This is a genomic window from Hungatella sp. L36 (genome assembly GCF_014288035.1).
In genome coordinates this window covers 1-55206 of sequence record NZ_JACOPC010000026.1, presented here as the reverse complement: position 1 = coordinate 55206, position 55206 = coordinate 1, and the positions used below count along the sequence as shown (strand labels likewise).

Here is a 55206-nt window from a genome sequence, read left to right as displayed (position 1 = left end):
TTTGAGTCAGATATTTTGTTTGCGGTGTATCCAAAATGAGTGATGGAAACTTATGGCCGAACTGGCCCTGACGGGATCGTCTGATCCCGTATGACGCCGTATGCTGTACAGATGACAGCTACGGACTTGATGAACGGTTCTGCGCACAGGAATGTGCGGCAGAGACTGCTTTTATTTTACCATATTTACGGTAGAAAGCCAGAGAAATCATCAAAAATCAGGAAATTTTTCTCCGGTTATATGACGCTGTTCCCAGCGGCAGCAATTCGATTCATGGCTTTACCAATCAGGGGGTTCGGTGACTGCGGCATTTCATATCCGTAATTCCCAGGTTATCCTTAGATGAAAGGCGTTTTCGCAGTTTTTAAACATCTGGAAAAATTTTCAAAAACACTCTTGACAGTATACCGGTATACTGGTATACTGAGTTCAACAAGGAAATGAACAGGCAGTAATCAGGAGGATATGAGATGTGTGTTTATGAAATGGGAAATTTAAGAATTGTGGATTTGACGAAGGAATTGGATCCGGCGACCGAGAGCCGGAGATGTCATCTGGTTCGTTATAATACCGGAGGCCCGATTCCGGACTACCATACGGTTATGGATTTGACGAGCCACCTGGGTACGCATTGTGAGTGCCCTTACCATCACAGCGACGACTGGCCGAGTGTCGCAGAGCTTCCTCTGACGAACTTCCTGGGAAGAGGCGTGTATCTGGACTTTGGAGAGACGGTAAAGCCGGGCAGCCATATTACCGCAGTTGATTTAGACCGCGCGTCCGGAGGCCGGGTACGGGAAGGCGATACGGTTATCATTGATTCCGCTTATAAATTAGAACCATTTACAGCAAAGACGAACACTGATGCGGATAAGAGGCTTCTGATCGGCGCGGAGAGCGCCCTTTGGTTCCGTGATAAAAAAGTAAAGTGCGTGGGATTTGGAGACGGCGTTTCCATAGAGAATAATAATGAGGATGTGAAGCCGTTTCATGATATACTTATGGCAGAGAATATCACCTTCCTGGAGGTGCTCAAGAATCTGGAACAGCTGAAAAAAGACGTATTCTTTATAAGCTTTTCTCCGCTTCCAATCAGAGGGCTGGATTCCTGCCCGGTCAGGGTATATGCGATGGAAGGTATGGCTGAATTTTCGTAAGCAATGGGTTTCGTAAACAGTAACTATAATCAAAGTATAGAAAAGGGAGAGTTCGTATGGATTACCAAAAAACAGCTTCGGAGATCTTAAAGCACATTGGCGGAGAGAAGAATGTAGTCAGCCTGGAGCATTGTTCCACAAGACTGAGATTTATCCTGGCAGACCGGTCCAAGGCCGATGCGGACGCGGTAAAAAAGATACCTGGAGTCATGGGTGTGGCGGATAAGGTGCAGTTCCAGATTATTATCGGAAACAGCGTAGTGGAAGTGTATGAAGCGATTTTGAAACAGGCCTCTTTTTCCGGCGACGCGAAAGCGGAAAAGAAGAGTGAGAAGAGTAACATCGGAAGGACGGTCATGGAATTTGTAATCGCCGTATTCCAGCCGATTATTCCGGCCATCGCCGGCGGCGGAATCTTAAAGGCCATGCTTTCCCTCTGTGTGCTGATCGGAATTCTGGATAATACGTCGACACTTTTTACGATCTTAAACCTGTTGGGAGATGCGCCGCTGTACTTTCTGCCGCTGATGGTTGCGGTTTCCGCTTCCAAGCGTTTGAAGGTCAATTCCTTCGTGGCCCTGTCTGTAGTGGGCGCTCTGCTTCTTCCCAATATGACGACACTCCTGTCAGCGGAGGGAGGTACGGTATTCCTCGGTTTTACGCTGCAGAAAATTGCCTACGCATACCAGATCTTCCCGGCGCTGCTGTCCATGTTTCTGCTGGCAGCCGTTGAACGGTTTTTCAACAAAATCGTGCCGAAGCCGGTCCGCATCCTGTTCGTCCCCATGCTCTGCCTGCTGATTGTAGTTCCCAGCACGCTGCTGGTATTAGGGCCGTTAGGTTACAACTTCGGTACACTGCTCACAAGCGCAATTTTGTTTTTGTATGATAAACTGGGATTTATCGCGGTTGGTCTTCTGGCTATGGTGCTTCCGTTTTGTACGGCGGCAGGCATGCATAAAGCATTCGTTCCCTATGCAATATCGTCTCTGGCGTCCATGGGCAGCGAGTTAGTCTATCTTCCGGCCAACTTAGCTCATAACATTTCCGAAAGCGGCGCCTGTTTCGGTGTTGTGCTGAGAACGAAGAATAAGGAACTCCGCACCACGGCTTTATCGGCGGGAATCTCCGCGCTGTTTGGAATTACGGAGCCGGCGCTGTACGGCGTTACCTTACAGAATAAGAGGGTGACTTTAGGTGTTATGGCGGGAGCGCTTCTCTCCGGTCTCAGCATCGGTTTTACCGTAGTAAGAGCATACACGATCGTGGGGCCGGGGCTTGCCTCCATGGCGACGTTTATTGATCCGGAAGGGATCAATACGATGAATATTGTCTGGGCGTTCGTCGGTTTTGCAATTGCGTTTCTCGTAGCGTTTGTGGTTACCCTGGTGATCTTTAAGGATGAGAATGAGACGGTGGAAGAGGCGTCGAAAATACCGGCAGAAGCCGCACCGGGAACTTCAGCCGCCGCCGCTTCAGAAACGGTATTATACTGTCCGACTGCCGGTAAAGTAATCCCGTTGACCGAGGTACCGGATGAGGTGTTTTCACAGAAAATACTGGGAGACGGAGCTGCCATCCTACCGGAGGAAGGAGTCGTGAGAGCGCCTGCTGACGGAACGATTGCTCTCGTAGCGGATACGGGTCATGCGATCGGCATGATTCTGGATAACGGCGCAGAGTTAATCATGCATGTCGGACTCGATACAGTGGAATTGGGCGGTAAGTTTTTTGATGTGAAGACAGAGAACGGCAAAAAGGTACGGCGGGGAGAGATACTTCTGCAGTACGATATTGAAGAGATTAAGAAAGCCGGTTACGATGTCACGATGCCTGTGATCGTCACATCAGGGGAGGCGTTTGAAGTGCTGGCGGCTTCCAGCGGAAGCAGGAGTGCGGCAGATGAATTTTACCATATCAGAAGGAGGACGGTTTAACTATGGCATTTCCGGAACATTTTTTATGGGGCGGGGCGATTGCCGCCAATCAGATCGAAGGCGCGTGGAAGGAAGGCGGAAAGGGGATTTCCGTTGCAGACGCAGCCTCCTATAAGCCCAATGTGGACAATAAGGAGTATAATAAGCACGTTGCGTTTTCCCTGGAGGGCGTAAAGCAGGCGGCGCTTGATCCCGACACCGTATACTATCCCAAACGAAGGGGAATCGATTTCTACCATCATTACAGAGAGGATCTGGCACTGTTCGCCGAGATGGGATTTAAGGTCCTGCGGCTGTCAATTGCCTGGACCAGGCTGTATCCCACTGGGGAGGAAGAGGAGCCGAACCGGGAGGGAATCGCCTTCTACAAAGCTGTGTTTGAAGAGATGAGAAGGTTGGGAATCGAGCCGCTGGTTACGCTTTCCCATTATGAAATGCCCCTTTCCTTAAGCGTTAAATACAACGGCTGGGCGGACCGGAGGGTCATCGATCTGTTTGTCAGATTCTGCCGCACGTGCTTTGAAGAATTTGGCCCGTATGTGAAGCGCTGGCTGACATTTAATGAGATCGACAGCATCATCCGCCATCCCTTTACAAGCGGCGGAATCCTGCCGGAGTTATCAGACGGGAATGAACGGAAGTGCTGTTATCAGGGGCTGCACCATCAGCTGGTCGCCTCTGCGATCGTGACGAAAATGTGTCATGAGATGGTAGAAGGCAGTCAGATGGGCTGTATGCTCACGAAGCTGACCACTTATCCCAGAACCTGTGCCCCTCAGGATGTGCTGGCGGCGCTTTACAAGAATCTGGATAATTACTTCTATGCGGATGTGATGGTATTTGGAGAGTATCCGGGATTAAAGCGGACAGAGCTGAAGAAGAAAGGGCTGCTTCCGGAGATGAGGGAGGAAGATGACCGCATTCTGAAAGAAGGCTGTGTGGATTTCATCTCATTCAGCTACTACATGAGCATGACGGAATCTGTCGATCCCGATGCGGAGAGGACGCCGGGAAATACGGTCCTGGGTGTAAAGAATCCGTATTTAAAGTCGAGTGACTGGGGCTGGCAGATCGATGATGTGGGGCTTAGGATTTCCCTGCTAGAGCTGTATGACCGTTACCGCAAACCGTTGTTTGTCGTGGAAAATGGATTCGGTGCGGTGGATGCCGTCACGGAAGACGGGGAGATCCACGACGATTACCGGATTGAATTCTTCCGGAAACATTTCATTCAGATGGAGAAGGCGGTCGAAGACGGAGTGGAGCTTCTGGGATATACCAGCTGGGCGCCCATTGATCTGATCAGTGCTTCCACATCACAGATGTCGAAACGCTATGGATTTATCTATGTAGACCAGGACGATATGGGAAACGGCACGTTAAAGCGTTATAAGAAAGACAGTTTCGCCTGGTATAAAAAAGTAATTGAAACGAATGGGGAAGTATTGTAGACAATAGATGGAAACGTGTGAATGTGCTGCATTTTTAAGATACTGCACATTTACACGTTTATCCTGCGTTATAAAAACACCATGGAAACACCATGAAACAGGAGGGGATACGATGGTCAACAAAAGTCCATTACAGATTCAGGCATATAATTACTTAAAAGAAATGATCTTATCCGGCCGGCTGGATCCGGAGGTGCTGTATTCGGAGACGCGCATGTCGGCGGAGATCGGGATATCCAGGACGCCCATGCGGGAGGCGATCCAGTGCTTAAGCCAGGACGGCTATATTACGGTAGTACCGAGTAAGGGATTTACCCTGAGAAAGCTCAATGAGGAGGATATGGAGGAGAGTATCCAGATTCGCTGCGCCATCGAGGGATTCTGCATCCATAAGGCCGCGGCGGAAGCCGGCACGAGGAAGGGGCAGAAGCTTCTCAGTGCCATGGAGAAGCTTTTGGACAAGCAGGAGAAGACACTGCTCAGCAAAAATGGCCCCAGCCGTGAAAATCTCGAGAGCGGGAACTTCAACAGTGCCGGTCTCGACCAGTTTACGGAGTATGACCACCAGTTCCATCTGGCGCTGGTCAATTACGTGGACAACCGGGAGTTCAATCAGATGTTTCAGCGTCTGACGTATTTAATCCATCTCACGACGAAGGGCGCGCTGTCTGTGCCCGGGAGAATGGAAGACACACTCGGGGAGCACAGACAGTTTTTCGCCTGTCTGAAGGCGGGAGACGGAGATATGGCGTACAAGTTGATGATGGAACACCTGATGATGCCGCTTACCATGCATATTGCGTGATGGCATTGTCCGGTTATAGGAGTGCGGCCATGGCGTTTGAGCTATGCAATATTACACGAAGTTCCCATCACGCACCGTAATGATCCTGCTGCTGCTTTTGGCCGCTTCCGGGGAGTGGGTGACCATAATGATGGTCTGCCCGGTGCTGCGGTTGATCTCCCGCAGAAGGCTCATGATATCGGCGCCGGCTTTCGTGTCGAGATTACCGGTGGGCTCGTCGGCGAAGAGAATTCCGGGATTGCCGATGAGCGCGCGGGCGATTGCCACACGCTGCTGCTGGCCGCCGGATAACTCCCGGGGCGTGTGTCTGCGCCGGTCTGACAGGCCCACCATATCCAGAATCCGGTCGAGACGGTCTTTGCAGCGCTCCATTTTCTGACCGTCCAAAAGAAGCGGGAGCATGATGTTTTCTTCCACATTCAAGTTGGGAATCAGGTTGTAAAACTGAAAGACGAACCCGATGCTCCGGCGGCGGAGACCGCTCATTTTTTCATCTCCGAAGCTGGAGATATCGGTTCCGTTCAGCAGCACGCGGCCGCCTGTCGGGGTGTCCAGACCGCCTAAAATATAGAGAAGCGTGCTTTTTCCGGAACCGGATGGTCCCATAATTGAGACGAATTCCCCCGGCATTACCCGCAGGGAGACATCCCTTAGCACCTCGGTCACGGTATCTCCGAGCCTGAAATTTTTAACGATATGCCGTCCTTCTACAGCGGCAGTTTCTATAATAGGTTTCATTTCTTATCCTCCAGTTCTGTAAGCTATTCAAATTTGATTTCTTCCACAAGCTTCATTTTCCGGCACTTGATGATGGGGACGACAGAGCCCAGCAGAGTGACCGCAATTCCCAGGATACCGGAAGTCAGAAACGTAAAAGCATCCAGCTCCGGCACGATCTGTATTTTGGGACCGGCCACAAGGAAGATTGTCTGGATTTCCATATAAGAGAGAAACACGGCAAGGACCGCGCTGATCAGGCCGGATGAAAAGCCTTCAATCACTGTGATCGACGCCATCTGGCGGTTGGAGAGCCCCACGGACTTATACATGGCGGTGGTACGGCGCTTCTGAATATGGCTGATCAAAAGGTTGTTGACGACGCCAACCGCGGCCAGCAGCAGAATAAACCAGGTCATGGTGCGCATGGGCTTCAAAAAGGTTCCGACCGTGGCGAGGGCGTCCGTGTTGAATTCTTCTACCGTCCGGCTCCAGTTGGAGGTTCCGTCGAACAGGCTGCGAAGCTGTACCATGATGGCATCCGGATCGGCGGCGGTATAGGCGAGAAAGTCGTAGGAGACGGCTCCAAAATCGGAAACCGCATATGCGGCGGGTATGACAGCTTCGACATCGGTGGCTCTCGATTTGAAGCTGCCGACGAGCAGATAGTCCTGCAGAACGGAGCCGTCAGAGAGGGACAGGGGGTCGCCGATGGAGGCGCCGGTCCGCTTCATGCAGTCTGTACTCAGGATGACAGCCCGCCCGGAGGCGAAGGCCGAAACTGCGGAAGCTTCCATGTCCTTTTCCGTATAATGGAGCGCCAGCATGGAGCCGTACCAGTCGAGGCGGTCGGTTGCCTCCAGCCGGCTGAGGGGGAGGCCGTCCGCTGTTATCTGATTCTTATAGACGTAAAGCGGCAGAATCTGCTCTATCCCATCCATTTCCTTTACCCTGTCAACAAATTCCGGTTCCATATGTCCATCCGCAAAGCCGTCAAGCTCCGCCCCATGAAAGACGTCACTGACATACGTTGTGACAAAATCACCGACAACCGTGATGGCGATCACGGCGGAGATACTGATGAATAGCAGCGTGATATTCTGCGCTGTAGTTTTATTGCCTTTCATGTTCCGGGCGGCCAGCCAGCCCTCATTTCCCAGGAGGGAGCGGTAAAGCGGTGTGAGTGCTGTGGAACAGAGGTTGGTGAGCATGGGAACGAGAAGCACGGCCGATGCAGTCATTCCCAGCAGAGAGAGGCCGCCGGCCAGGTACAGCATGGGCCCGGATACCAGGCGGGGCAGCAGCATGGAGATCAGAAACACGATTACACAGACGCTCGTAAGGAATCTGATGGAAGTGTGCGGTTCTTCTGCGGTGCCGAGTACGATGTCCTTCACCGGCAGGCGTCCCGCACGGCGGATCGGAAGCCAGGCGGAGAGAAATGCCACGGATACCGCCATGGTAAATGAGATCACCGCACTGAGCGGGGAGATCACTGCCGGGATTTCGATGCCCTGGGACAGAGACTGCCCCATGCCGTGAAGAATCAGCTTCAGCACCACAATACCTAATGGGATTCCCAGAAGGCCGCCTGCGCTTCCATACAGGAGGCTTTCCAGAAGGAAGATGCGGGTTACGGTCTTTTTCTCTGCACCGATGCTGCGAAAGGTTCCGATCACCGGAAGGCGGTCCAGGGTAATCACTTTGTAGCTGCTGTAAATAATGAACACGCTCATGGTCATGGAGAAAAAGCTGATGAGGAAAAACGGCATGGATTTCTGCCTTGCGTCGGCAGCGATCTGCGCCTCGTTGACCACCTCGGATACAATATAAGCGGGGGCGGGCAGAGCAGCGGAGATTTCGTTTTTCAGAACCGCAGTGTCAGCTCCGGCGGCGGGCTTTATCAGGATTTCGCTGTATCCGTCCGTCTGATCCAGAAGTCCGGCCATGGTGGAAAGAGGCAGAAGGGCTGTCGCTCCCCTCGTATGGCGGAGGAAGACTGTGTCATAGTTTGCAATATCTGCGGCCTGAAGCGGAACCGTGGCGCCATTGATCTGTAAATGTATGGTATCGCCTTTATTTATCCCGTATTTCAAAGTAAAACGGTCCGGCAGGATCACCAGGCTGCCGGTGAAATCAGTGATTTTCTCACCATTGGCCAGATGGGGCGGATTGATTTTATCCAGCTCCGTTAAATCGGCGGCAATTAAATCGATGGTCTCGTAGTAGCCGTTCTCATGATAGAGGGCTGTGCCCTTCAGCACGCCCACGCCTGCCTCGATGGACGAAAGCGGGGGAAGTTCGTCCGTTTTAATTGCCCCATTGGCCGCTTTTACAGAGAGAACTGCGCTGCCCGCCATGCCCCTGGCCATTTTTTGCTGTGCACTTTCATAGGAAGCACCGATGGAAAAGGATACGAACAGGAGCATGGAGGAGAGCAGAATGGACAGGAATATGACTGCGGTCCGCAGCTTTCGCTCTTTTATATTGGTGAGAATATATTTTAGTATGATCTTCATTGTGGCACCTGCTTTCCGTGGAATTGTCTGATTTCATAATTAAAATGGCTGACAGCTATCATAGAAATTATGATAAGCTGTCAGCCTTAATCTGACTTTCAGACAACCTTAATTAACCTTAAGAAACAGGAAATTCAATCGAAAACACAGTTCCTGCGCCGGGAGTGCCATAGGCGGAGATGGTTCCGCCGTGCAGCTCGATGATGCTTTTCGCTATTGCCAGGCCCAGGCCAGTCCCTTCCGGCTTCTCTCCTGTGCCGGAGCCGCGGTAGTAGCGGTCAAAGAGGTGTCCGGCCTCCTCCGGACCTATGCCCTTTCCATTGTCAGCCGCCTGGATCAGCAGCGCGCCGTCAATGCAGGATACCCGGAGTGTGACCTTTGCCGTTTCTCCTCCGTGTACAAAGGCGTTGATGATCAGATTGCGAAAGGCTCTCGTCAGCAGCTTTGAATCAAACGAATAGAAAATGGCGTCCTCCGTGCTGTCAAAACCGATGACGCGGTCTTCGTACTCGGGCGTATTTAAAATATCGATTGCCAGCTCTTTTAAGAAGCGGACCATATTTTGACGCTCCCGGTTGACGGGAAGCAGGCTGTTCTCCAATTGGTATGTCAGCTTCAGGTCGTCGATGAGCGCTTCCATGTAGGCGGCGTTTTTCAGTATGACCGCGGCGTACCGCCTGTAAGATTCCTCCTGCCCGGCGTCCCCGTTTTGTATGATCTCCGCATAGCCCTTAATCGGGGAGAGAGGCGTTTTCAGATCGTGAGTGATGTTGGAAATCCATTCCTCCCGCATCTTCTCCGTCTCTTCCCTCAGGCGGTCGCTGGCCCGGATCTCGGCATCTAATGCGTTCAGGCTGGCGTACAGATCCTCGAACGCGCCGCGGCTGTGATTGGAAAGGTAGCGGCGGAGGGAGATATCCTGAATAGAGGCTGTCAGCCGCTTTAACTGTCTGGAGGTCCAGAAGCCGTAGAGGGCTCCGGAGATGAGAACCACCAGAAACAGCACGCATAAAAGGGAAAGGATGAGCGGCCGGCCGCCAGAAAAACGATCCCCGTTGAGATACATGGTGATGGCGGAGATTTTCATGGGAAAATAGAGTATATAGACGCAGTCTTCCCCGGCGTTTTGAACGGTGCCGGTAAAGGCGGAATAAGAGCCGCCAACGGAATCCGGCTTCCTGTAGCTGTATGCCTCCCGGCCATCCGGAGCTAAGATCTGGAGGCCCACGCCGTTGTCCTGCAGCAGTTCGATTCCGGCCTGTGTAACCCGGGGCGTACCGTCCGTAAACTGGATCTGTCTGCCGAAACTCTCTGTAAAGGATTTTGGCCAGTCACTCCTGACGTAAGAACCGTCCGGTTTTCGAACCGTTATCAGCAGAAAAAAGAGAAGAATTGCCGACAGGATCGTGCCGATCAGCGTCAGCAGGAAGATAAAATATATGTGGAATGTGGTGCGGTAACCGGATTTCTTCATTTATTTGATCCTTTTCCTGAGCTTATAGCCCAGGCCTTTTACGGTGATGAGCTGCTGCGGCCTCGACGGGTCCGTCTCTGTTTTTTCCCGGATATGGCGGATGTGAACCATGATCGTGTTGTCACAGATACTGCTGGCTTCCCCCCAGACCTGTTCATAGAGACGCTCTTTGCTTATGATTTTGTCCGTATTTTCCATGAGATAGGAGAGCAGAAGGAATTCGCGCCCGGTCAGGGCGATCTCGCGTCCATCCTTATAGACCCGCCCGCTTTCCTTATCCAGCGAGAGGGGGCCGGCGGTTAAGACGGAGCCAGTGTCCTGGGCTGGGGATGTCTGATAGCGCTGGCGGCGGAGCTGTGCCTTGACGCGGAACACAACCTCGCGTGGGCTGAAGGGCTTGGTGATATAGTCGTCTCCGCCCGAGGCGAGACCGAGAATTTTATCCACATCATCATTTTTGGAAGACAGGAACAGGATGGAGCAATAGGAGAACTCCCGAATCTGCCTGCATACCTCAAGACCGTCTATATCCGGAAGCATGATATCGAGAATGACCGCGTCCGGCTGGAATTCACGGCAGATGTTCACCGCGTCCGCGCCGTTATACGCCTTTCGGATATCCCGGAAACCGTCCTGGAGCAGGACTTCTTCCATAAGGTCTGCAATATCTTTTTCGTCGTCTGCCAATAAAATCTTACCGTCTATGACCGCCACCTGCTTTCTGGTAAATGTTTCAATTTTGTGGTGAATGCTCCCATTGTTCCATGATAAATGATCTCGTCTCGTTCTCCTGCTGGCTTAAGAATTCACACCACTGATCGGTGAAGCCCTCCGTGTCACCGGCTTCCAGAGAAGTGACCGCCTGGAGGACAGCCGGATTGTATTCCTGGCCCAGACTGTCCTTTTTCAGTCTCATCAGGGTGACCGGATAGCCGCAGGCCAGAAGCTGTTTTAATTTGTCGTAGCACTCGCGTACCATGGCGGAGGAGCAGTGTTTAACGATAAAGCCCAGATAGATTTCGAGATAGAGATCCGTCCGGCTTTCCTTCCTGATGCACCTGAATTGCTCGGTTAAGACCTCCAGGGCCGCCTTGGAGACGGACTGAAATGTAAACAGGGAGACCGACCGGGAGGTATATACCAGCATCTGGAGACTTTCCAGATAGAGATCCAGCATCTCATGCACATCGGGACTGGAAAAATCGATGGCCTGCGGTGTCATACAGACAAGGATGCCCTTACCGTGCTGGGACGCTGCCACCCCCAGGTCATTGAGGAGCGAGACCGTACGGCGTATCGTCGACAGCGCCGTTCCATACTTTGCGGCCAGCTGCGGCAAAGAGGGGAGGTAGCTTCCGATGGGGTAAACTCCCGATACAATTCCACGGATGATGCTGGCGGCCAGGGAATAGCGTATCTGTGGACGCTGCCGGTAGAGGCTCCACTGGAAGGGGACCGGCTCCGGTTCGGTCGGCGCATATTGGGGACGTACTGTTTTCAGGAAAGAAAACAGGTCAACAGCTGTTTTGGTATAAACTTTAAAATACTCTGCCTTCAGATAGTGGATGAGCTCTTCGTTTGTCTGGATTCCCAGTTCTTCCAGAGAGAGCTTCCATGCCGCCTGGTCTTCGGACAGATAGGGGAAGCAGAGGTAGCGGACCATCTCCCAGTAAAGATTTAGCAGGAGCTTATTATCCAGCGCAGAAAGTGCCAGAATATAGAGTTCAATCGGCATAAACAGCGTGTCCGGAGAGGGATTGGTGAGCCATTCACGCAGCTGGTTCCACTGGTCCTCTTCCCAGCGCTGAAGTCCCCGTGTGAAAAGCGGTTCGATTAAAATCCGTCCGGCCACTCCGATGTCGTTTAATCCGTCCTCACGCGGCAGAAAGTAGTCGACAATATTTTTCATGATCCTGGCGGGAGCGGCCTTGTAAACCACGCGGGCTACTTTGGACGCTTCAACCTGTATGTATCCGTCCCGTTCCAGATAAGTAAATGCTGTCCGTACCGTCGGAACCGCCAGTCTGAATTGAACGCATATTTTGTGGATGGACGGCATCGCGTCCCCATAAGTATAAAAACCGAATAAGATTCTGGTTGCGTAATAGTCGTATACGAGTCTGTATAATTCATTGCTGCCTTTCATGTTTTCACCTCTGCCTTATTATACCATGCGCTTATGAAACGGTACAGTACCGTTTAAAAAGATAGAATCGATTGCACTCGTAGTCAGGTTGTGGTAGAATCCAATTAGTATGTGAACAGAGATGGAAATACCATGTATTACAAAAGACAGGAGAGAACTGCAATGTCAAGAAAAATCCCGGCACTGCTCCTGTTTCTTACCTTTACGATAGCGGCCCTCACAGGCTGCAGCGGCGGTAAGAACAGAGTGGTGAATGAAGATACCCTGGATAGCCAGGAAATTGTGACAATCACTTTTTTTGGAAACAAATATGAGCCGGACAATGTAACCGTGATCGAACAGATTATGTCGGAATTCATGAAGGAAAATCCATATATCCGTGTATCCTATGAGAGCCTGAAGGGAACCGCCTACTTCGATGCCCTGGAGAAACGTATGGAGAGCGGAAAGGGAGACGACATATTTATGGTGAAATATCAAAGCAAAAGTGAAATAACCCTGTGAAACAGCGCAAAAGCCCGCATTTCCCTCAGAAAAAAGACCCCAATTACTACGATTTTACTACCCAGGGATGAGCTTTGATACGAAGAAAAGCCGGGAAATGCAAAGTTACGGTGAAAACGCGAAGCCGTCTGCCCCACAGCAGGCGGCTCTCGAATATCCTCAAATCGCACATTTGCGGCACTGTTTCCTTACATATATAATAGAAGCACAAAGGAGGAGTGCCAAATGAGAAAGCGGAAATTAAAGATATTTCTTACCCCTACGGAAAACAGCATTGTAATCCAAAGCCTCAACCACCTGCGCAACGCCCTGCTCCGGGAAAACAGGGACACCGGCTGCCTGGACGAACTTCTGCTCAAAGTGATGTGCGCCCCGGTAAAGAAGATGTAAAATTACATATCGCTTCTTGATGAGCCGCTTATTCTTTTCAGAAAGAGTAAGCGGCTTTTTTCATGCCCACCTTTCGGATTTTCCGCATACATAGCCGTCCGTCCTGCCAACGGGCGGCTAAATCTATGAAGAAGGAGGACATGAAAATGCCGGAACAAAGAAGCCGCCCCAGGGATAGCCGCGTGATCGCGCTGGCCAACCAGAAAGGCGGCACGGGCAAGACCACCACGACGGTGAACCTGGGCATTGGCCTGGCGCGTCTGGGGAAAAAAGTCCTGCTCATCGACGCAGACCCCCAGGGCGACCTTACCACCTGCCTGGGCTGGCAAGACCAGGACAGCTTACAGACCACGCTTGCTACCGTCATGGGAAAGATCATCCGCGACGAGCCTTTTACCGCAGACGAGGGTATTTTGCACCACAGCGAAGGCGTAGACCTCATGCCTGCCAATATTGAATTGTCAGATTTGGAGGCCACTCTTGTCAACGCCATGAGCCGGGAGATCACTTTACGCACCTATGTCAATGAAGCAAAGAAAAATTACGACGTGGTGCTCATCGACTGTATGCCGTCCCTGGGTATGATTACGATCAACGCCCTGGCTGCGGCGGACAGCGTGATTATCCCGGTGCAGGCCCACTATCTGCCCGCCAAAGGCATGACCCAGCTTATCAAAAACATCACAAGGGTAAAAAAACGGATTAACCCGGCCCTGAAGGTGGACGGGGTGCTGCTCACTTTGGTAGACGGACGTACCAATCTGGCCCGCCAGACGGCGGAAATCCTGCGGCAGACCTACGGGAACGTATTAAAAATCTATCGTTCCGAGATTCCCGTAGCCATCAAAGCCGCAGAGACCAGCGCAGCGGGCAAGAGTATTTACGCCTACGACAAAGGAAGCAAAGCGGCCCAGGCTTACGCGGAGTTTTCAAAGGAGGTGTTGGCGGATGGCGAAAAGCAACGGGCTAAACTTCAATCTTCCCTCAGTCGATGACCTGTTTTCCACGGAGGAAGAACGGGCCGAGGCAAGGCTTGAAAAAGTCGTCAACCTTTCGCCCTCGGAAATCAGCGACTTCCCGAATCACCCGTTTAAGGTGCGGATGGACGCAGCCATGCAGGAAATGACGGAAAGCGTGAAGCAGTACGGCGTTTTGGTTCCTGCCCTGGTACGACCCAAGCCGGAGGGCGGCTATGAGATGGTGGCCGGGCACCGCAGGAAAACGGCGGCGGATTTGGCGGGGCTTGCGGAAATCCCCTGCATTGTGCGGCAGCTCACCGACGATGAAGCCACGATCATCATGGTGGATTCCAACTTGCAGCGGGAGCAGATCCTGCCCTCGGAGAAGGCGTTTGCCTATAAGATGAAGCTGGACGCGATGAAACGGCAGCAAGGCGAACGTACAGATTTAACTTGTGCAACGGTGTTGCACAAGTTGGATAGTAAAAGATCACGTCAGATACTTGCGGAACAGTCTGGCGAGAGCCATGAGCAAATACGCAAATATATCCGCCTTACCCACCTTATCCCGGAAATCCTGGAGCTGGTAGACAACTCGGTACTCAAAGACCCGGATATGCTGCAAATTGCCCTGCGCCCAGCGGTGGAGCTGTCTTACCTGCGAAAAGAAGAACAGGCCGACTTATTCGCTATCATGGACGAGATGGACTGCACCCCGTCCCACGCCCAGGCCATCAAAATGCGCCGGATGTCCGAGGCGAAAACCGGGGCGGAACAGCTGTCCAAGGACGCTATGGCGGTTATCATGGAGGAGGAAAAAGGCAATCAAAAAGAACAGTTCAAAATCCCAAAGGAAAAAATCAGCCGGTTTTTTGCGCCGGGGACGCCCACGCAGAAGATCGAGGACACCATTGTCAAGGCGCTGGAACTTTACCGCAAACGCCAGCGCAGTTTAGAGAGATAGCCCACTCACAAGGGGGAAGTGCGCCCATTTGCGGGGAAACGGCAGCTTGTGCCGGTTCCCCCTCTCCACACCTCACCCCTTCCAAACAACCTAAACAGCCTAAAAAAAGAAGATATTTGGGGAGCCTGGATGTTTATAGAAAGCTCCGGCCTCTTTTCCACAGGCAGACATCGGGCTGCGAGAAAAACCGGGCGGGTCTCTCTTTTTTAGACAGTAACCAACACAAGCCGCAGCACATCGGAAACGGTGTGCTTTTTTTGCGGCCATTTCAAGGAGGTAACACGATGAAAGCATTGAGAAAGCCCCTGTCCCTGTTCATGGCCATGCTCATGTGCCTGGGCATATTCGCAGGGACGGGAACCACAGCGTTTGCCGCAGGGGAAACCATGACGACGTATATGGTGGAGTTCCCCCGTGCCAGCGACCCCAACAAGGCAGGCTGGGGACATTCCGCTATGAATTTCCTGGGCGGATGGTCTACCGGCGAAAATAACGGTTTTACCATCCACACGCAGGATTACTTTAACGGGAAAGTCATCTACTGTATCGAACCCGGCGTCGGCGTTCATTCCGGCGACCAGTTTACTGGCCGGGGCGAGGACTTCTGGGATGATTACCCGTCCGATCTGAACCCCACTATTCCACCGGACACCATCAAGGAATATATCGGGCGGATTATGACCTATGGATGGCAGGGCAACGCCAGCACCTCATGGATGACCGATGACCCGGAGGATGCCAGCAAGATGGCCGGGGCAATCGCCACCCAGCTTCTTGTCTGGGAAACCGTCGTGGGTGAGCGCGACAGCCAGTTTAACCATGTGGACGCCAACGCCCAGGGCAAGAACAATATCGCGGAATATATCAGCCCGGAGAATCCCCTTTACAGCGAGATCTTCAGTCAGTATTCCGCCATTGAGAGCGCGGTAAAACGCCATACCATGCTGCCCAGCTTTTTCAGCAGCACCGCAGACGCCGGGGCCTACGAGCTGAAATGGGACGGCCAGCAGTATTCCCTCACTCTCACGGATACCAACGGTGTGCTGGGTGACTACACCTTCTCCAGCAGCACCACCGGGCTGAATTTCTCCGTGGACGGCAATCAGCTCACCATCACTTCCGCCCAGGCCATCAAAGGTTCTGTAACGGTGAAAGCAGAAAAAATCTCTGCCCAGCGCAGCGGCGTCGTGGTTTGGACGGATGGCATTACCGGCGGCGGCAAGCAGGACTTTGCCACCTATGGGGAAACCGTGTCCGATTCTATGGTGGGCTATCTGAACCTGGAAGTGAAAACCGGCAATATGAAGCTGATTAAGACTTCCGAGGACGGACAGGTAGCCGGGATCAACTTCACTATCACCGGCGAGGGGTACAGCGCCACCAAGACCACCAATGAGGCGGGCGAGATCGACATCTCCGATCTCAATCCCGGCGTTTATACCGTAACCGAGCAGTCGATTGATAAGTACGAACCCCAGGAAACCCAGCGCGTGACCATCGTCAGCGGCCAGACCGCCACCGTAACTTTCAATAACAAGCTGAAGCGCGGCAGCCTGGAAGTGACGAAAACCAGCGAGGACGGGCTGGTGGAGGGCATGACCTTCCACTTGTATGGCACATCCCTCTCCGGGCAGCCGGTGGATGAGTATGCTGTGACAGATGGAAACGGCGTGGCGCGTTTTGAAAACGTGCTCATCGGCACGGGCTATGTACTGGAGGAGGTGGATACCCCCATCCGTTATGTGGTGCCGGATTCCCAGACAGCCACCATCGAGTGGAACGAAGTTACTCACAAGAGCGTGAATAACGTGCTGAAGAAGTTCCGCGTCACCGTCACCAAGAGCGATGTGGAAACGGGCGCGCCCCAGGGCGACGGTTCTCTGGCCGGCGCTGTGTATGGGCTGTATAAGGGAGACACCCTTATCGACAGCTTCACCACGGACGAGAACGGCCAGTTCACCACCGGATATTACGTCTGCGATTCGGACTGGACAATCCGTGAAATCAGCCCCAGCGAGGGCTACCTGCTGGATTCCACCATCCACAAGGTAGGCGCGGAACCGGAGCTGTATGAGATTGAGCTGAACGATACCGCCAACGACGTGACGGAACAGGTCATCAAGGGCGACATCGCCATCATCAAGCATACCGACGACGGGGAAACCCAGATCGAAACCCCGGAATCCGGCGCGGAGTTCCAGGTGTTTTTGAAATCAGCCGGCAGCTATGAAAATGCCAGGGAATCTGAGCGTGATGTCCTCGTCTGCGATGAGAACGGCTTTGCACAGTCGAAGAAGTTGCCCTATGGCACCTATATCGTCCGCCAGACCAAGGGCTGGGAAGGCCGCGAGCTGATGGACGATTTTGAAGTGTATATCGCCCAGGACGGCCAGACCTACCGCTACCTTATCAACAACGCTAATTTTGAGAGCTTCATCAAGGTAGTTAAGGTGGACGCGGAAACCGGCGTGACCATCCCCTATGCGGGGGCCGGGTTCCAGATTTACCGTCCCGATGGCAGCAAGGTGGAAATGACCTTCACTTACCCGACGCCGACCACCATTGATACGTTCTACACCAATTCCGAGGGCTACCTTGTCACCCCGGAAAAGCTGGAGTATGGCTCCGGGTACTCTCTGGTTGAAGTCCAGGCCCCCTACGGCTATGTACTGGACAGCACCCCGGTTTACTTTGATGTGACCGAGGACAATTCCAGCGAAGAAGGCGGCGTGACGGTGATCGAAGTCACCAAGCCCAACATGGCCCAGAAAGGAATCATCAAGGTCAGCAAAACCGGCGAGGTGTTCTCCTCTGTGGCAGAAAGCGAGGGCGTTTACCAGCCGGTGTACGAGGTGCAGGGCCTGCCCGGCGCGGTGTTTGAAATTACTGCCCTGGAGGACGTCTACACCCTGGACGGCACCCTGCGCTACTCTGCGGGCGAGGTAGTGGACACCATTACCACCGGCGAGGACGGAACGGCCCAGAGCCAGCCCCTTTACCTGGGCAAATTCCAGGTGAAGGAAATCCAGTTCCCCCACGGCATGGTGGATACCGGCGAGAACATTACCAACGTGGAGCTGGTGTACGCAGGCCAAGAGGTAGAAGTCACCGAAACCTCTGCCAGCTTCTATAACCAGCGCCAGAAAGCCCTCGTGTCGCTTAACAAGGTGCTGGAGCAGGATGAAACCTTTGGCATTGGCATGAACGGCGAGATTTCCGCCGTGACCTTCGGCCTCTATGCTCAGGAGGACATCACCGCAGCAGACGGTTCCGTGATCCCGGCAGACGGGCTTCTGGAGATCGTTTCTGTGAATGAGAACGGCCAGGCCGTTTGCAGTACCGACCTGCCTTTCGGCAGCTTCTACCTGAAGGAGCTTTCCACTGACAGCCATTACCTGCTGAATGGCGAAACCTTCCCGTTCACCTTTGAGTACGGCGGGCCTTCTGTTGCCGTGGTAGAGATTTCCGCTAATGATGGCGAGGCTGTCACAAACGAGCTGATCCGCGGCGAAATCAAGGGCCTCAAAACCGATGAGAACGGCACGGGCCTGGGCGGGGCTGTAATCGGTCTGTTTAAGTCCGATGAAACCGAGTTTACCGCCGAAAACGCCCTTGCCACCACTACCTCAGCGGACGACGGCAGCTTTTCTTTCACCAATGTGCCTTACGGTGATTGGGTGCTGAAAGAACTGGAAAGCCCGGAAGGGTTCATCCTCTCCGATGAAGTGATTCCCGTTACTGTGGAGGAAGATGGACAGGTTGTAGAGATTTCCCTTGCCAATGAGCGTGTGTATGGTGATCTGCGGCTCACCAAGGTGGATAAGGATTATCCCGATAACAAATTGACGGGCGCTGAATTTGAAGTGTACCGCGATACCAACGGCAACAAAGAGCTGGACGAGGGTGACGAGCTGCTGGGCAAGCTGGAGGAAACCAGCACCGGCATTTACGAGATGTCCCACATCCTCTACGGCGGCGTGTTCGTAAGGGAAACCAAAGCGCCGGAGGGCTTCCTGCTGGATGAAAACGCCTATTATGTGGAGATCACCGAGAACGGCAAGATTTACGAGGTAGAGAACGAGGCCGGGATTGGTTTCACCAACATGGCCCAGACTGGCTCCCTGCGGATTGAAAAAACGTCCAGCGACGGCAAGGTGGAGGGCTTCTCCTTCCGCGTGACCGGGGCCAACGGCTACGACCAGACCTTCAAAACGGATAAAAACGGCGAAATCTTCATCGAGGGCCTGCGCGTAGGCGATTACACCGTGTCCGAGGTATCGGATGGGGCCAGCGCCAACTATGTGCTGCCTGCGGATAAGACGGTGACGATTTTTGCGGATAAGACCACCGTGGCGGAAATGCACAACGAGCTGCGCGACACCCCGAAAACTGGTGACGACAGCAAGCCGTGGCTGTGGGCGGCCCTGATGGGCGTATCCGCTATGGGCGCTGCCGCCCTGGGCGTTGCGGCCTATGTGGGCAAGCGCAAAAAGGACAACCATACCGCAAAATAACGGCGGTTTGAATCTGTGTAAGGAGGAATGATTTTATGGAACTGAAAGCGATTATTGCCATTGCGCTGGTGGTATTCATCATCGGCGGCCTGATTTTCCTGAAAGTCAGAAGCCGGAAGAAGTAACCAGCCAGGGGCGGCCATGCGGGGCCGCCCCTTTTACATACCAAAAAAGAAAGGAGCTTTGCAGATGAGAGAACGATTTGAACAACGGCTGTTCCGCATCTTTGCCCAGGCTGGTTACTCCCCGGTACAGCTTCTCACCATCACCCCGGAGGAGATGGTGGAGATTCCCGGCATTACCGTTCCCAACATCCGGGCGGTGCTGTGCGTCCAGAACAAGGTGCTGGCAGACCGGAATAAAGTCCGCAGCGGCAGGCTGGTGGAGGAATTGCTGAAAGAAGCCGGGGAAAGCAGGTGCGGCCATGAGTGAACTGCACCTGCTGGATATACTGGCGGCCCGGCATGGCTGCTTTATCTCCGACTTAAACCTCACCCCATTTCTGCGCAGGGCGGCCCTGTCCGACTTGTGCGGGATGGATGAGAACAGCTACCCGCTGTCCCAATGGCAGGACGCGGTGCGCTACCTTACCGGGGATGAACGGGATTTTGCCAGCATAAAGGAAGTCAAGGACTTTATTTTGAATGAAACGGAGGTTCGATGATGGATTACAGAGAGAACGCGGGATATATCATTACGGATTCCTGCCATGTGGGCGACAGCGAGTTTGTGCTGGGCGTCCATTTGACAGCGCCCCAGCAATTCGTTACCTGGAAATGCACAGGCAGGACGGATTATTATTGGGGCCACTATTTCAGCGACCTGTTTTCCGCCCAAAAGGATTTGGTGGCGCGGGCGCAGGAAGAAGTACAGTGCCTGGAAGAACAGCGGCAGAACGCCATTGCGCCGGAGGCCCCGCCTTATTCCCCATGGGGGAACGTACAGGAGTGCGAAACGCTCTGCCCCGGCGTTTATTCCGTTTCCACTCCAGGACATGGCGGCATTATGGTGCGCCGGGAACTGGCGGAAAAGGTATTCCGAAAAGAAGCACTGAACTGCGGATTTACCGAAGGCGCGTATCTTTGTTTTGAGGAGGACTGCGACGAGCCGGTGGCGCTGCGGGAGCTGATGGATAAAGGGATGTACCAGGCCCCTGTCAACGAACGCTTTGCCCCCGGTGCGTATGAGGCTCTTATCAATGACAGCCTGCAAACCTTTCACGCCGCGTATTGGCAGGCAAGGGAAAAAACGCTGGCAGAGAAAGCGCAGCTTCCCAAAAAGAAAGACCGAGGTGAGGCGAGATGAAGGAAGAACGGCACATTATCTGGACAGACTACGGCCTGGACTATGAGGACTGGCGGGACGATCTGGAGGCGGATTACCCGGATTTATCCGAAGATGAGCGCATTTCCCTGATGTATGAGATCAATGGGGATTACCTGGATGATGAACGCGCCAATCTCAATGTGCAGCTTTCCCAGCCCATTTTGGTTGTAGGCGACCTGGGCCTGTGGAATGGGCGGCGCATGGGATATAAGGAAATCCCCAGCGGCAACATCCGGGACTGCCTTTACGGAGATACGGACTACTCCACATGGTATGTAGACCGCCTGGGCGACCTGTGGTGCGACGCCATCCACCACGACGGCACAAACCACTACCTCTACCGCGTTTACAAGGACAGCGCCAGCCCTTCCCAAATTGAACTGCTGAAAGAAAAACTATATCGCGGCATTGCAACCCGCGCCGATATTACAAGAGTGACCCGCAGGCTGGGCGATGACATCGCCAAGGTCTACGGTTTTTCGATTCCCCGGCAGCGGCGGGCTGCGGCTTTGGAAAGATAACAAGAAAAAGGAGGTGCGCCGGATGGCGATATTGTATAAAGCCCTAACGGAGCTGTACCGGGAAACGCAGCGCAAAGTGACGGCTCCGTCAGAGTGGCAGGCGTTTTTGGCTGCTGCCTGCCGCAATTACCGATTGACTTTTGATGAACAGTTATTAGTCTACGCCCAGCGCCCGGACGCCACCGCCGTCCTGGAGATCGAGCGATGGAACCGGCAATTTGGGCGCTGGGTAAACCGGGGCGCAAACGGCATCGCCGTTTTTGACGGCGAGCATACTGGCAAACCCCGGCTGAAATACTACTTTGACATTTCCGATACCCACGAGGCCCGTTTTCCCCGGCCTGTCCCTATCTGGACGGTGCGGGAAGAATACGCGCCGGACATCATTGAAACGCTGGAAAACAGCTTTGGAGAGCTTGAACACAAGGAGGATTTGGGCGCAGCCCTGCTCTCTGCGGCAAAGAACGCCGTGGAGGACAATATGCCCGACTATCTTTCTGAACTGAAAAGCCTTACGGAAGGCAGCTTCCTGGAAGAACTGGACGGGCTGAATCTGGAGGTAGAGTACCGCAGGGCGGTGCAGAACAGCATTGGGTATATGCTGCTGGGGCGCTGCGGCCTTGACCCATCCGAATATTTTGAAGATGAGGATTTCCGGGATGTAACCGACTTTAACACGCCGCAGACGCTGAACGCTTTGGGCGTGGCTGCCGGGGACATTTCCCAAATGTGCCTTTCTGCGATTTCGCGTACCGTCCTTGCCCTGCAAAGACAGCCGAAAAAAGAAAATCGCACATTTGAAACCCAGCCGCAAATCCAGTATGCTGTAACTGAACAGAAAACCACACAGCCGGAAAGGAGTTTTGAATATGGCCGAGATCACATACACGAGACAGGGCGACTACAACCTGCCGAACCTGCTGCCGCCCCAGGAGGAGCCGGTTCCCCATGGGAAATACGCATTGCTTCGGAGGCGGTTCCTCAAGGAGCACCGCAGGATCACCTACACGAACCTGTTGACCAGCGGGAAACTCTCCAGCCATCTGGCGGAGATCCAGCAGAGCGCCCAGCGCCGGATGGAGGAAATCGCAGCGCAGATGGCGAAGGCCCAGGGCGTGACGGAGGAACTGAAAGCCAGCGACCAGATGAAATGGGTGCAGATGATGAACAACATCCAGAACGCGGCGGAGGAAACAGTGCTGGCGGAGCTGATCTACAACTAAAGGATGAACCGGAAGAAAGCGCAGGTGGCGAACAGCTCCCTGCGCTTTTGGATGAAAAGCAGATCATGGCCGTCATCGCCAACAAGGATGACGACCTAAAGTACAAAAAGCAGCAGATCGAGCTTTTCTTTTCCGTCCACCCGGATGAGCAGGAACGGGCGGAATATCTGAAATCCGCTTACCAGGACAGGTTTACCGAGATCATCGCAGATGGGCAGCGCCTGGGATATAGACCTCAGGAGGACGGGCTGCTCATGTGGGAAGGCGCTTACCTTTCCCGCACAAAGGAATCGGTGTTTTCGTGGGATTTGGTAGCCGGATGGACGGCCCGGCTCATCGACAAAAAAGAATACTTCATTCAGACGGACATCCCAAGGCTCCCCACTCAGGAGGGCCAGCAGATGTCCCTTTTTGATTTTGCGGCGTTTCAGCAGCCAGCCCGGACGGAGGGCGCAGCGCAGCCATCCGTTTTTCCTCACCCGGCTCTGCCCCAGCAGGTGATCGACGAGGCGCTGTGTATCGGCTCCAACCACAAGCACAGCCGCCTCATCATCTGCGCCTACTTCAAAAAAGATAAGCCGGACAACGCCCGATTTCTGGCGGAACACTATGGCGAGAACGGCGCGGGTTTTTATCTGAACGGCAAAAAGTATGCCCTTTGGTATAACGCCGAGGGAATCCGCATTGCCGAAGGTGAAAGCGCTCGGCGTTCCAGCGCTGCCCTCATCCCATGGGAACAGGCGGCGGCCCGTATCCGGGAACTGCTGGATTTAGGCCGGTATATGCCCCAGAGCGAACTTGACCAGGTGGATCGCTATGAAGTCAATGCGCTGGCCGACCGGCTGCTGCTGATGTTCCGCGACATTGAGGATGAAGATAAGCGTTTTTTTCCCTCGCTGCGGGCCGTCTATGATAAACCAGGCGGGTTCCCGGAGGCGGCAGAAGAAATTGCTGGGCTTTTGAGCCGGGAAGATGGCTTACAGGCCATCCTCTCAGAATATGAAGCCTTTGCCGCCGCCTACCAGGAAAACCCGGCTATTCTGCGGTTCCGCTTTTACCGTCCGCTTGCTCTCCAGGCCCAGCTTGCAGATTTACAGCGGGAGCCGCTGCATTTTACCGCCGCCGAGGGGTATGACCCCCAGCGGCGTTTGTATATCTCCACAGACGAGATCGACAACCTTCTGCGCGGCGGAAAACGCAGCGTAGATTACCGGCTGGCCGTGTATTCCTTTTACCGCAACCATACAGACCGCAAGGAACGGGAGGATTTTCTAAAGCACTACCACGGGGAATACAGCGGATATGGCGGCGGAAACGACGATGTGACCTACCAGCTCAGCAAAGGCGTTTCTTTCAGCCATGGCAGTATCGCCGCCCCCTACGCCAAGGTGGAACTGAAATGGAGCGCCGTGGAAAAGCACGTCAGCGCCATGATCGCCCAGGGGCGGTTTTTATCCGAGGACGACCGGGCTGCCATGCCGCAGTATGAAAAGCACCAGCTTGCCCGGAATATCCGCACGTTCTTCGAGAACGTACCCCAGGAACAGCCGCACCCCTATCCGTTTGGCTTCGATTATTGGGACGCGGTGAAGGTCATCGAGCCGCAGCTTGACGACCCGGCCTGCGTGGAGGAAATCCACCAGATGATGGTTCCCATTTGGAAGGCCACCCCGCAGGGCGACCGGGTGTACGCCCTGCGCCAGCAGGCGTTTGAAAACCTCACCGCCTTCCGGCAGGGAACCTTTACGCTCTTTGCAGAGCACAAGGAGCCTGCGGCTCCTGCCGTGCCGCCCAGGGTACAGGAACCGCCCCAAAAAGAAGAAGCCCCAGACCCCTATCCTGTACTGGCTGCCCAGGTGCTGCGCCTTATTGGCGAGTTTGACGGTTCCCGTATGGACTACGGCGAGGATGACGCTCAGGCGGTGGAGAATATTGCCCGGCAGCTCCACGACCCCGCACAGCGGGAGGAACTCTATGAGCTGCTGCGCTCTTTCCTCGACCATGCCGACCCGGAGGAAGAAATCGCGGTGGATGTGGCCCTCTGCCTGGAGCAGATCGAGGCGCTGCCGCCTGCCCTTACCCCGGAGCAGGCCCTGCGGGAAGAAATCAAAACCTATCTGGATGAAGCTGGATACGCGGCGTCCGATGAGCTGATCGAGGACGGCATTTCTGAATACCGTTCCCATGGCGGCAAAGGGAACAGCCAGGATGTCGCCGGATTTATCGAGCGCGAGCTGTTAGCAGAAGAACCGGCTGCGGAAGCCATGCCATCCGGCCATGGGGACGAATACCGCCTGCTGGGCCGCCTCAAAGCCGACTGCGACTACTTCCTGGGCGCTGGCGGACGTGCGGAAAAGCATTTGTGGGCTGGGAACGTGCGGGAGCAGATCGCCAAAATGCGGGAACTCTACGCCGCCCTGCCGGAAAAGCCGGAATGGCTCACCTCGGAGGACATCGACCGCTACGCCCAGCGCATGGAGCCGCCCTACGAAGTTGCGGTGTACCACCACTTTGAAAATGGATTTGACGAACGGCTGGATTACCAAACGCTGGCAGAGGCGGAACAGGCGGCGCAGCAATATGTGGCCGGAACGATGGAGGGCGAGGACGGCTTTGCCTACGACGGCGCTGGTATCTACGATTTGAATGAGCGCCGGTGGCTGCGGGTTTACGGGGACTTCCCCGATGAACGGGCCATCGAGCAGGCGGCGCTTGCCGCAGAGGAACCACAAGCCAGCACGGAGCAGGCCGGTTTACAGCCTAAAAAAGAAGAACCGGCTCCACTGCCGCCCAAACGCCCCCGCCGTGAGCGCATTACCTTCACAACCCTGCACCCGGAAATCTCCAGGGATCAGCGCCATGATTTCCACATCACCGACGACGCCTTGGGCCACGGCACCCCCAGCGAGAAATACGCGGCCAATGCCGCCGCTATCCGCACCTTGAAGCAGATCGAAGCGGAGGAACGTCTGGCCACCCCCGAAGAACAGGAAATCCTGTCCCGTTATGTGGGCTGGGGCGGCCTTGCGGACTGCTTTGAGGAAACCAGCCCCCACTATGAGGAGCTGAAATCCCTGCTGTATTTGGAGGAATACGCGGCGGCCAGGGCCAGCACCCTGACCGCCTTTTACACGCCGCCCGTGGTCATCCGGGGAATCTACAAGGCCCTGTCCCAGATGGGCTTTACCCAGGGCAACATCCTGGAGCCGTCCTGCGGCACCGGCAACTTCCTGGGCCTGCTCCCTGCGGATATGGCGGGCAGCAAAGCCTATGGCGTGGAGCTTGACAGTATCAGCGGCAGGATTGCCCAGCAGCTTTACCAAAACGCCAGCGTTTCCGTAAACGGCTTTGAAACCGTGCAAATGCCCGACAGCTTTTTTGATGTAGCCGTGGGCAACGTCCCCTTTGGGGATTTCAAGGTGCTGGATAGGCGGTACGACAAGCACCATTGGCTCATCCATGATTACTTTTTCGGGAAAGCGTTAGACAAAGTGCGGCCCGGAGGCGTGATTGCCTTTGTCACTTCAAAAGGCACCATGGATAAGGAAAACTCCGCCGTCCGCAGGTATCTTGCCCAGCGCGCCGACCTCATCGGGGCCATCCGCCTGCCGGACAACACCTTCAAGCGGAACGCCGGAACGGAAGTGACCAGCGACGTCATTTTCCTGCAAAAGCGCGACCACATCACCGATCTGGAACCGGATTGGGTGCATTTGGACACGGATGAAAACGGAATCCGCATGAACCGCTATTTCGTGCAGCACCCGGAGATGATTCTGGGCGACATGGTGATGGAATCCACCCGGTTCGGGCCGGACAGCGCCTGCAAAGCCCGCGAGGGGGAAGACCTGTCCGATCAGCTTGCCAATGCCATCCAGTTTTTGCAGGCGGAAATCAAGCCCTACGAGCTGGAGGAGCTGGACGAGGAGGAAGATCATTCCATCCCCGCCGACCCCAATGTAAAGAACTTTAGTTATACGATTGCGGACGGCCAGGTGTACTACCGGGAAAACAGCCTCATGCACCCGGTGGAGGTCTCCGTCACAGCGGAAAACCGTATCCGTGGCATGATCGAGCTGCGGGAATGTACCCGCAGGCTTATTGAGTACCAGACCGAAGGCTACCCGGATGAGGATATTGCAGCCGAGCAGCAAAAGCTCAATGCCCTTTATGACAGCTTCACCGCCAAGTACGGCCTGATTAGCAGCCGGGGCAACAAGCTGGCCTTTTCGGAGGACTCCAGCTACTGTCTGCTCTGCTCTCTCGAAGTGCTGGATGAGCAGGGCAGCCTAAAAAGAAAAGCCGATATGTTCTCCAAGCGCACCATCCGTCCCCATGTGGCTGTCACCAGCGTTGACACGGCCAGTGAAGCGTTGGCGGTATCCATCTCGGAAAAAGCCCGCGTGGACATGGACTATATGGCGGAGCTGTCGGGGAAATCCCCGGAGGAACTGGAACAGGAGCTTGCCGGGGTGATCTACCGGGATATTCGCTGCGCGGAGAACCCGGAGGACATCCTGCCTTCTCTGGCGGATCTGGGCCGCTACCCCTTTGTCACAGCGGATGAGTACCTTTCCGGGAAAGTGCGCCAGAAACTGCGGATGGCAAAAGCCTTCCTGGAGGCGGCCCCAGCCGGGCAAAAGGAAACCGTCCGCAGAAATGTGGAGGCCCTGGAGGCTGTCCAGCCCCAGGATTTGGGCGCGGGAGAGATCGGCGTCCGCATTGGCGCGAACTGGGTGCCCGTCGAGGTGTACCAGCAATTCATGGTGGAGCTGCTTACCCCTTACGGGCAGGCCAGGAGCCGCATTAGAATCCTGCGCGCCGAAGCTACCGGCCAATGGAGTATCACGGAGAAAAACTTTGACCGGGCCAACGTCAAGGCCAATACCACCTATGGAACCAAGCGGATGAGCGCCTACCACATCCTGGAACACATCTTAAATCAGCGGGATGTGCGGGTATTCGATTATATTGAGGACGAGAACGGCAAGAAAAAGCCCATCCTCAACAAAAAAGAAACCGCGATTGCCCAGGACAGGCAGGAACTGATTAAGCAGAAGTTTGCCGAGTGGATTTGGAAAGACATTGACCGCCGGGAGCTGCTGTGCCGCATTTACAATGAAACCTTCAACGGCGTCCGCCCCCGTGAGTATGACGGGCGGCATATCCGGTTCGAGGGGATGAACCCGGAGATTACCCTGCGGCCCCACCAGGTGAACGCAATCGCACACATCCTGTACGGCGGGAATACCCTGCTGGCCCACGAGGTGGGGGCAGGGAAAACTTACGAGATGGTGGCCGCCGCCATGGAGATGAAACGCCTGGGGCTTTGCACCAAGTCGCTGATCGTGGTGCCCAACCACATCACCGAACAGTGGGCGGCGGAATGGCTCCAGCTCTATCCTTCTGCCAACATCCTGGTAGCGACGAAGAAAGACTTTGAAACCCAGAACCGCAAGAAGTTTTGCAGCCGCATTGCCACCGGGGACTACGACGCCATCATTATCGGCCATTCGCAGTTCGAGAAAATCCCTATCAGCGTGGAGCGCCAGCAAGCCATTTTGGAACGCCAGATCGAGGAAATCCTGGAAGGAATCGAGCAGGCCAAGGCGCAGAAGGCGGAACGCTACACGGTCAAGCAGATGGAGCGCACCCGGAAATCCCTGGAGACAAGGCTTGCCAAGCTCAACGACCAGAGCCGCAAGGACGATACGGTGACTTTTGAGCAACTCGGCGTTGACCGGCTTTTCATTGATGAGAGCCATTATTTTAAGAACTTGTTTTTAGCGACAAAAATGCGGAATGTGGGCGGCATTGCCCAGACCGAAGCCCAGAAATCCAGCGACCTGTTTATGAAAACCCAGTACCTGGACGAATTGACGGGCGGGCGCGGCGTGATCTTTGCCACCGGCACCCCCATTTCCAACTCCATGGTGGAGCTTTACACCATCCAGCGGTATTTGCAGTACCGGATGTTACAGGAGATGGGCCTTGTCCATTTTGATGACTGGGCGGGGAACTTCGGAGAGACGGTTACAGCTATCGAGTTATCGCCGGAGGGCACCGGCTACCGGGCTAAAACCCGGTTTGCCAAGTTTTATAACTTGCCGGAGCTGATGGCTGCCTTCAAGGAGGTTGCCGATATCCAGACGGCGGATATGCTGAAACTCCCCGTACCAAAGGCCAACTTCCACACGGAAGTCGTGAAACCGTCTGAGATTCAGAAAGAGATGATAAGGGGACTGGCGGAACGGGCCGAGAAGATCCACGCAGGAGGGGTTGACCCTCATGTGGACAATATGCTGCGCATTACCAACGACGGGCGGAAACTGGCGCTGGATATGCGGCTCATCCAGCCCCTGGCCCCGGATGACCCCAATGGTAAAGTAGCTGTCTGCGCCCGGAATGTGTACCGTATCTGGGAACAGACCAAAGAAAAACGCTCTGCCCAGCTTGTATTCTGCGACTTGTCCACGCCAACCACCGATGGCTCCTTCAGCGTTTACGATGATTTGAAAAAGAAACTGATGGACGCCGGTATCCCGGAGGAGGAAATCGCCTTTATCCACACGGCGGACAGCGAAGCCAAAAAGAAGGAGCTGTTTTCCAAAGTGCGCGCCGGGCAGGTGCGGGTGCTACTGGGTTCCACGGCTAAGATGGGAGCGGGCACCAACGTCCAGGATAAACTCATTGCTCTGCATGACCTGGACTGCCCCTGGCGGCCTTCCGATCTTCAGCAGCGGCTGGGGCGTATCGTCCGCCAGGGCAACGAAAACGAGGAGGTGGAAATCTATCGGTATGTAACGGAAGGCACCTTTGACGCTTACCTCTACCAGCTCGTAGAGAACAAGCAGAAGTTCATCGCCCAGATTATGACCAGCAAGGCTCCTGTCCGTGTGGCGGATGATGTGGACGAAACCGCCCTCAGCTATTCCGAGATCAAGGCGCTGGCCACCGGCAACCCGCTTATTATCGAGAAGTGCAACCTGGATATGGAGGTGGCGCGGCTGAATATGCTGAAAGCCAGCCACTTGAACCAGGTATATGCCCTGGAGGAGCTGGTGTACCGCAAGTACCCGGAGGAGATCACCCGGCTTACGGAACGGATTGCGGGTTATGAGCAGGATGTGGCGCTGGCGGCGGCCCACCCCAAGGCCCAGGAGGGCTTCTGCGGCATGGAGGTGGACGGCAGGCACTACGCTGAAAAGGAGGACGCGGGCAAGGCCATCATTGACGTCTGCACCCGTATGACCGGCTCCGACGCTGTTCTTTTGGGGCAGTACCGGGGCTTTTCCATGGTGCTGGCCTACGACGGCAGGAGCAACGAGTACCGGATCACCCTCAAAGGCACCCTTTCCCATACGGTGACGCTGGGCGCAGATGTGTTTGGCAATATCACCCGACTGGACAACGCGCTGGAAAACCTGGCGGGCAGCTTGGAGGCCGAGCAAAACCGTCTGGAGGAAACCAAAACCCAGCTTGAAAACGCCCGCACGGAATTGGCTACACCTTTTGCCCGCGAGGAGGAGCTGGCGGAGAAAACAGCCCGTTTGAAAGAGCTGAATATTCTGCTCAACATGGATGAGAAAGACAAAACGCTGATGGACGACGGCCCCGACGAAGGGGAAGAAATCCCGGAAAGGAAAGTCGTGGGGCTGGAGCGTTGACACCTGTGCCGGCTGGAGCAATCCAGCCGGCCTTCTACATATCTGAAAAGGACATCGCCCCCTTTACATAGCCAGCCGCCCCATGCGGGCGGTAAATCTGCGGCTATGGAAAGGGGGCTGTATTTTTTTATGCCTTTTTACAACCAGGAGGAGATTGAAAAAGCGCGGGAGGTAGACTTATTCACCTACCTGCAAGCCTGCGAGCCGCAGGAGCTTGTCCACGTTTCCGGCAATGTCTACTGCACCAGGGAACATGACAGCCTGCGGATTTCCAACGGCAAATGGTGCTGGTTTTCCCGTGGGATCGGCGGGTACAGCGCGCTGGACTACCTCATCAAAGTCAAGGGCTGCTCTTTTATGGAGGCCATGGAGGCCGTCATCGGCAGGGCGTCCATCCCGCCGCCGTCCCGTGCGCCCGCCCCAAAGGCGGAAAAGCCCAAGCGCCTGCTTTTGCCGCCGCCCGCCCCGGATAACCGGGCCATGCTCCAATATCTTGCGGGCCGGGGCATTGACCAGGAGATTTTGGACTACTGCATTAAGACCGGGCGGATTTATGAGAGCCGGAACAAGGGCCACGGCAACGTGGTATTTGTGGGCTTTGACAAAGCCGGGAAAGCGCGGTTCGGCTGCCTGCGGGGGATTGGCGAAGCCCGGTTCCACGGGGATTTAAGCGGCAGCGACAAGCACTATTCCTTTGCCCTGCCCGCCTGCGTGGAAAACCCGGCTGTCCATCTGTGCGAGTGCGCCATTGATGTCATGTCCTACGCCACCCTGTGCAAGCTGGACGGGATGGACTGGCGGCGGCACAACCTGTTATCCCTGGCCGGGATTTACCAGCCGAAGAAAAAGATCGAGGAAAGCAAGCTGCCCGCCGCCCTCACCCGGTTTTTGGAGGATCACCCCCATGTAAAAACCCTCTATCTCCATCTGGACAACGACGGCCCCGGCAGGCTGGCGGCCAAGGCCATCCTGGCGGCTATTCCCGAAGGGTACGAGGTGAAAAACCGCCCGCCGCCCCAGGGGAAAGACGTCAATGATTTTCTCTGCCACCGGCTGAGGATTCCCATCCGCAGCGCAAAAGGAAAGGAGCTGGAACGATGAAAGAGTACGACATTACCATCCGCGAGACGCTGGAAATGACGGTCACGGTGGAGGCGGAAAGCCGCGAGGAGGCCCGCCGGACAGTGGCCGATAACTGGAAAAACGGCGAATATATCCTGGACGCGGAGAGCTTCAAGGACGTGGAGTTTTATCCCAGGGGCCGAAGCCGCGACCGGGATGGACGATGAATTGTTTTTTCGGACATCTGCGATTCCCCTGCGGGGAATGGAACGTGTATGTACCAGCAAGCATCGTGTTTGGTCGCCCAAACACCGCTTGTTAGGGGGAGCGCCCCCTAATACCCCTTTGAAAGAATGGAGGTTTTCTATGGAAGGATTGTTTTTTGCCATTGGATTTCTGCTGGGCGGCGTGTGCGGCGTACTGGTCATGTGCCTGCTTCAAATCAACCGCCGCTACCATGAGGAGGACAAGGAATGAGGAAAAGAAACTGCCGCGTACAGGTGCGGCTCGATAACAAGGAATACCAGGGCTTTATGAAAGCGGTACGCAAAAGTGGGCTTTCCCAAGAGGTTTACCTGCGCCATCTCATTAACGGCGTCGTCCCCCAGGACGCGCCGCCGCCCGATTATTACCACTTCATGCGGGAGCTGCACGGCGTGGGCAACAACCTAAACCAGATCGCCCAGAAAGCCCATGTGCTGGGCGTCATTGATGAGCGCCGCTACGATGAGGAAGTAAAAAAGTTTGACCGGCTCGTCCGCGACATCACCAAAGCCGTGATCCTGCCCAGGCCAATGGAGTAACCATGGCCACGACATCTATCTGGCGGGTAAAGGGCTGGCTGGGGAAAGTGCTCATCTATGTGGAGAACCCGGATAAAACAGAAAACCCCGCCGCCTTTGAAAAGCAGGGCATGGACGGCCAGGAGGCCCAGGGCCTTTCGGACGTGATCGAGTACGCTGCCCGGCAGGAGAAAACGGGCCGGATTGCGCCCGATGAAGAAGGCGCGCCGGTCATGCAGCGGTTTGTCTCCGGGGTGAATTGCAGCCCCTCTACTGCCCGCGACGAGATGATGGCGGTGAAAAAGCGGTTTGGAAAGGAGGACGGGACTGTGGCCTACCACGGCTATCAGAGCTTTGCCCCCGGCGAGGCTACGCCGGAGCTGGCCCATGAGATCGGCCTTGCCCTGGCGAAAAAACTGTGGGGTGAAAAATACCAGGTGCTGGTGGCCACCCATCTGGACAAAGCCCATCACCTGCACAACCACTTTGTTGTCAACACCGTATCTTTCGTTGACGGGATCAAGTATTACCGCAGCGAAAAGGACTACTTTGCCATGCAGCGGGAATCCGACCGGTTGTGCCGGGAATACGGCCTGTCCGTCATTGAAAACCCCCAGCGCGGAAAATCCAAGCACTACGGGGAATGGCGGGCCGAGCAGGAAGGCCGCCCCACCTACCTTTCCCTTATCAAAGCCGATGTGGACGCTGCCATCCGCCAGTCGATGACGGAACGGCAATTTTTTTATCATCTGCGGCAGATGGGCTACGACATCAAGGTGGGCAAGGACATTACGGTGCGCCCCTACGACCGGCCCCACGGCAGGAAACTTGCGCGCAACTTTGGCGAGGGCTATTCCCTGGAGAACATCCGCAGGCGGATTCTGGCCCAGAGCCGCCCCCAGCGGGAACAAACGCCGGAGCCGAAACGGTGCAGGCTCCACGGGGACTTGAAACAGGCCAAAAAGGCGACGGGGTTCCGCGCTCTCTACTTCCACTACTGCTACCTGCTGGGGGTGTTCCCCAAAAAGCAGAACCGCCAGACGGGCCATGTGCCCCACGCGCTGCGGGAGGATTTGATCCGGGCAGAGGAACTTACCGACGAGGCGCGGCTGCTTTCCCGCCACCGTATTGACACCCTGGAGCAGCTCAATGCCTATCAAGCTGATATGGAATCTCGGCTTTCCAGCATAACGGAACAGCGGAAAAGCCTGTACCGGAAACAGCGCACCAGGGCGGTGCTGGGCGACCCCGCCAGGCAGGAGCAGATCCGGACGGAGATTGCCGTCCTTACGGCACAGGTCAAGGAGCTGCGCCGGGAGGTAAAGCTGTGCGGGGATATTGCCCTGCGCTCTGCTTCCATCAAGGATAAGATACGGGCCGCCCGCGAAGAACAGCAAGCCGGGAAAACGGAAAAAGGCCGTCTGGAGCCGGAACGGGCGGGCCGCTCAACCGAAAGGAGATGATTTTTGATGTATAACTCAGGCGACGCGGCGGAGCAAGTGGTACGCATGAGCCTGGAGGGCGCGGAAGTCGCCCTCAAGATCACCGGCGCAGCCGCGAAAAATCTGGCCGCCGCCCTTTACACGGTACTGAAAGACCAGAAAAAGACCAAGGGCAAAGCCCGCATTGAAACCATGCTGCGGGAAAAGCGCCCTTTGAAGGTCTATACCATTAAAAAAGAGGACTGCCCGGAGTTTGCCAGGCAGGCCAAGGGGTACGGGATTCTCTATGCACCTATCCCGGTACGGAAGGAGGATGACACCATCGACATCCTGGTATTCCAAGACGACGCCGCACGGGCCAACCGGATCGTGGAGAAGTTCAAGCTCACGGTGGTGGATACGGCTTCGATTAAGGAAGATATTGAGAAATCCCGCGAGGAGCGCGGAAGCGAACCGGCAGCCCCGGAGAAGGCCGCGCCGGAAAAGAGCGAGGAGGATCTGCTCATCGACGAGTTGATGGAAAAGCCAACCCAGAAAGAAAAAGCCCAGCCGGAGAACCCGGCAGCGGAAAAGAACGCCCCTTTTGCCCCAGCGGCGGAAAAATCCCATCCGTCCGCGCCTACCTTAGAGAACAGCAGCAACTCCGCAAGGGGTACTTCTGATGGGCCGGAAAAGCCGTCCGTGCGGCAGGAGCTTCGGGACATCCAGGCCCAGCGGAAGAAAGAGGCGGAGGCCCCTCATCACGAAGAACCAGCTGCGCCCCGGAAAAAGGCGGCCCAGAAAACTACGCGGCACCAGCCGCCCAAGCCCAGAAAGAAGCCAAAATCGAAAGAGAGGTAATCGGTCATGAATAACTTTGACGATCTGTTTGAACAGCAGCCCCAAAATGAGACGGTTCCCCGCAAACCGGAGCCGCAGGCAGAAAAGCCGAAAAAGCAATGGTGGCAGGTGAAAGAAGAAAAGCAGCGGAAAGAAGCCTACGCTGCCCTGGACGGGGTATTCGGGGCGTTTTCCGAGGGGCGCGGCGATATGAAGGCATATTTGGATACGCAAAGCCGTTTCCCCTTCCACTCGGCCCGCAACGCCATCCTTATCGGGCAGCAATACCCTGCCGCCCAGCGTGTGGGTGGCCGTAAGGAATGGGAATCCCAGGGGATTGAGGTTCTGGAGGATGAAAAACGACTGCCCATCATTATTTTAGAGCCGGGCAAGGCGTACCGGCGCGAGGACGGCAGCGTGGGCCAGAACTTTTACGCCAAGGAAGTCTTTGATATTGCCCAGACCACGGCGCGGGATGAAGCCCAGCCCCAGGTGAGCTACGACGACCGCCTGCTCTTAAAAGGGCTGATCGCCAGTTCCCCGGTGCCTATCCGGGCAGTGGACGAACTGCCCCAGGGGCGCGGGGCCGTGTATGACCCGGAGCAAAACGCCATCCTGGTAAAAAAGGGCATGGACGCGCCGGACATTTTCCGCTGCGTCTCCCTGGAGGCGGCCAATGTGCAGCTTGCCAAAAACCATGAGGGCTATTCCCGCGAGGCGGAGGGCTACAAAGCCTACGCCGTCAGCTATATGCTCTGCCAGCGGTACGGCGTAGACGTAAAGGGATACGACATCTCCAGGCTGGACGGCGTACTCCAGGGGCAAGACCCCAGGGAGGAGGTTCCGGCAGCCCTCACCGATATGCGCGACACCTTCAAGGAGATGAACGGGCGCATGGCAAGGGCCATGGGCCTTACCCGCGCCAGCAGGCAGAAGGAACAGGAACGGTAAAGGAGGTTTTGAAAAATGGAACGACAGGACAAGGTTGTCCTCACCTTGGACAGCTACGAGCACGGGATTATGATCCGGGCCCTCAACGAACTGCGGAACGATCTGCTGGAGGAACAGCGCGACCCCGGCCCGGTGGAAGATGTGCTCTTAAAAACCATTGACGCCCCAGCCCAAAAAGACAGGAAAGCGAAGCGCCGGAATGAAGCCCGATAACAAGACGGGCGGCCCCTGGCTCTATGCCCTGGGGCTGATCCCGGTAATCTGGTTTGCCCTGCTGATTGCGCCGTCCCTTTCCGGGGGCCTTTCGGAGATCGTAAACGCCCTGCCTGCGGCAATGAACCATCCATTCCAAATCGTGTGGTGCGAGGACAGTGTAAAAGCTGTCCTCATTTTTATTGCCGCCTATGGACTGGGCATAGGCATTTACCTTTCTTCCCGGCGCAATTACCGCAGGGGCGAGGAACACGGCTCCGCCAAATGGGGCGATCCGCGGGCCGTGAATAAGAAATACCGGGATAAAGACCCGTTCCAAAACCGCATTTTTACCCAGCACGTCCGCATGGGCCTGGACGGGAAAAAGCACCGCAGGACGCTCAATTCCCTGGTATGCGGCGGCAGCGGAGCAGGAAAAAGCCGGTTCTATGCAAAGCCCAACCTGCTCCAGGCGTCCCATGTCTCTTACTTTGTGCTGGACTGTAAAGGGGAACTGCTGCGCGACTGCGGCGGCCTGCTGGAACGGATGGGCTACGAGATCAAGGTGGTAGACCTTCTGAACATGGAGAAAAGCCATTGTTACAATCCCTTCGCCTATCTGAAGAACGACAACGACGTGCAGAAGATGGTCACAAACCTGTTCAAATCCACCACCCCAAAAGGGAGCCAGTCAAACGACCCCTTCTGGGACACGGCGGCCAGTATGCTCCTCATGGCGCTGGTTTTCTATCTCCATTATGAAGCGCCGGAGGACGAAAAAAACTTTGCGATGATAATGGAAATGCTCCGGGCCGGTGAGGTGCGGGAGGATGACGACAGCTACCAATCGCTGCTTGACGAACTGTTTGAGCGCCTGGAAATGCGCTCACCCGACCACATCGCGGTGAAGTATTACAAGGATTACCGTTCCGGCAGCGCCAAGACCTTAAAATCTATCCAGATCACCCTTGCCGCACGGCTGGAGAAGTTTAACCTGTCCAGCGTGGCCGCGCTTACCGCCACGGACGAACTGGATTTGGCGTCCCTCGGCGAAAAGAAGGTGGCGCTGTTCGCGCTGATCCCCGACAATGACAGCAGCTTTAACTTTTTAGTCAGCCTGCTTTACGCCAGCACCTTCCAGGAGTTATTTTACAGCGCCGACCGGGTGCATGGCGGCAGCCTGCCCGTGCCGGTGCATTTCCTCATGGACGAGTTTGCCAACGTCAGCTTGCCGGACGATTTCGACAAGCTGCTGGCCACCATGCGGAGCCGGAACATCTCGGTGTCCATCATCATCCAGAACATCGCCCAGCTCAAGGCGTTGTACGAAAAACAATGGGAATCCATCATGGGCAACTGCGACGAGTTTTTGTACCTGGGCGGCAACGAAACCAGCACCCACAAGCTGATCTCCGAGAACTACCTGGGCAAAAGCACCCTCTGGCTGGACACCTACGGCAAGAGCACCGGCCATTCCGGCAGCTACTCCACCAACAACCAGATCACGGGCCGGGAGCTTTTGACCCCGGATGAGGTGCGTATGCTGGACAACAACCTGGCGCTGCTCTTTATCCGTGGGGAGCCGCCGCTGATGGACGAGAAGTACGACCTGCTAAAGCACCCGAATGTGAAGTACACCACCGATGGCGGCGCACCGGCCTATACCCATGGCGGCACCGAAAACGCCGTGGCGGACATGGCCATTGGCAGCCTTACCCCCGGCGACCTTGCCAATATCCAGGAGCCGGAAACCCTTTGTGAACTTCTGTCCGATGAGGACATGGAGAAAATCTTTCAATTCAAGGAGGAAAAGCAAAATGAAACTGTTTAACAAGAAGAACAAGGAAACCCGCAGCCTGCCCATGGGCAAAAAGAGCAAAAGTGCCTTTGCCGTTTACACGGCCCTGGTACTCATGCTGTGCTGCTGCACCACCACGGCCTTTGCCGCCAGCGACCCGCTCACGGTTATCAACAACCTCAGCGATTTCATCTTCGGCCTGATCCGGGCCATTGGTATGATCCTGCTGGGCTTTGGCGTGGTGCAGATCGGCTTGTCTCTCAAATCCCACGACCCCAGCCAGCGGGCCAACGGCTTCCTCACTTTAGCTGGCGGCGTCGTGATTACGTTTGCAAAGGAAATCCTCACGCTCATTACGGGCTGATTTTCCAGCGGAAAGGAGTATGGCTATGAATCTGAAATGCGAGTGCTATATCCACTCTTTGAAGCAGGGGGAAAAGAACGTGCTGGGCGAGGCAACCATCCTCAAACGCCTGGGGGACAACGACTACCTGGCCGAGTATAACGGCGTAAAATGCCACGCGATTTTTAACCCCTTTGTCGGACGGTATTTTGTGGATGATGTTTACGGCATTGTCCGCCAGCCGCAGGAGCGCGGCGGACGATAAGCGAAAATATGGCAGTGCGGGGGCGGGCCGCTGCGGCCCGTCCCTTACCGCTGCCGGAAAGGAGGTAGCGGAATGTCCGATAACTGGGTTGTTCAGAACCTGCAAAACGCTTTAGACACCTGGAACAAGTACCTGTCCGAGATCTGGCAGCTCATCACCCAAAGCCCGGAACAGTTCAAGGGCGGCACGATTTGGAGCGTCATTGTCAACATCCACGACGCGGTAAGGGCGATTGGCCTTGCGCTTCTGGTGCTGTTCTTCGTCATCGGGATTGTGAAAACCTGCGGCAGCTTCGCAGAGGTCAAAAAGCCGGAGCACGCGCTGAAACTGTTTATCCGGTTTGCCATTGCCAAAGGCGTCGTGACCTATGGGCTGGAGCTGATGATGGCCCTCTTTAATATTGTCCAGGGCCTTGTTTCTACCATTATGAACGCGGCGGGCTTTGGAACCGCGCAGCAGACGGTTCTTCCCCAGGAGATCATCACGGCGGTGGAAAGCTGCGGCTTTTTCGAGAGTATCCCCCTCTGGGCGGTCACGCTCATCGGCGGGCTGTTTATCACGATATTGTCTTTCATTATGATAATGACTGTCTACGGGCGGTTTTTCCGCCTGTACCTTTACACGGCCATCGCACCGGTGCCCCTGTCCACCTTCGCCGGGGAACCGACCCAAAACGTGGGTAAGAGCTTTATCAAGAGCTATGCCGCCGTGTGTCTGGAAGGGGCCATCATCGTGCTGGCCTGTATCATCTTTTCCCTGTTCGCGGCGGCCCCGCCTGCTATCGACCCCAACGCGGCGGCTGTCACACAGGTGTGGAGCTATATCGGGGAGCTGGTCTTTAATATGCTTGTCCTCGTGGGCGCGGTGAAAATGGCCGACCGCGTGGTGCGCGAGATGATGGGCCTGTAATAAGGAGGAAAACAAATGCGTTATCAAACCTATGTGCTGCACTTGATTGACGGAACCGCCATCCCAATGGTGGAGGATTACGACCTGCCCGCAGAAAAAGGGATTGTGGGCCACTTCTCCAAAGCGGCTCCAGACGAGATTTTTACCGTGGGCGACCGGCTGCTGGGCTTTGCCTATATCCCCAAGAGCAGCATTGTTTACCTGGAAACCGGCGAAGTGATTGTGAGGTGATATTTTGGAAGTCAAGATCAACCGGGAAATCCGTAACTACACCGAATCCATGTTTTTCGGGCTGAGTATGCGGCAGTTCATTTTTTCTGTTCTCGCCTGCGGCGTGGCCGTGGGCCTTTATTTTATCCTGCGCCCCTACTTCGGGGTGGAAACCCTGTCCTGGATGTGCATTCTGGGGGCGGCCCCCTTTGCCATGCTGGGCTTTGTCACCTACCACGGCATGACGGCGGAGCAATTCATCTGGGCATGGCTGCGCTCGGAAATGCTGGAGCCGAAGGAACTCAAATTCGAGGACAGCAACTACTACTACGCGGCGCTGAAAGATACCATCGAAGGGCTGCAAACCGGGCGGCCCGCCAACCAGCAGCCCAAAGAGCCGAAACATTTTCACAAACGGAAGGAGGCCAAGCATGATTAAGACCATCAAAACCATGTCCAAGCAGGAAAAGGAGCGATACACCGTCCCCCGGAAAGTGCAGGACGTGATCCCCGTCCGCCGTATCTGGCCGGACGGCATTTTTTTGACCGGCAACCGCTTCTCCAAAACCTACCGCTTTTCGGACATCAACTACCTGGTAGCCAGCCGGGAGGACAAGGAATCCATGTTCCTCACCTACTCGGAGCTGCTCAATTCCCTGGACTCCGGCGCGGTGACGAAAATCACCATCAACAACCGCCGCTTGAACAAGGCCAACTTTGAAACGTCCATCCTCATGCCCATACAGGGGGATTTCCGGGACGAGTACCGTGGGGAGTATAACCAAATGCTGCTGGATAAGGCCACCGGGGCCAACGGCATTATGCAGGAAAAATATATCACCATCTCCGTGGTGAAGAAGGACGTTGAGGAGGCCCGCTCCTACTTTGCCCGCGTGGGGGCCGACCTCATTTCCTACTTTGCGGCCCTGGGTTCCAAGTGTGTGGAGCTGGACGCCACCGAGCGCCTGCGTATCCTGCACGACTTCTACCGCCAGGGCGAGGAATCCGAGTTTGTGTTCAATGCCCGCGAAATGATGAAACGGGGCCACAGCTTTAAGGACTATATCTGCCCGGATGGGATCGAGAAAAACAGCGACTATCTGAAGCTGGGCGATAAGTTCTGCCGGGTGCTGTTCCTCAAAGACTACGCCTCTTATATTAAGGATAACATGGTAACGGAGCTTACCGACATGGCCCGCAACCTGATGTTCTCCATCGACATTGTGCCGGTGCCCACGGATGAAGCCGTGCGGGAGGTAGAAAACCGCCTGCTGGGCGTGGAGACCAACATCACCAACTGGCAGCGCCGCCAGAACGCCAACAACAACTTCTCTGCTGTAGTGCCCTATGATATGGAATTGCAGCGCAAGGAAAGCAAGGAGTTTTTGGACGACCTCACCACCCGCGACCAGCGGATGATGTTCGCGGTGATGACCCTGGCCATCACCGCCGATACCAAGGAGCAGCTTGACAGCGATACCGAAGCCGTACTCTCCGTGGCTCGAAAGCATATGTGCCAGCTTGCGGTGCTCAAGTTCCAGCAGCTCGACGGCCTGAATACCGCCCTGCCCATCGGTGCGCGGAAAATCAACGCCTTTCGTACCCTCACCACCGAGAGTTTGGCGGTATTCATCCCCTTTAAGGTACAGGAGATCCAGGACAAGGGCGGCATTTACTTTGGAGAGAACGCCATTTCCCACAACCTCATCATGTGCAACAAGGCGAACCTTTTGAACCAGTCGGCCTTTCTGCTGGGCGTACCTGGCGCAGGCAAATCCTTCAGTGCAAAGGAATTGATTGCGTTCCTCATGCTCCACCCGGATTATGCCGACGATGACATCCTGATCTGCGACCCGGAGGGAGAATTTGGCGCGCTGGTCAAAACCCTGGGCCGGGAGAGAGCAACGGTGGCCCATCTGGTGGCGGGCGGAAAAGACCGCTTAAACGCCATGTATATGGTGGAGGGCTACGGGGAAAACAACCCGATTGTAGAAAAAAGCCAGTTTGTCATGTCCCTCATCGAGCAGATCGACAAGCGCGGCGTGGGGCCGCAGCACAAATCCATCATCGACCGCTGCACCGCCCTGGTGTACCCGGAGGCGGAGAAAGCCGGGCGGGCCGCCACCCTCTGCGACCTGCGCCAGAAGCTGCTGGAGCAGCCGGAGGACAAGGCGAAAGAGATCGCCCTTTCCCTTGAGCTTTATACCACCGGCTCTTTGGACATCTTTGGCCGGGAAAGCACCGTGGATTTGAGCAAGCCCTATGTGGTGTTTGACATCCATGGCCTGGGCGAGCAGCTAAAGCCTGCCGGTTCCCTGGTCATCACCGATACGATCCTGAACCGCGTCACCCTCAACTGGAAACGGGGCAAGCGCACCCATGTGTTCATCGACGAGTTTCATGTGATGTTTGAAAATGAGCAAAGCGGCATTTTCTTTAATTCCGCATGGAGGCAATTCAGAAAGCGCGGCGCTTATCCGACGGCGATCACCCAGAACGTGGAGTACCTTTTGGATTCCGTCCAGGCCAGCACCATGCTCTCCAACTCGGAGTTTATTGTCATGCTGAATCAGGCGGCGTCCGACCGGGCAAAGCTGGCGAAGCTCCTCAATATCTCCAATGAACAGATGAGCTACGTCACCAACGCAGACGCGGGCTGTGGCCTCATCCGGTATGGCAGCGCCCTGGTGCCTTTCATCAACCGGTTCCCCCGTGATACAAAGCTCTATGCTTTGATGACCACCAAGCCCGGTGAAGGTGTATTCGGCGGCGAGGAGGTGCCGGCATGAGCAATATCCGCTTTGCGTCCCCGGAGCACCGGGATTTCTTTTTAGATATGATGAGCGAGGCTCGGAGGAACGACTGTTACCACCGGGCCTTTTTCTATGTGATGGGGATTGCCCCGGAAACGCGGGCAAACATCCGCCGGATGTTTGATTTCAAGCAGGATTGCATTGAACCGGATGGTATGCACGGCGGCTGGCAGACCAGCGGCACCGTCCGGGTGTGCCGCCTTGCTTTTAATCTCTGGAACGGCTATACCGACCCGGAGCACAGCAACGCCTATTCCCCGGAGGATTTGTTCTGCTGCGAGTTCGCCCCCTACTTTATGGAAGGAGTGAAAATCCGTTACCCGGAATACTGCCGGGAGCTGCCCCCTGCGAAAAAGCAGGTGGAACCGGCGCGATGATACTTTTGAGAATGGAGGAATGAACAATGGCTGAACCAGCTCTTGCGCTGCGGGACTATCCGCAGATCATAGACCTGATTTCCGTTTTGGAGCAGAACGGGCTTCAAAAGCAAAAGGAAGAAGTGCAGGCCCTGGTGGGCTATATCGACGGTATGGAAGAAAAGCTGTCACAGATGATGGACGAAATGAAGGAAATGCGCATGGAGGTGGGCAAGCTCCACGACAAGGGAATCCGCGCCCGGTGCTCTCAGCTTGTAGACACTGTGGAGGGTAAAGTCCGCCAGACCAAAGTAATGGTTTCCACGGCAAAAGAAAACCTCATTTCATCTGCAAAGCAGATGGTGCAGACTTTCCGGGAGAAAGGGCGCTCCGCCCTGTGCCATGCTGCCCAGGCCCTGCGTATCCCCTCGGTTCTTTCCCGGATGGGACGTGGCTTTGCCCATGCGGAAAAAAGCATGGGGCAGCTTGCCGTGAGGCTGGACGTCATGCGGGAAGAATTGCACCAGGCGGGCGGCCACATCAAAAACGCCGGGCTTGCCCTTGCGGAAAAGGAACCCCAGGAAAGCAAGGAATTATCTGCGGATAAGGGTGTGCTTGCCAAGCTGCGGGGATTTGTGCTGTCCTGTGGCAAGGCGTTTTCTGAAATGGAGCGCGACACGGCGCTCACAGTGGAGCGAATCAATGGCGGGCGCTCATCGGTGAAAACCGAGCTGCAGGGGCTGAAAGCGGCCCAGGCCGGGCAGCGCCGCCAAGCGGCCAGCAAGGAACAGACACGATAAGTACAGGAGGGTGAAATATGAGTGACAAAGTTAAAAGCAGACTGATGATTGCAGGGGCGGCCCTTTGCGCCGCCCTGTTCCTTTTCTCCGGGGCTATGCTGGCCCGTGAATACCTTGACCAGAAACAGAGCGCCGAAGCCTTTGCAGAAGTGGCGGATTTGGTTAAGGAAGATGTAGAGCCGCCCACGCTGGAACTTGCCGATGACTCGGCCCCAGAGCCGGAAGAACTTACGGCTTTTGAGAAATATGCGGATGTGTACGCCCAGAACAGCGACCTGGTGGGCTGGATTACCGTTCCCGGCACCCGGATCGATTACCCCGTTATGCAGACCAAGGACAACCCCAATTTCTATCTGAAGCACGCCTTTGATCAGTCGTACAGCAGCTACGGGGTGCCCTATATGCAGGAAAACTGCGACATCGGTATTTCCGACAACCTGGTGCTGTACGGCCATCACATGAACAACGGCAGTATGTTCTCCGACCTGTGCAAGTATGAAAGCGAGGATTTTTACCGGGAACACAAGACCATCCGCTTTGATACTCTGGACAGCTTTGGCGAATATGAAGTAATCGCCGCCTTTAAGACGGTGGCCTACTCGGAGGAAGGCTTCAAGTATTACCACTTTGTCAATGCGGAGAGCGCCGGGGCTTTTGACGGGTATATTGCCGAGTGCAAGGCGCTGGCGCTTTACGATACGGGCGTAAGCGCGGAATATGGCGACCAGCTTATCACCCTTTCCACCTGCGAGTATTCCCGGACAAACGGGCGGATGGTGGTTGTGGCAAAGCTGCTGGAGGAATAAGGGCGCGCCCGCCCTGGAAAGGAGGTGAAGCCCATGGGCAAGGGCATTAAAACAAGGGTGGCCGAAAAAGGAATTAAGGCCATTGACAAAGCGGCGGTTGCCTCGGAACGGATGAAAGAGGCGTATATCCGCACCAGGGATAAGGCCGACCACAGCCTGTATGCGGCGGAAAGCTCCCCCGGCGAGTATGCGTCCGACCGCCTTTCTTCCGGGGTGGATAACGTCGCCCATGAAGCAATCCACCAGTTCGACAAGCAGGGCCGCAAAGGGATAAAGACCACAAAGGAGAACATCTCCAAGGTCAAGGAGAATATCCAGAAGCGGAAAGCCGCAGCCGCACAGCCGAAAAAACAAGCTGAGAAGCAGGCGGCGAGGAAAACCCGGCAGGCGGCGGACAGGATCTCCGAGCCGGTAAGGACGCTCCGTCAGGAGCGCGGGGCCGTCAAGACCCTGGATCGGGGAAAGAAAAGCATTAAAACCGTGGACAGGGGCCGCAAGACCATCAAGCAGGCGTCCTCTACCGCCAAAGGGACGGTAAAAACCGCCAGCAAATCCATCAAGACGGCGGAAAAAACCGCCAAGGCCAGTATCAAGACCACACAGCAGGCGGCCAAAGCCGCCCAGCGGACAGCGCAGGCCACGGCCAGAGCCGCCAGGGCCGCCGCCCACGCGGCCCGCGCTGCGGCCAGGGCGGCGGTTGTAGCTGCAAAGGTTGCGGCCAAGGCTACCATCGCGGCGGTGAAAGCCATTATTGCAGCCACCAAGGCGCTGATTGCCGCCATCGCCGCCGGGGGCTGGATCGCCGTGCTGGTCATTGTCATTATCTGCCTCATCGGGCTTTTGATCGGCTCCTGCTTCGGCATTTTCTTTTCCGGCGAGGACAGCGGTTCTGGCTATACCATGCAGAACGTGGTGCAGGAGATCAACGATGATTACCAGCAGCAGATCGACACCACAAAGGCCAATCTGTCCCATGACGTGCTGGAGATGTCCGGCTCCCGCGCCGTCTGGCCGGAGGTGCTTGCCGTCTATGCCGTCAAGACGACCACCGACCCGGATAACCCCCAGGAGGTGGCCACCATTGACGACAGCAAGAAGGCCATCCTCACGGATATTTTCTGGGAGATGAACCAAATATCTTCCCGCACGGAAACCAGGACGGAAACGGTCATCACCGAAACCGACGACGGCCACGGCAATATCGTGGAGACGGAATCCACCGTCACCCAAACTTATCTGTATATCACCGTCAGCCACAAGACCGCCGAGGAAATGGCAGAGCAGTACGGGTTTGACAAAGAACAGAAAGAGCAGCTTGCCGAACTTTTGGCCGAGGAAAACCGCAGCCTGTGGAGCGCCGTCCTCTACGGCATTTACACCGAGGACGGGGCCATCGTCTCCGTGGCGCTCTCCCAGGTGGGGAACGTGGGCGGCGAGCCGTACTGGAGCTGGTATGGTTTTTCCGGGCGCGTCGAGTGGTGTGCGTGTTTCGTTTCCTGGTGTGCCAACGAGTGCGGCTATATTGACACCGGCGTGATCCCCCAATATGCCGGGTGCGTCAATGGCGTACAGTGGTTCAAGGACAGGGGCCAATGGATGGACGGCTCCGCCGAACCGGCCCCCGGCATGATTATCTTCTTTGACTGGGATGATGAGAACGGGCAGGACGGGCTTTCCGACCATACCGGGATTGTGGAGAAGGTGGAGAATGGGCGTGTTTACACCATTGAAGGCAACTCCGGCGATTCCGTCCGCCAGAACAGCTACCCTGTGGGGCATTATGAGGTGCTGGGCTATGGCTGCCCAGATTTTTAACAACCTAAAAAAGAAGAAGCCCAGCCGCGCAGGCGGCTGGGTACATAGGTTTACAACTCATTTAATTTATTAGACCGACGGTATTCCAGAGGAGAAAGGTCAAACTGTTTTTTGAATACGGCGGCAAATTTGCTTTGGTTCACATAGCCTACTTGCTCCGCTACTTCTGACACCGATAATCTCGTGGTGATGAGTAACTCCGCAGCTTTTTTCATTCGGACTTCCCGTAGATAGATGGAAATATTTTGACCAAAAACGCCACGAAAATAGTTTTTCAAGCTGGTTTCGCTGACAGAAAACTGAGCTGCCAATTCCCATGCAGGATGATGTTGCCGCAAATCGGAAGTGATAATTTTTTCAACACGTTTTGCTATATCTACCTGTGTTTCAGTAAAAAATGTGCAGGCTTGCGATGGGGGGATATTGTTAAGATTTTGTAGTAATGAAAATAGAGCCAGAACATAGATCTTCATTTGCGAAATCGAAAACGGAGGCGCAATATCAAAAAGTTCCCAGAGTTTAGTCAATATTTCTTCAACTTCAGGAGTAACTGCTGAGATATAAGTATTATCGTTTGGGCAAAAAAGTTCAATGATTTTAGGAAAGTCTATGCCAAACTCTTTTAGTATCCATGTACTCTCTGTTGCCAATGTATTAGTATCAACGAAAAGCTCCATTCCCTCATAGATACGGCGGGGATAGACGTATTGCTTTTGGGCAAAAGACTCCGTGAGAGAAATATCCCCATCTTTCACATATACAAAGTTTCCGTTATTCAAGATAATCTCACAACGACCAGTCATGCAATAGTTTAGAAGCAAAGGCCCTTTTTTAATGAAACTACCTTCATCCAAATTTGGAGCTGCCCATGTCGGAGAATTTATAAAAATATACGCAATAGTAAGTCCGGGGAAAAGTTGAAAAAACGTCATAGACCCTTTTCCTTCCTTGGTTTTCATAAGTAGTTCTGCGCTGAACTCGCTGCGTTTTATTGAAACGCCGGGAAATTCAATACATTTTCTAATAATATCATCAATCTTCATTTTTAACTCCTGTCGATTTGTCTGGCTCATTGCCCTTGATTTTAATTTATATTATAGAATTGCAAGCGAAGTCAGTCAACAAGAAAACTCGTTGCTGTTTGGAGCTAAAATGTTGATTGGTTATAGATAGACTTAGCTAACTGGTGTATTATACAAAGAGGTTAGGCAATGCTAACCCCAAAAACAATATGGAGGTACTCATTATGAGCAACAAGTTACAAGCAAAAGACCTGATTAACCTCGGCCTGTTCACCGTTCTCTACTTCGTGATCGGCTGCTGTGTCGCCATTCCTATTGGGTTTGTACCCATCTTTTTACCGATCCTCGGTGCCTTGTGGTCTTTGATTACAGGTATCCCTTTCATGCTGTTCCTGACAAGAGTGAAAAAATTCGGCATGGTTACGATTATGGGGATTTTAAGCGGTTTGCTGATGGGCTTGACCGGCATGGGCTTCTGGGGTGTGCCAATGGGATTGATCTTTGGTTTACTGGGCGATTTGATCCTGAAATCTGGCGGTTATAAAAGTGCTAAAAAAAGCCTGATTGGCTATGCGGTATTTAGCCTTTGGATGGTTGGTACATACATCCCCATGTATTTCATGGTAGAGGACTCCTGGGCCAGTTTCGCAGCCAGCTTCGGTGAGGAATACGCTGATCGAGTAATGGCTGTCATGCCCATGTGGAGCATTATTCTGGTGATTGCCGGGATTTTTGCATTTGCGATTTTGGGTGGTCTGTTAGGTAAGGCTCTTCTGAAAAAGCATTTTGCTAAAGCGGGAATCGTGTAATGGACGGGGTATCATTCTCTGCGACAACCGAAAAAAGAAAAGGGATATTGTTTGACCCTCGCACAAAGCTCGTCCTATTGTTGACGATTACGACATTGATGTTCAGCACCAGCAACGAAGGAATTATGAATATTGTCAAGCCCTGTTTAAGCCTTGTGCCTTTTGTGTTGATTTTGTCGGAACATCGTTTCAAAACAGCAGGAAAATATTTGCTGCTCTATGTAGCCTGCTTTGCATTGGAGCGGATTGCCCTTGTGTATTTAAGTGGCCTGCTTTCCTTTATCGTGCTTGCGATTACATCTATCATGACACGATTTGCACCTGGCATCATGACCGGCGCATGGCTGATCTCATCAACTTCCGTCAGCGAATTTATCAGTGCGATGGAGCGTATGCACATCACAGAAAAAATTGTCATCCCCATGTCTGTGATTTTTCGTTTTTTCCCAACAATTAGCGAAGAATATCAGGCAATTCGGGACGCAATGAAAATGCGGAACATCCGTTTCGGCGGAAAAAATCCCTTTCTGATGGTAGAATACAGGCTTGTTCCTCTGATGGTATCCGTTGTGAAGATTGGCGACGAACTTTCTGCCGCTGCGTTGACACGGGGGCTGGGTGCCCCCGTCAAGCGCACAAATGTATGTCAGATCGGTTTCCATGTTCAAGATGTGGTTGCCATCTTGTTTTGTATCCTCTGTTTTATTTTATTTTTATTGCAGCGGCAAATTACTTTTTGAGGAGGTGAGCCTGTGATACGGATTGACCATGTGACCTTCTCTTATGGGGAAGAAAGCGAGAGCACCGGTGGTGTTCAAGATATAAACCTGAACATAGAGGATGGACAATTTATTGTACTTTGCGGCGAAAGCGGCTGTGGGAAAACGACAATTACCCGTCTGATTAACGGCCTGATCCCTCACTACTATGAGGGCAAAATGAGCGGAAATGTTTGGGTGAATGAGGCAAAGGTTTCGGAGCAGCCACTTTATGATACTGCGAAAACAGTAGGCAGCGTATTTCAAAATCCACGCTCTCAATTTTTTAATGTGGACACGACCAGTGAAATTACATTCGGATGTGAAAATCTCGGCCAGCCAGAGCGAAGTATTCGAGAACGATTAGAAAAAACCGTCCGGGATTTTCATTTGGAGAAACTGATGGGGCGCAATATTTTTCACCTCTCCGGGGGAGAAAAACAGAAAATCGCCTGTGCTGGGGTGTCGATTATGGAGCCTGATGTACTTGTTATGGACGAACCATCGTCTAACCTCGATGCTTCTTCTATTCTCGATTTGAGATCTATACTTGCATTTTGGAAGTCGCAGGGAAAAACAATTATCGTGTCAGAACATCGGCTTTACTACCTGCGGGGCCTTGCGGATCGCTTTATTTATATTACTGCTGGACAAGTGGAAAGGGATTACTCTGCGGCAGAGTTTGAGCAACTTACAGAGCAGCAAAGAGCCGATATGGGCCTTCGCACCTTTATTCTTGAAGATTTGCTGCCGCCCGAAATATCACCGCAAATTGGAGAACAAATGGAGCTTCGCAATTTCTGTTTTGCTTATAAAAACGAGCCGGAAACGCTTCACATTCATGAAAGCAAAATTCCAGCGAACCGTATTGTAGGAATTATTGGAAATAATGGAGCTGGAAAATCGACTTTCTCCCGGTGCTTTTGCGGTCTGGAAAAGCGGTGCGGCGAGGTTATATGGAATGGAAAAGCCTACCGTCCCAAAGACAGGTTGAATACCTGCTATATGGTAATGCAGGAAGTCAATCATCAGCTTTTTACGGAAACGGTGTTAGATGAGGTTTTAATCAGCATGGAGGACGAAAGTAAGGAGCAGGCAGAAAAAATCCTTGCCGAGTTAGATTTAACAGATTTCAAAGACAGACACCCCATGTCTCTCTCCGGCGGCCAAAAACAGCGGGTAGCGATTGCTTCAGCAATCGCTTCTAAACGCTCTATCTTATTTTTCGATGAACCGACCAGCGGCCTTGATTATAAGCACATGAAAGAGGTCGCAAATGTCCTGCAACAAGTCAGGGACACGGGTATTACCGTGTATGTCATTACTCACGACCTTGAGTTGATATTAGACTGTTGTACGGATATTGTCCATTTTGAGGATGGTTCTATCATCGACCAATTTCCAATGGATGCGGATGGACTTGAAAAAATTAGAAACTATTTCATAAAGGGGGTATCTGTAAAGTGAAAGAAGAAAAGAAGGAGTCACCCATAGGCACCTTATGGGGATGGGGCAAGCCATATCACGGGAAATTCATCGGCAGCATTATCCTTGCGGTATTAGGCGTGGCCTGCCAGATGGTGCCCTATTTCTGTGTGGCGCATATTGTTACGCTTATGCTGTCTGGAGAGCGAGATTTCTTTCGCTATATAGTAGCTTGCGTAATTGCGCTTTGCGGTTATTTGGGAAAAGTCATATTTTCTAACCTGTCTACCACCATTTCCCACACAGCAACCTATTACACATTGCGCGATCTACGGGAGAATATCACAGCAAAATTGGCCCGTGTCCCTATGGGGACGATTTTGGATACTCCATCCGGTCAATATAAAACGACGATTGTTGACCGGGTAGAGGGAATGGAGCCGACCTTTGCGCACCTGATCCCGGAAATGACCGCAAATGTACTGGTGCCGCTTGTGATTGTAGTGTATCTGTTCTTTTTGGACTGGCGCATGGCGCTCCTGTCCCTTGTTACGCTGGTGGTGGGCCTTGCTGTCATGTCCGCCGGCATGAAGAATTATCCTGCCAAATGGGAGGGCGCGGTCAAAGCTGGAAAGCAGATGGCAAACGCCATTGTAGAATATATTGGCGGTATTGAGGTAGTCAAAGCGTTTAGCCAATCTGCCGGTTCCTACAAAAAGTATTCTGACGCAGTAAACTATAACGCCAATTACTATGTGGACTGGATGAGGGAAAACCAGAAAACCATGAGCGCCTACAATGCTATTTTGCCCTCGGTGCTGATCTGTGTGCTGCCCTGCGGTTTCGCGTTCTGGATTTCCGGCAGTCTGGAGCTTTCTGTTTTTTTATCCATTGTGATTTTCTCACTGGGATTGATTGGGCCGATTATTGCGGCTTTTACCTTTACGGATGATTTGGCTGTGTTGGGAACTAATGTGGAAGAAATCAGCCAGCTTCTGAACGCCGAAGAACTGCACCATAAGGATATGCCTGTCAAGTTGGCAGATACCAACATTTCTCTGAATCATGTGTCGTTTTCCTATGACGGAGTGACAGAGGTTTTACATGATGTGAGCCTCGCTATCCGGCCCGGAAGCATGACTGCCTTTGTGGGGCCATCCGGCTCCGGTAAATCTACTGTGGCAAAATTGATTGCCGGATATTGGGATGTTACATCCGGCAGCATTACTCTCGGCGGCTATGAACTGAAAGACATTTCACTCACTGAAATTGCAGACCAGATTTCCTATGTATCCCAAGACAACTACCTGTTTAACCGCAGTATCCGGGAGAATATCCGCATGGGAAGGCCCGGTGCCACGGACGCGGAGGTGGAACAGGCTGCCAAACAAAGCAGCTGCGACGCCTTTATCCGCAAGCTGGATAATGGCTATGATACGGTTGTCGGCAGTGCCGGTTCCCATCTTTCCGGCGGCGAACGCCAGCGGATCGCCATCGCCCGTGCCATGCTGAAAAATGCGCCGGTTGTCATTTTAGACGAGGCAACAGCCTACATCGACCCTGAAAACGAGGCGCTGGTACAGAAAGCCATTTCCGCTTTGACTGTTGGCAAGACCCTGATTGTGATTGCACATCGGCTGTCTACCATTGTTGGCGCGGACAACATCGTTGTGGTGAAGGATGGAACCATCCACGCACAGGGTACGCATGAGAATCTGCTGGAAACCTGCCCTCTCTACCGGGATATGTGGCAGGCGCATATCGGCGCAAAAGACCAGATGTAAGGGGGTGTTGTCAGATGTATGGAACATTGAAAAAAATCTTTGCTTTTGCAGGCAGCAAAAAGGGGCTGCTGAAAAAATCCCTGTTATTTTCATTCCTGTCCGGGCTGTTTTCAGCTATGCAGTTTGCCGCCCTTTTTGTGGTGATCGGCGCGCTGGTATCTGACAACCGGGACGGAAAGTTTATCTGGATTTCGCTGGGAATTATGACCGTTTCCCTCATTGGGCGTATCATTACGACCTATTTCTCCACGATGGAGCAGACGGAAACCGGCTATTGCATGGTGGCGGAAAAGCGTATCCACATCGGAGATCGGCTGCGCTACATCCCGATGGGCTACTTCAACAAGAATAGTATTGGGAACATTACCGCCATTGTCACAACAACTTTGGGCGATGTAGAGAACTCGGCGGCCCGTGTCCTGGTGTCGGTGCTGGGTGGATTTTTCAACTCGGTTGCCCTTGTCATCGTCCTGCTGATATTCGACTGGCGGATCGGTCTTGTGGCCGCTGCCGGTGTCCTGATTTACCTTGCGGCGGCGGAACTGGCGCTTCGCAAATCTGTCGCACTCAGCGGGGTACGCCAGCACACACAGGAGTCCCTTGTGGAGTCCGTGTTGGAGTATATTCAGGGCATGGGGATTGTCAAAGCATTTGGGCTGGAACGGGACAGCACACAGTCTATCGGCAGTGCAATTAAGGCAAGCTGCCGGGACAATTTGAAACTGACAAAGGCCAGTGTTCCCTATGACGCTATCAAACAGGCCGTTGTTCGGGTGTTCAGCGTCATGCTGCTTTTGGCCTCAGTCTGGTTCTGGCTGGACGGCTCCCTGCCGCTGGCCTACGGCCTGATTTTGGTGATTGCTTCTTTCATGGTGTTCAACGATTTGGAGAACGCCGGGAATATGGCCTCTCTGCTGCAAATGCTGGCAGCCTCGATGGATACGGCAAACTCCATTGATGACACGCCGGTGATGGACGAAAAAGGCGCTGACATTACGCCGAAGTCCAGCGAGATTGTGTTTGACAAGGTGGATTTTTCCTACGCAGACCGCAAGATATTGGATCAGGTCAGCTTCACCATTCCCGAAAAAACAACTACGGCCATTGTCGGTCCTTCCGGGGCAGGTAAGACAACGATGTGCAACCTGATTGCCCGTTTTTGGGATGTGAACGCCGGGAAGATTACCATTGGCGGTACGGATATACGGGATTTCAAGCTGGACAGCCTGATGAAGAATATCTCGATGGTGTTCCAGAGCGTGTACCTCTTTGCAGATACGATTGAGAACAATATCAAGTTTGGCTGTCCGGACGCCTCCCATGAACAAGTGGTTGAGGCAGCGAAGAAGGCTTGCTGCCATGACTTTATTTCTGCTCTGCCGGAGGGCTATGACACCGTGATTGGCGAGGGCGGCGGCACTTTGTCCGGCGGCGAGAAGCAGCGGATTTCTATCGCCCGCGCCATGCTGAAAAATGCACCAATTATCATTTTAGACGAGGCGACAAGCAGCGTTGACCCCGAGAATGAGGATGAATTGCAGCGGGCTATCGAAGCATTGACCCACGACAAGACCATTATTATGATTGCGCATCGCTTGAAAACCGTTCGGAATGCTGACCAAATCCTTGTGTTAGACAACGCTCATATTGTCCAGCGCGGTACTCATGCAGAACTGATTCAGCAAAAGGGCCTGTATGCCGATTTTGTATCGGCCAGACAGGAGGCCATAGGCTGGAAACTTGCGCAGTAATTTGGAAAGGAGGTGCGCCATTGGCCTTGACATCATCTATGGAGGATTATCTTGAAGCTGTACTTATCCTTCATCAAAAGCATGGTAGTGTTCGTGGCGTTGATATAGCTGTGTATTTGGGTGTTACAAAGCCTTCTGTAAGCCGGGCAGTTAAGGAATTATCAAAAATGGGCTACCTTCTAAAAGAGGCTGATGGTACGCTTTCCTTAACACATAATGGTCAAAAGGCCGCAAAACAGATTTACGAAAAGCACCAGTTTTTCACCAGGCAGCTCATCGAGGCTGGTGTACCCCAGGATATTGCAGCACAGGACGCTTGCAAACTGGAACACGTCATCAGTGAAACGAGCTATAAGAAATTGAGAGAAGCCGCCTGGCCAAGCAGCCGGGAGGTGATACCATCGGACGAGTCGTGATTATGGAGCTGGAGGATAAAGACAAAAGGACATTTGAGGATTTTCTTACCTTTTTACAGTTCCACCCGGATTTGAAAATGTGGGAGATTGACCCGGAGCCGATCCTGTCCCTTCCCGGTCTGCAAATCTACCCAGACCGCCGAAAAATCTATCACGGCCAGCAGGAAATTGAGCTGAATACCAAGGAGTTCGCCCTGCTCTGCCTATTAGTGACCAATAAAGGGCGGGTACTTACCTACGGACAGATGTATGAAAAAGTCTGGAAGGAAGAACCCTTTGGCAATGAAAATATCGCGGTGGGCAGCCATGTCCGCAGTATGCGGCAGAAATTATATGCCGTATATCCCAAACCGCCGTTTGTGATTTCCTGTATTCGGGATGTAGGGTATCGCTTTGAGATTAATTCTTAAGTATAAGGCAGTAGTCTAACGATTTAGGCTGCTGCTTTTTCCTGTCTGTTTTCACGCCGGCTCGCCAAAACCTTGCAAACGTCGATTTTTTATGAGATTTTCCCGCCGCATATTGTCTGAACTTGCGACCGAATTGTGTTCCATTTGCGTTTCTTGCTCATTTTATTTGCATTTCACCTATTATACTACCCCTATTAACATTTTAGTTTGGGGAAAGGTGGTGATCTCTGTCAGCTTGTCCCCATAAGGGGATAGCATGGAGCCAAAAAGAAAGGAACCTGGCGGTTGCCTGCCATCTGACGAACAAAAAATATTTTCCGTACATACCGCATTCCTCAAGGGGATTGCGGTATTTTTTTGTTCGACAGGCTTTTTCTTTTTCCCTGGGCCTTACCCATCATCCGGCAAAAGACAACAGCCAAGCGCGTGCGCCATAAGGTGTGCGCGCTTTTTCTATGTCGGGAAATGCAGATTTCTGTTATTTCCCGTTAGGACAAGCCAGCCCCATTGCAGGGGGCCGCCGTCCGTCTGGATTTCTTCCCGAAATTCAGACGAAACGGAGGTACACAGCGTGGACGCTGGTAAAAAGAAAATATGGGTTCGCGGCCAATTTGTCGAGGTTACGGACGAAGTATATACCGCTTATATGCGGGGCGACCGGAAAATGCGCTACTTTGAGGCGGATCTGAAAAGCGAGCGCCCGGTTTACGGCAGCAACGGCGAAATCAAACAGGTTCTCCCCAGCCGGGAGGATTCCCTGGACAGGCTCATGGAAGAAAACGCCCGCCAGTTTGCCGCTGCTGCGGAGAGCGTGGAGGATGTAGTGATCCGAAAACTTGCGGTGGACAAGCTACATACCGCGCTTATGCAGCTTACCAAAGAAGAACGGGATTTTATCTCCGCCCTGTTCTTTGACGAGAAAACAGAGAGCGACGTGGCAAAGTGCCTGGGTGTTTCCCAACAGGCCGTCCACAAGCGGAAAAACAGGATACTCAAAAAGCTGAAAAACTTTTTTGAGTAAATAGGGTTGTTAGACCTCTCACTCAACGGCAAATAGAGTGAGAGGTCTTTTTTACTTTCTAGGAAACTTCGCAAATCGGCCAAGATAGTGTATAATGGACTTGAAATAAAAAATCACATAACAAAAGAGCGAATGTAGTGATTCGCCACGACGTTGATTATGTAGTTTTTTGT

The 55206-nt window shown here is 54.0% G+C and carries 47 protein-coding genes; 41 read left to right on the top strand and 6 right to left on the bottom strand.

Annotated elements, in window-relative coordinates:
• The first annotated feature begins 470 nt into the window (after positions 1-470).
• The 4 genes from H8S80_RS32105 to H8S80_RS32090 all read left to right on the top strand — a co-directional run bounded on the left by H8S80_RS32105 (position 471) and on the right by H8S80_RS32090 (position 5350).
• Positions 471-1157, top strand: a complete 687-nt coding sequence (locus H8S80_RS32105; protein ID WP_117621542.1) for a cyclase family protein — start codon at positions 471-473, stop codon at positions 1155-1157.
• A 56-nt stretch (positions 1158-1213) separates the two neighbouring features.
• Positions 1214-3094 carry a beta-glucoside-specific PTS transporter subunit IIABC gene (locus H8S80_RS32100; protein ID WP_117621541.1) on the top strand — a complete coding sequence of 627 codons (1881 nt, stop codon included), beginning with the start codon at positions 1214-1216 and terminating at the stop codon, positions 3092-3094.
• A gap of 2 nt (positions 3095-3096) precedes the next feature.
• The gene (locus H8S80_RS32095; protein ID WP_117621540.1) at positions 3097-4545 is read left to right on the top strand and encodes a glycoside hydrolase family 1 protein; all 1449 of its coding nucleotides are present in this window, start codon (positions 3097-3099) and stop codon (positions 4543-4545) included.
• A gap of 112 nt (positions 4546-4657) precedes the next feature.
• On the top strand, positions 4658-5350 hold the full coding sequence (locus tag H8S80_RS32090; protein ID WP_117621539.1) for a GntR family transcriptional regulator: 693 nt from the start codon (positions 4658-4660) through the stop codon (positions 5348-5350).
• 51 nt (positions 5351-5401) lie between these two features.
• Here the strand turns inward: H8S80_RS32090 and H8S80_RS32085 are convergent, their stop codons facing one another.
• The 5 genes from H8S80_RS32085 to H8S80_RS32065 form a co-directional block, all read right to left on the bottom strand.
• Complete coding sequence (locus tag H8S80_RS32085) at positions 5402-6088, bottom strand: ABC transporter ATP-binding protein (RefSeq protein ID WP_117621538.1); 687 nt, start codon at positions 6086-6088, stop codon at positions 5402-5404.
• A gap of 23 nt (positions 6089-6111) precedes the next feature.
• Positions 6112-8586: an ABC transporter permease gene (locus tag H8S80_RS32080; protein ID WP_117621537.1), complete on the bottom strand. Its 2475-nt coding sequence runs from the start codon at positions 8584-8586 to the stop codon at positions 6112-6114.
• A 118-nt stretch (positions 8587-8704) separates the two neighbouring features.
• A complete protein-coding gene (locus tag H8S80_RS32075; RefSeq protein ID WP_117621536.1) occupies positions 8705-10060 on the bottom strand; it encodes a sensor histidine kinase in 1356 nt (451 codons plus the stop codon).
• A complete protein-coding gene (locus H8S80_RS32070) occupies positions 10061-10765 on the bottom strand; it encodes a response regulator transcription factor (protein ID WP_034533471.1) in 705 nt (234 codons plus the stop codon).
• A gap of 28 nt (positions 10766-10793) precedes the next feature.
• Entirely contained in the window at positions 10794-12206 is a 1413-nt protein-coding gene (locus tag H8S80_RS32065; RefSeq protein ID WP_117621535.1) for a GntR family transcriptional regulator, read from the bottom strand.
• 162 nt (positions 12207-12368) lie between these two features.
• Here H8S80_RS32065 and H8S80_RS32060 point away from each other — a divergent pair, with 162 nt between their 5' ends.
• From H8S80_RS32060 to H8S80_RS31920, 29 genes are all read left to right on the top strand, one after another.
• Positions 12369-12710, top strand: coding sequence for an extracellular solute-binding protein (locus H8S80_RS32060; RefSeq protein ID WP_347561722.1), 342 nt, complete (start codon positions 12369-12371; stop codon positions 12708-12710).
• 225 nt (positions 12711-12935) lie between these two features.
• Positions 12936-13100, top strand: coding sequence for a hypothetical protein (locus H8S80_RS32055; RefSeq protein ID WP_172711436.1), 165 nt, complete (start codon positions 12936-12938; stop codon positions 13098-13100).
• Positions 13101-13225: 125 nt separating this feature from the next.
• Positions 13226-14095 carry a ParA family protein gene (locus H8S80_RS32050; RefSeq protein ID WP_434062758.1) on the top strand — a complete coding sequence of 290 codons (870 nt, stop codon included), beginning with the start codon at positions 13226-13228 and terminating at the stop codon, positions 14093-14095.
• The gene (locus H8S80_RS32045) at positions 14049-15023 is read left to right on the top strand and encodes a ParB/RepB/Spo0J family partition protein (RefSeq protein ID WP_055271076.1); all 975 of its coding nucleotides are present in this window, start codon (positions 14049-14051) and stop codon (positions 15021-15023) included. Before H8S80_RS32050 ends, H8S80_RS32045 begins: the two co-directional genes overlap by 47 nt.
• A 284-nt stretch (positions 15024-15307) precedes the next feature.
• Entirely contained in the window at positions 15308-19537 is a 4230-nt protein-coding gene (locus H8S80_RS32040) for a SpaA isopeptide-forming pilin-related protein (RefSeq protein ID WP_117633555.1), read from the top strand.
• A gap of 189 nt (positions 19538-19726) precedes the next feature.
• Entirely contained in the window at positions 19727-19969 is a 243-nt protein-coding gene (locus H8S80_RS32035; protein ID WP_117633556.1) for a hypothetical protein, read from the top strand.
• Positions 19962-20201 carry a hypothetical protein gene (locus H8S80_RS32030; protein ID WP_055271079.1) on the top strand — a complete coding sequence of 80 codons (240 nt, stop codon included), beginning with the start codon at positions 19962-19964 and terminating at the stop codon, positions 20199-20201. Before H8S80_RS32035 ends, H8S80_RS32030 begins: the two co-directional genes overlap by 8 nt.
• Positions 20198-20842 carry a DUF7007 domain-containing protein gene (locus tag H8S80_RS32025; RefSeq protein WP_117633557.1) on the top strand — a complete coding sequence of 215 codons (645 nt, stop codon included), beginning with the start codon at positions 20198-20200 and terminating at the stop codon, positions 20840-20842. Before H8S80_RS32030 ends, H8S80_RS32025 begins: the two co-directional genes overlap by 4 nt.
• Positions 20839-21384 (top strand): hypothetical protein, encoded by a 546-nt coding sequence (locus H8S80_RS32020; RefSeq protein ID WP_025487996.1) that lies wholly within the window; start codon positions 20839-20841, stop codon positions 21382-21384. The genes H8S80_RS32025 and H8S80_RS32020 overlap by 4 nt, the downstream gene beginning before the upstream one ends.
• 22 nt (positions 21385-21406) lie before the next feature.
• Complete coding sequence (locus H8S80_RS32015; RefSeq protein WP_117633558.1) at positions 21407-30274, top strand: helicase-like domain-containing protein; 8868 nt, start codon at positions 21407-21409, stop codon at positions 30272-30274.
• 129 nt (positions 30275-30403) lie between these two features.
• A complete protein-coding gene (locus tag H8S80_RS32010) occupies positions 30404-31375 on the top strand; it encodes a DUF3991 and TOPRIM domain-containing protein (RefSeq protein WP_055271150.1) in 972 nt (323 codons plus the stop codon).
• Positions 31372-31563, top strand: coding sequence for a DpnD/PcfM family protein (locus H8S80_RS32005; RefSeq protein WP_055271087.1), 192 nt, complete (start codon positions 31372-31374; stop codon positions 31561-31563). The genes H8S80_RS32010 and H8S80_RS32005 overlap by 4 nt, the downstream gene beginning before the upstream one ends.
• A 139-nt stretch (positions 31564-31702) precedes the next feature.
• The gene (locus H8S80_RS32000) at positions 31703-31813 is read left to right on the top strand and encodes a DUF3789 domain-containing protein (RefSeq protein ID WP_117633559.1); all 111 of its coding nucleotides are present in this window, start codon (positions 31703-31705) and stop codon (positions 31811-31813) included.
• Complete coding sequence (locus H8S80_RS31995) at positions 31810-32139, top strand: plasmid mobilization protein (RefSeq protein WP_055271089.1); 330 nt, start codon at positions 31810-31812, stop codon at positions 32137-32139. The genes H8S80_RS32000 and H8S80_RS31995 overlap by 4 nt, the downstream gene beginning before the upstream one ends.
• A gap of 2 nt (positions 32140-32141) precedes the next feature.
• Entirely contained in the window at positions 32142-33581 is a 1440-nt protein-coding gene (locus tag H8S80_RS31990) for a relaxase/mobilization nuclease domain-containing protein (RefSeq protein WP_055271091.1), read from the top strand.
• Between the two features lie 6 nt (positions 33582-33587).
• Complete coding sequence (locus tag H8S80_RS31985; RefSeq protein ID WP_117633560.1) at positions 33588-34400, top strand: DUF3801 domain-containing protein; 813 nt, start codon at positions 33588-33590, stop codon at positions 34398-34400.
• Between the two features lie 6 nt (positions 34401-34406).
• Entirely contained in the window at positions 34407-35330 is a 924-nt protein-coding gene (locus H8S80_RS31980; RefSeq protein WP_055271095.1) for a hypothetical protein, read from the top strand.
• Between the two features lie 15 nt (positions 35331-35345).
• Positions 35346-35543, top strand: a complete 198-nt coding sequence (locus H8S80_RS31975) for a hypothetical protein (protein ID WP_055271097.1) — start codon at positions 35346-35348, stop codon at positions 35541-35543.
• Positions 35530-37353 carry a VirD4-like conjugal transfer protein, CD1115 family gene (locus H8S80_RS31970; protein ID WP_117633561.1) on the top strand — a complete coding sequence of 608 codons (1824 nt, stop codon included), beginning with the start codon at positions 35530-35532 and terminating at the stop codon, positions 37351-37353. The genes H8S80_RS31975 and H8S80_RS31970 overlap by 14 nt, the downstream gene beginning before the upstream one ends.
• Entirely contained in the window at positions 37340-37684 is a 345-nt protein-coding gene (locus tag H8S80_RS31965; protein ID WP_055271101.1) for a hypothetical protein, read from the top strand. Before H8S80_RS31970 ends, H8S80_RS31965 begins: the two co-directional genes overlap by 14 nt.
• 25 nt (positions 37685-37709) lie before the next feature.
• A complete protein-coding gene (locus H8S80_RS31960) occupies positions 37710-37928 on the top strand; it encodes a hypothetical protein (RefSeq protein ID WP_243008042.1) in 219 nt (72 codons plus the stop codon).
• A gap of 72 nt (positions 37929-38000) precedes the next feature.
• Positions 38001-38837, top strand: coding sequence for a VirB6/TrbL-like conjugal transfer protein, CD1112 family (locus H8S80_RS31955; protein ID WP_055271105.1), 837 nt, complete (start codon positions 38001-38003; stop codon positions 38835-38837).
• A gap of 15 nt (positions 38838-38852) precedes the next feature.
• Positions 38853-39068: a hypothetical protein gene (locus tag H8S80_RS31950; RefSeq protein WP_117633562.1), complete on the top strand. Its 216-nt coding sequence runs from the start codon at positions 38853-38855 to the stop codon at positions 39066-39068.
• Between the two features lie 4 nt (positions 39069-39072).
• Positions 39073-39486 carry a PrgI family protein gene (locus H8S80_RS31945; protein WP_117633563.1) on the top strand — a complete coding sequence of 138 codons (414 nt, stop codon included), beginning with the start codon at positions 39073-39075 and terminating at the stop codon, positions 39484-39486.
• Positions 39479-41836, top strand: coding sequence for a VirB4-like conjugal transfer ATPase, CD1110 family (locus H8S80_RS31940; RefSeq protein WP_187049091.1), 2358 nt, complete (start codon positions 39479-39481; stop codon positions 41834-41836). Before H8S80_RS31945 ends, H8S80_RS31940 begins: the two co-directional genes overlap by 8 nt.
• Positions 41833-42237 carry a DUF6075 family protein gene (locus H8S80_RS31935; protein WP_055271113.1) on the top strand — a complete coding sequence of 135 codons (405 nt, stop codon included), beginning with the start codon at positions 41833-41835 and terminating at the stop codon, positions 42235-42237. The genes H8S80_RS31940 and H8S80_RS31935 overlap by 4 nt, the downstream gene beginning before the upstream one ends.
• A 26-nt stretch (positions 42238-42263) precedes the next feature.
• Positions 42264-43016, top strand: a complete 753-nt coding sequence (locus H8S80_RS31930; protein WP_117633565.1) for a DUF6674 family protein — start codon at positions 42264-42266, stop codon at positions 43014-43016.
• Positions 43017-43033: 17 nt separating this feature from the next.
• Positions 43034-43822, top strand: coding sequence for a class B sortase (srtB, locus tag H8S80_RS31925; protein WP_117633566.1), 789 nt, complete (start codon positions 43034-43036; stop codon positions 43820-43822).
• Between the two features lie 33 nt (positions 43823-43855).
• Positions 43856-45637 (top strand): CHAP domain-containing protein, encoded by a 1782-nt coding sequence (locus tag H8S80_RS31920; RefSeq protein WP_055271119.1) that lies wholly within the window; start codon positions 43856-43858, stop codon positions 45635-45637.
• 50 nt (positions 45638-45687) lie between these two features.
• Here the strand turns inward: H8S80_RS31920 and H8S80_RS31915 are convergent, their stop codons facing one another.
• Complete coding sequence (locus tag H8S80_RS31915; RefSeq protein ID WP_055271121.1) at positions 45688-46680, bottom strand: AraC family transcriptional regulator; 993 nt, start codon at positions 46678-46680, stop codon at positions 45688-45690.
• A gap of 203 nt (positions 46681-46883) precedes the next feature.
• Here H8S80_RS31915 and H8S80_RS31910 point away from each other — a divergent pair, with 203 nt between their 5' ends.
• The 8 genes from H8S80_RS31910 to H8S80_RS34935 all read left to right on the top strand — a co-directional run bounded on the left by H8S80_RS31910 (position 46884) and on the right by H8S80_RS34935 (position 55033).
• Positions 46884-47468, top strand: a complete 585-nt coding sequence (locus tag H8S80_RS31910; RefSeq protein ID WP_055271123.1) for an MptD family putative ECF transporter S component — start codon at positions 46884-46886, stop codon at positions 47466-47468.
• Positions 47468-48208, top strand: a complete 741-nt coding sequence (locus H8S80_RS31905) for an energy-coupling factor transporter transmembrane component T (protein WP_055271125.1) — start codon at positions 47468-47470, stop codon at positions 48206-48208. The genes H8S80_RS31910 and H8S80_RS31905 overlap by 1 nt, the downstream gene beginning before the upstream one ends.
• Positions 48209-48220: 12 nt before the next feature.
• Positions 48221-49693 carry an ABC transporter ATP-binding protein gene (locus H8S80_RS31900; RefSeq protein ID WP_117633567.1) on the top strand — a complete coding sequence of 491 codons (1473 nt, stop codon included), beginning with the start codon at positions 48221-48223 and terminating at the stop codon, positions 49691-49693.
• Positions 49690-51435 carry an ABC transporter ATP-binding protein gene (locus H8S80_RS31895; RefSeq protein WP_055271129.1) on the top strand — a complete coding sequence of 582 codons (1746 nt, stop codon included), beginning with the start codon at positions 49690-49692 and terminating at the stop codon, positions 51433-51435. Before H8S80_RS31900 ends, H8S80_RS31895 begins: the two co-directional genes overlap by 4 nt.
• Positions 51436-51449: 14 nt before the next feature.
• The gene (locus H8S80_RS31890; RefSeq protein ID WP_055271131.1) at positions 51450-53186 is read left to right on the top strand and encodes an ABC transporter ATP-binding protein; all 1737 of its coding nucleotides are present in this window, start codon (positions 51450-51452) and stop codon (positions 53184-53186) included.
• Positions 53187-53206: 20 nt separating this feature from the next.
• Positions 53207-53602, top strand: coding sequence for a metal-dependent transcriptional regulator (locus H8S80_RS31885; protein ID WP_055271133.1), 396 nt, complete (start codon positions 53207-53209; stop codon positions 53600-53602).
• 2 nt (positions 53603-53604) lie between these two features.
• A complete protein-coding gene (locus tag H8S80_RS31880; protein WP_055271135.1) occupies positions 53605-54012 on the top strand; it encodes a winged helix-turn-helix domain-containing protein in 408 nt (135 codons plus the stop codon).
• Between the two features lie 571 nt (positions 54013-54583).
• Positions 54584-55033, top strand: a complete 450-nt coding sequence (locus H8S80_RS34935) for an RNA polymerase sigma factor (protein WP_055271137.1) — start codon at positions 54584-54586, stop codon at positions 55031-55033.
• The last annotated feature ends 173 nt before the right edge of the window (positions 55034-55206 follow it).

What these genes read in the sequence shown, in the direction of transcription:
- H8S80_RS31955 (WP_055271105.1), top strand. Translation starts at nt 38,001, where the DNA reads ATGTCCGATAACTGGGTTGTTCAGAACCTGCAAAACGCTTTAGACACC.
- H8S80_RS31935 (WP_055271113.1), top strand. Translation starts at nt 41,833, where the DNA reads ATGAGCAATATCCGCTTTGCGTCCCCGGAGCACCGGGATTTCTTTTTA.
- H8S80_RS31910 (WP_055271123.1), top strand. Translation starts at nt 46,884, where the DNA reads ATGAGCAACAAGTTACAAGCAAAAGACCTGATTAACCTCGGCCTGTTC.
- H8S80_RS32000 (WP_117633559.1), top strand. Translation starts at nt 31,703, where the DNA reads ATGGAAGGATTGTTTTTTGCCATTGGATTTCTGCTGGGCGGCGTGTGC.
- H8S80_RS32080 (WP_117621537.1), bottom strand. Translation starts at nt 8,586, where the DNA reads ATGAAGATCATACTAAAATATATTCTCACCAATATAAAAGAGCGAAAG.
- srtB (WP_117633566.1), top strand. Translation starts at nt 43,034, where the DNA reads ATGAGTGACAAAGTTAAAAGCAGACTGATGATTGCAGGGGCGGCCCTT.
- H8S80_RS32015 (WP_117633558.1), top strand. Translation starts at nt 21,407, where the DNA reads ATGGCGATATTGTATAAAGCCCTAACGGAGCTGTACCGGGAAACGCAG.
- H8S80_RS32035 (WP_117633556.1), top strand. Translation starts at nt 19,727, where the DNA reads ATGAGAGAACGATTTGAACAACGGCTGTTCCGCATCTTTGCCCAGGCT.
- H8S80_RS31920 (WP_055271119.1), top strand. Translation starts at nt 43,856, where the DNA reads ATGGGCAAGGGCATTAAAACAAGGGTGGCCGAAAAAGGAATTAAGGCC.
- H8S80_RS31915 (WP_055271121.1), bottom strand. Translation starts at nt 46,680, where the DNA reads ATGAAGATTGATGATATTATTAGAAAATGTATTGAATTTCCCGGCGTT.
- H8S80_RS31980 (WP_055271095.1), top strand. Translation starts at nt 34,407, where the DNA reads ATGAATAACTTTGACGATCTGTTTGAACAGCAGCCCCAAAATGAGACG.
- H8S80_RS31990 (WP_055271091.1), top strand. Translation starts at nt 32,142, where the DNA reads ATGGCCACGACATCTATCTGGCGGGTAAAGGGCTGGCTGGGGAAAGTG.
- H8S80_RS31905 (WP_055271125.1), top strand. Translation starts at nt 47,468, where the DNA reads ATGGACGGGGTATCATTCTCTGCGACAACCGAAAAAAGAAAAGGGATA.
- H8S80_RS32065 (WP_117621535.1), bottom strand. Translation starts at nt 12,206, where the DNA reads ATGAAAGGCAGCAATGAATTATACAGACTCGTATACGACTATTACGCA.
- H8S80_RS31985 (WP_117633560.1), top strand. Translation starts at nt 33,588, where the DNA reads ATGTATAACTCAGGCGACGCGGCGGAGCAAGTGGTACGCATGAGCCTG.
- H8S80_RS32010 (WP_055271150.1), top strand. Translation starts at nt 30,404, where the DNA reads ATGCCTTTTTACAACCAGGAGGAGATTGAAAAAGCGCGGGAGGTAGAC.
- H8S80_RS32030 (WP_055271079.1), top strand. Translation starts at nt 19,962, where the DNA reads ATGAGTGAACTGCACCTGCTGGATATACTGGCGGCCCGGCATGGCTGC.
- H8S80_RS32095 (WP_117621540.1), top strand. Translation starts at nt 3,097, where the DNA reads ATGGCATTTCCGGAACATTTTTTATGGGGCGGGGCGATTGCCGCCAAT.
- H8S80_RS31890 (WP_055271131.1), top strand. Translation starts at nt 51,450, where the DNA reads ATGTATGGAACATTGAAAAAAATCTTTGCTTTTGCAGGCAGCAAAAAG.
- H8S80_RS32055 (WP_172711436.1), top strand. Translation starts at nt 12,936, where the DNA reads ATGAGAAAGCGGAAATTAAAGATATTTCTTACCCCTACGGAAAACAGC.
- H8S80_RS32100 (WP_117621541.1), top strand. Translation starts at nt 1,214, where the DNA reads ATGGATTACCAAAAAACAGCTTCGGAGATCTTAAAGCACATTGGCGGA.
- H8S80_RS31950 (WP_117633562.1), top strand. Translation starts at nt 38,853, where the DNA reads ATGCGTTATCAAACCTATGTGCTGCACTTGATTGACGGAACCGCCATC.
- H8S80_RS31960 (WP_243008042.1), top strand. Translation starts at nt 37,710, where the DNA reads ATGAATCTGAAATGCGAGTGCTATATCCACTCTTTGAAGCAGGGGGAA.
- H8S80_RS32040 (WP_117633555.1), top strand. Translation starts at nt 15,308, where the DNA reads ATGAAAGCATTGAGAAAGCCCCTGTCCCTGTTCATGGCCATGCTCATG.
- H8S80_RS32045 (WP_055271076.1), top strand. Translation starts at nt 14,049, where the DNA reads ATGGCGAAAAGCAACGGGCTAAACTTCAATCTTCCCTCAGTCGATGAC.
- H8S80_RS31965 (WP_055271101.1), top strand. Translation starts at nt 37,340, where the DNA reads ATGAAACTGTTTAACAAGAAGAACAAGGAAACCCGCAGCCTGCCCATG.
- H8S80_RS31970 (WP_117633561.1), top strand. Translation starts at nt 35,530, where the DNA reads ATGAAGCCCGATAACAAGACGGGCGGCCCCTGGCTCTATGCCCTGGGG.
- H8S80_RS32025 (WP_117633557.1), top strand. Translation starts at nt 20,198, where the DNA reads ATGATGGATTACAGAGAGAACGCGGGATATATCATTACGGATTCCTGC.
- H8S80_RS31930 (WP_117633565.1), top strand. Translation starts at nt 42,264, where the DNA reads ATGGCTGAACCAGCTCTTGCGCTGCGGGACTATCCGCAGATCATAGAC.
- H8S80_RS32020 (WP_025487996.1), top strand. Translation starts at nt 20,839, where the DNA reads ATGAAGGAAGAACGGCACATTATCTGGACAGACTACGGCCTGGACTAT.
- H8S80_RS31940 (WP_187049091.1), top strand. Translation starts at nt 39,479, where the DNA reads ATGATTAAGACCATCAAAACCATGTCCAAGCAGGAAAAGGAGCGATAC.
- H8S80_RS32050 (WP_434062758.1), top strand. Translation starts at nt 13,226, where the DNA reads ATGAAGAAGGAGGACATGAAAATGCCGGAACAAAGAAGCCGCCCCAGG.
- H8S80_RS31975 (WP_055271097.1), top strand. Translation starts at nt 35,346, where the DNA reads ATGGAACGACAGGACAAGGTTGTCCTCACCTTGGACAGCTACGAGCAC.
- H8S80_RS32075 (WP_117621536.1), bottom strand. Translation starts at nt 10,060, where the DNA reads ATGAAGAAATCCGGTTACCGCACCACATTCCACATATATTTTATCTTC.
- H8S80_RS32105 (WP_117621542.1), top strand. Translation starts at nt 471, where the DNA reads ATGTGTGTTTATGAAATGGGAAATTTAAGAATTGTGGATTTGACGAAG.
- H8S80_RS32060 (WP_347561722.1), top strand. Translation starts at nt 12,369, where the DNA reads ATGTCAAGAAAAATCCCGGCACTGCTCCTGTTTCTTACCTTTACGATA.
- H8S80_RS32090 (WP_117621539.1), top strand. Translation starts at nt 4,658, where the DNA reads ATGGTCAACAAAAGTCCATTACAGATTCAGGCATATAATTACTTAAAA.
- H8S80_RS31995 (WP_055271089.1), top strand. Translation starts at nt 31,810, where the DNA reads ATGAGGAAAAGAAACTGCCGCGTACAGGTGCGGCTCGATAACAAGGAA.
- H8S80_RS32005 (WP_055271087.1), top strand. Translation starts at nt 31,372, where the DNA reads ATGAAAGAGTACGACATTACCATCCGCGAGACGCTGGAAATGACGGTC.
- H8S80_RS32085 (WP_117621538.1), bottom strand. Translation starts at nt 6,088, where the DNA reads ATGAAACCTATTATAGAAACTGCCGCTGTAGAAGGACGGCATATCGTT.
- H8S80_RS31880 (WP_055271135.1), top strand. Translation starts at nt 53,605, where the DNA reads ATGGAGCTGGAGGATAAAGACAAAAGGACATTTGAGGATTTTCTTACC.